The organism is Pedobacter sp. AC379 (genome assembly GCF_979258145.1).
The window spans coordinates 3,921,479-3,979,149 of record NZ_OZ409839.1 but is presented as its reverse complement, the minus strand read 5'-3'; the positions used below and the strand labels follow the sequence as shown (position 1 = coordinate 3,979,149).

Below are 57,671 nucleotides of genomic sequence, written 5' to 3'. Positions count from 1 at the left end.
TTCTCTTTCGGGACGGGGTCCCTTGTCTTCGACAGTGGTTGATCCCTTGGGCAGTTTGCAGCGGGAGTTCAAATGGACAGGAGAGGATATCCACCTGATTGAACTGGTACATGGCATTCATTTAACGGGACAGGTCAATAATGGCAGTATCGGTATTGTGGAGCTGTTCAAAGTGGTGGGTACGTTTTTCGGGGTAAATCTTAGGGTGCCCAAACGCGGCTTTGATGATCTGAAGTCAAGAAAAACAATGAGTAAAACGGCCTTTCTGGATATGATGAAACTGGCGGTGCTAAAAAAAATGGATGAGGATGATGCTTACGATCCGGAAAAGGCAAGGCGGAGAAATGGTTTTTAGTGAGGCGCTATAGCTTTTGGAGATGTGGTTAAAAGCTGTTTTATGGCTGATTCAAATCCAACCTATCCAATGTTGGATAGGAGGATTTTGGCAGTACGCAACTTTGCTTTATCAAATCCCAGGACAATGGTGTGCTGGGAAAAAGTTGAGCTGTTATGTTGCATGGTTTTTCTACTCTTCAGTTAATAGTGGTGTTATTGGTTTTGGCACTGGTCTGGTATGGTGGTGTTTTGATGTTTTTTTATCTGAAAAGGAAGCGCGGGCCATTTGGTGTCGGAAACACTGGAAAGTGGGCTGATCAGCGTGCTGACCGAGGTCAGCAAAACACAGGTTCGGCTGATGCAGGTGAGCCTGGGGCTGGTGACCTGATGGGCAAAGCAAAATTGCCCGGGGGCATGAGCTCAGTGGGGATGGAAGATATAGGTTTCATGGATTTTGATGGGCGTGATGTTGAGGATCAGCAGGGGCTGGTGCCGGATTTATTGGAGGAAATTAAAAATGTGTTTCTGATCCTGGCCAAAGAAGATGGCAATAAGCGCAACTTTTTAGATCTGATGAAAGCGGTAAAGGAGAATTATCCGGGAATGGCTTCGCATCCAAGGATCAGACGCATCAATGAATATATAGCGGAACATGCGGCTTTTCACCTGAGTGCTGAGGAACTGGAAAATCTCTGGTATTAAGGCAAATCTTTTCTGGTTAAGAAGTCTCTATTTAACCCTACATCTATCTTAAGTTTAACATCTATTTTCTATGAAAAATCAATTCAATAGCCCTTCAAGGACGCTTTTTGCCAAATTTCTATTGACGGTTTATGTTTTTTGCTGGTGTCTGTTTTTATCATCCCTGCCGCTTTTTGCCCAGGATGGCGATGCAGGGATCCAGGAGGCGACAAATAAGGTGAAGGGTTATTTCGATAGCGGCTGTGACCTGATGTATGCCATCGGTGCAGTGATGGGCATCATAGGCGCTGTCAAGGTCTTTAATAAGTGGAACGCGGGGGAGCCGGATACATCAAAGGTAGCTTCAGCCTGGTTTGGTTCCTGCGTGTTTTTGGTGATTGTGGCGACGGTTTTAAAATCATTTTTCGGGATATAGGCATGGCTACTGTATATCATATCAATAAAGGGGTGGGAAGGCCGATTGTCTTTAAGGGCCTGAAAGCGCAGTACATTGCTTATCTGGCTTTGGGCCTGGTGCTGATGTTGATCGGTTTTGCTATAGGTTATGTATCGGGCGTGCCTTTGGTATTTTTGATGGTATTGGTAGCTGTGTTTGGAGGCGGGTTGTTTGTCTCTGTATTCCGCATGAGCGCGAAGTTCGGGGAGCATGGTTTGCTGAAGTTTTTAGCGAAACGCGGTATTCCCCGTTTTCTGGTATTCCGCTCAAGACGGTTATTTACAGGGCTTAAAAATGTACGGTCATGATCGAGGCAGCAGATATAATTCCGATATATAAGGTAGAGCATGACTGTATCCAATCGATGCAGGGAGACCTGACGGTGGTGTTCAGGTTGGCATTGCCGGAAATCTTTACGCTCTCGGAAAGGGATTACGAAAGTTATCACCAGGCCTGGGTAAAAGCGATCAGGGTATTGCCGGTGGGAACAGTGCTGCATAAACAGGACTGGTTTTTAGAAAGCAGGTTCAAGGCTGATTTTTCAGCAGAACACAGTTTTTTATCGGGAGCATCGGAGCGTTTTTTTAATGAGCGGGAATTTTTGGAGCATGAGTGTTATGTGATGCTGACCGCGAAGCCAATGGGCCGGAAGCTTTCCAATTCAGCTTACAGCAATATTTTGCGCAAGCGTATTGTGCCGGAACAGACGGTGGATGCGACATTGTTTTCTTCCTTCCTGGATTATGCGGGGCAGTTTGTCCAGATTTTGTCGGATAGCGGTTTTGTGTCTCTGGTTAGGCTGTTGGATGATGAACTTGCGGGAACGGCCAATAAGCCGGGACTGATCGAACGCTATTGCTTTTTATTGGGCAAAGGGGAGATGCCTCTGATTTCCGATATCCATTTGCGCGATGAAATCCGGGTGGGGGATAAACGCTGTGAGCTGTATACGCTTTCGGACGTGGAAGAACTGCCAGCACTTTGTGGCCCAAGGATCAACTATGATAAATACAGTTCGGACAGGTCAAAATTCAGTATCGGTTTTGCAAGCCCTTTGGGATCGCTGTTATCCTGTAACCATATTTTAAACCAGTATATTTTTATAAGTGACAGGGATAAAGTGCTGAAAAGGCTGGAGGCTAAGAAACTGCGTTTGCAGTCGCTGTCAGCCTATTCCAGAGAGAATGCTTTATCCCGCGATGCGGTAAATGATTTTTTAAATGAGGCGGTAGCTTCGCAGCGTTTGCCGGTTAAGGCACACTTTAATGTGCTGGCATGGTCTTCCGACCGATCGAAGTCGTTGAATCTGAAAAATTTGGTGGGTTCCGCGATGGCGGGGCTGGATGCTTCGGCCAAAAGAGAGACTGACGGACAGGCTCAAGTTTGGTGGGCGGGTTTGCCGGGAAATGCGGCGGACTTTCCGATGAACGACACGTTTGATACTTTTTTAGAGCAGGCGGCTTGCTTTTTTAATCTGGAAACGGCTTATCAGAGTTCTTTAAGCCCATTCGGGATCCGCATGGGGGACCGATTGACAGGAAAACCAGTGCATGTGGATATCAGTGATGAGCCATGGGAAAAGGGGCTGATTACCAATCGGGCAAAGTTACTCATCGGGCCATCGGGATCGGGAAAGTCTTTTGCAGTGAACCATATGATGCGGTCTTATTATGAGCAGGGGGCGCACTGCATATTGGTGGATATCGGGCACAGTTATAAAGGCTTATGCGAGCTGGTAGGAGGTTATTATTTTACCTATAGCGAGGAGGATCCGATCAAGTTCAATCCTTTTTTTCTCTCTGATGGGGATCAGATGGATACCGAGAAAAAGGAAAGCATTAAAACTTTGCTTTTGGCTTTGTGGAAAAAGGATGATGAGCCTTACCGTAGGTCAGAATATGTGGCAATATCCAATGCGCTTAAACTGTATTATGAGCATCTGGAGTCAAGGAGTGATATTTTTCCCTGTTTTAATTCCTTCTACGAGTTTTTGATGTCGGAATATATGCAGGTATTATCTGACGGAAAAGTTAAGGAAAAGGATTTTGATGTCGGGAATTTTCTTTATGTGCTCAATCCCTATTACCGTGGAGGGGAGTTTGATTACCTGCTCAATGCTTCTGAAAACCTGGATATGCTGCAGGAACGCTTTATTGTTTTTGAGCTGGATAATGTGAAAGACCACCCGATTTTATTTCCGGTAGTAACGCTGATCATTATGGAAATGGTGATATCTAAAATGCGGAAACTGAAAGGGATCCGCAAAGTGGTACTGATCGAAGAATGCTGGAAAGCGATAGCGAAGGAGGGTATGGCTGAATACATCCGCTACTTATTTAAAACGATGCGTAAGTTTTTTGGGGAACCGATCGTGGTCACCCAGGAAATTGAAGACGTGATTTCCTCACCTATCGTAAAGCAGGCGATTATCAACAATGCGGACTGCAAGATCCTGCTCGATCAGAGTAAGTACCAGAACAAGTTTGACCAGATCCAGGAGTTGCTTGGACTGACCGATAAAGAAAAGGCACTGGTACTTTCGATGAATAAGGCCAATGATCCAAAACTTAAATACAAGGAAATCTTTATCTCGCTTGGTGGGCAGATGAGCAAAGTATACAGGACAGAGGTAAGTATTGAAGAATATTTGGCCTATACCACAGAGGAGCGAGAAAAGATATTGGTGCAGGAGTACGCCGCGCGTTATGGCAGTATCCAGAAAGGAATATCGGTGCTGGCGGCAGAGATGAGGGCGCGGAAGAAAAACTAAACAGACGCAGGTCACATGATTAATAGATGATTAGCATTTGATGTAACTATATCGTAAAACAATCCTAAAACAATCAAACCATGAAAACAAAAAGGTTTTATTTATTCCTATTGGCGCTGGCTTTTGCTGCCTGTAAAGGCACTTCGGATCTGCAATCTTTTATCCCGGGAAACTATGTGGATCATGCCAAAGGAGAGTACAGTGAATCTTGGGATACCCTCACTCTGGGGGATTTTAACAAAGTAAAGGGAAGCTATCCCATTGTCCGAAAGACCGGCTTCAGGCGGTTTGACAGTGGAAAGCCGGGACGTTTGGAGTATGAGGTTGAGGGCTGGCTGGGGATCTGGGATGAGGAAAGTGAATCAATCCAAGTGCCCAGAAATTCGAAGATCATCAGCTTTTATCCTGATTCCGGTGTGCTACTGCTGGGGAGCAGGGAATACCGGAAACTGGGTGCTGAGTAGCTGTGAAGCAAAGCCATTTGCTCTGCTATGTAAAAGGAAAAACAATCAATAATTAGGTATGAAAAATCTATTGCTTACCAGCCCTTTGGGCTGGATGGGAAAACTATGGACTAAAATTGGGAGGAAGATGAAACAATATATGGTAATTCTGCCACTTAGCACGGTGACGCTGATCGTGGGGCTTCCAAAAGGAGCGGATGCGCAGATCGCAGTACTGGAAGTGATCAAGGCGGGTGTGAAAAAAGTGATCAAAGCGGTGGACCTGAAAATCCAGCGTTTGCAGAATGAAACGATCTGGCTGCAGAATGCGCAGAAGGTATTAGAAAACCAGCTTTCTAAATTAAAGTTGACCGAAATTGCGGACTGGACGCAGCGGCAAAAGGAGCTTTATAGGGAATACTATGAGGAACTCTGGAAAATCAAATCAGCCATTGCTTACTATAAAAAGGTGAAAGACCTGACGGCGAAACAGGTGGCCATCGTGGATGAATACAAATGGGCCTGGAACTTATTTAAGCAGGATAAACATTTTGAAAGCCCAGAGCTGGACTACATGCAAAAAGTGTATTCAGGGATACTGGATGAAAGCATCAAAAATATTGATCAACTGCTATTGGTCGTGAATTCTTTTAAAACGCAGATGAGCGATGCCGAAAGGCTTGAGATTATTTCAAAGGCCTCAGAAAAGATGGATACCAATTATACAGATCTGAAAAGTTTTAACAGGGGCAATGCGGTCTTGAGTATTCAACGTGCTTCTTCGATCGAGGAAAGCGCTAAACTAAAAGAAATCTATGGAATCGAAAATTAAGTGTTGCGCTAAGGCCGGAGAGGTTTCGGTATTGGCTGCCAGTTTAGTAAAGCGTTCTGCTTTTAAAGTGAGGGCTTTGGTTGTTGGGGTTTTGGTTTTTATGTTCTGCTTTGGCAGTGCGGCACACGGGCAGACCTTTGGCGAATTTTTCAACCAAAAGAAAACACAGAAAAAATACCTGCTGGAACAGATCGCAGCTTTACAGCTTTACTTAAGTTATGCCAGGAAAGGTTACCAGTTGGTAGATGGGGGACTGCAGACGGTGCGTGATATCACAAATGGCGAATTCAGTTTACATGGGGCATTTATTTCTTCTTTGAAAACGGTAAGCCCCTCGGTCAGAAAAAATGTAAAAGTGGCGGAAATCCTGGCTTACCAGATCAGTATCGCAAAATGGTTTGGGGAGTTTAAGGGCAATGCCATGCTTTCGCCGGGTGATCAGCTGTATGTCCTGGAAGTGAAAGCAGGGGTACTGGAGGACTGCTCCCGTGATCTGGAATCACTGCTTTTGGTGGTGACTTCGGGCAGACTGGAGATGGGGGAATCTGAACGCATCAGGAGGATTGATCTGTTATATGAAGCTATGCAGGATAAGGCGGCATTTACTGCTGATTTTATGGGAAAGGTAGAGCGATTGATCAGGAACAGGGAAAGGGATAATCTGGACATTTTAGACTTGAGGAGGGCTTATGGTTTTGAGTAGGTTTTTGATGTCGTTTTCCGCTAGCAGCATGCGGGGCGTATTAATTAGGGATTTTAGCATTCGCTTAATGGGCATGCTTTGCTTTCTAATGCTGCTACTTCCTAATCCTGGCTACGGCCAGTCTACTGAAGCGCAGCAACTGCTTTTGAATGTCGAAAAGCTCAGCCAGCTAAAGAACATTTTAGCCGATATGAAAAAAGGCTATTTGCTGATTTCCAGTGGGTATAAGGCGGTAAAGGATATCGCTGAAGGGAATTTTTCGCTGCATGAGGTCTTTCTGGATGGCATGATGCTGGTGAGCCCGGAGATCAAAAGATACCATAAGGTAGCGGATATCATCACTGATCATGGCAGAATAGTTTCAGAGTATAAGCGTGCATTTAAGCGTTTTCAGGCATCGGGCAATTTTTCGGAAAATGATATCGCCTATCTGGCCGGCGTATACAAACAGCTTTTTAATCTGAACATGGATAATCTGGATGAACTGCTGATGGTAATTACTTCTTCTAACTTGCGCATGAGTGATCAGGAGAGGTTGGCGGCGATTGACCGGATTTTTGCAGATTCGGAAGAAAAGCTGACGTTTTTGCGTGCTTTTAATGATCAGGCGACCATGCTGGATCTGCAAAGAAGTAGGGAGAGGACGGATGTGAAGGGTTTGGGAGATCTGCTAAAGAATGGGAATTGAATATTTAGGACTGGGAGTTTTTTTATGCGCCTCGCTCCTGGCGCGGCTTTTTGCCGGTCCCAAAATAATGTCAAACAGTCAAATTGAAAATATGATGAATAACCGGATTTACTTTTCATTATGTGCCTGCTCGGCCTTGCTGTTGCTGCCGATCCTCAGCTTTGCACAAACTGCGGCTCAGAGTATTTCCGGCCTGCAGCCTGTGCTGGACAGGGTATACAGCGAAATGCTGCCGCTGTGTTCAGGCATGATCAATGTCGGCAGGGGACTAGCAGGCTTTGGTGCGCTGTGGTATATCGCTTCCAGGGTATGGCGGCAGTTGGCTTCGGCCGAGTCCATCGATTTTTACCCCCTGCTCAGGCCATTTGCATTGGGGATGGCGGTGATGCTTTTTCCGGCGGTTCTTGGCGTGATCAGTGGGGTATTGCAACCAACTGTATCGGCTACGAATGCAATGGTTTCCAATAGCAATAAAACAATTGAAAGGCTGCTAAAATTGAAGGAGGCTGCGATAAAAAAGAGTCGATACTGGCAGATGTATGTTGGAGAGGAGGGTAGCGGTGATATGGATAAATGGCATAAATATGCTTATCCAAAGGATCCCAACGGCGAAGAAGAAACATTTTTAGATGGATTGGGACGTGGGCTGGAATTCAATATTTCAAAGGCTTCCTATAATTTCAGAAATTCGATCAAGCAGTGGCTGAGTGAAGTACTGGAGATCCTATATGCAGCGGCTGCGCTTTGCATCAATACCGTGCGTACGTTTTTTCTGATCGTGCTGGCGATACTCGGACCACTGGTGTTTGGATTTGCTGTCTTTGATGGCTTTCAGAATACGCTTACGGTATGGATCGCGAGGTATGTGAACATATTTCTATGGCTTCCGATCTGTAATATCTTTTCAAGTATACTGGGCAAAGTGCAGGAAAATATGCTGAAACTGGATCTTTCGGAGATCGAGCAGCAGGGGGATACCTTCTTTTCGAGTTTAGATACCGCTTACCTTATATTTTTAATTATTGGAATCGTGGGTTATTTCTGCGTGCCCAATGTGGCCAACTATGTGGTGCATGCGGGAGGCGGAAATACGATCCTACAGAAAGTGAATTCGATCGTGTCCTCTGCCACGCGTTCCGGAAGCCAGGCAGCCAGATCCGGCGGGGGCATGGCAGCGGATGCATTGGGTGATGGTTACCGAAATTTGAAACAGAGTTTTTCGTCAGGTGCGCAAGGGGATTATTTCCCGGATAATCCGCACCAACAAAAGCGTATTGAAGGCAGGTAGGTACGTACGTAGGTGCAGGGCTTGCCCCTGCCTTACGAATGAAGGGTAATTATTCATCAAATATTCAATTTTTATGTTCAGCCAATTCAAAAATATCGATACTGCTTTCAAACATATACGCCTGTTTAGTTTATTCCTGATCGTGGCCTGTATGGTGATCAGCTGTTTTGCGATCTACGAGTATTACCGCTTTTACAACCTAAAGGACCAGCGCATATACATATTATATAATGGTAAGCTTTTGACTGCATTGGCATCTGACCGCAAGAGCAACTTGCCGGTGGAACTGCGTGACCATATCCGCACTTTCCACCAGTATTTCTTTGCCCTGGTTCCTGATGATAAGGCGATCAAGGCAAGCGTTACCAGGGCACTTTACCTCGCCGATGAATCGGCCAAAAAGCAGTATGATAACTTTCAGGAGAACGGTTATTACAATAACCTCATTGCGGCAAATATATCCCAGGAAATTACCGTAGACAGCATACAGCTTGATGTGGACCGTTTTCCATATCCTTTCAGGTGTTTTGCTACGCAGAAGTTGGTAAGGTCTTCATCCACGGTTTACAGGAAACTCATCAGCCAAGGAGTGGTAGATGATTTAAAGAACCAGACGGATAACAATCCCCATGGTTTTCTGATCAGAAAATTTGAGCTTTTGGAGAACAGGGCTGAACAGTTAAAACCGGAACAGCCATGAAGATCTGGAGTAATGCTATTAAGCGCAGGACTGGTGGGCTACCGAAGGATTTAGACAGTGTACATGAGGGCACTTTTCCTGTAGGCGGGCAAAATGCCCGGCCAACGAATAAAAAAGAACTCTCATTCCGTTTAGCGGGCAGGATACTTCGGGTGCAGGAGCGGTTAGCTACCTTCCTGAATATGAAAACCAAAGGCATTTCAAAACTTCGAATGAAGCTGTTTTTTGCCTGCTTTATCACGCTGTGCGGCGCTTACTGCATGTATCTGATCCTATCTGCTGTGCTCAATTTTCTGCAATAAATTATTAACCTATAAAACAATTGAAATGGAAAACAGGAAAAAAATAGACAAAAAGAAAGTGCTGCTGATCTTTTTGCCATTGCTGGCAGCAGCTGTACTGACTACGGGCTTTTTTATGCTGGGCGGTGGGAAAGAGGTGTCAGAAGATGTGGTTAACGATAAGGGAAAGGTGGATTTTTCATTGCCTGATGCGACGATCAAAAAGCAGCAACCGGTAGATAAAATGGCTTTTTATGAGCAGGCGGCACGTGATTCTGCCAGCAGGGGATCAGCTTCGCTTTCCCGTATGGCGCAGAACTTAGGCTTTAAAAATGCACAGGAGGAGCAGACCGGTGAGATATCGCTAAAACTTGAAGCTTTAAAGCGTGAGATTGACCGACCTGCGGGGAATTCTGTTGAGGTTAGTGGGGCGGGAGGTGTCCGTTCGGGTTATGGTCTTTCTAGTGCTAGCGGTTCGGGCAACATGAAAAACGATGTGGACAGGCTCGAGGCGCTGATGAAAATGATGCAGGAGAATAAAAATGCAGGTGATGATCCGGAGATGAAGCAGCTGAACGCGATGATGGAGAACATCATCGATATCCAGCATCCCGAGCGCGTAAAGCAGAAAATGGCGGTGGAGAAAAAAGTGAATACCGATAGTTTGTTTAAGGCGATCCCTGCAGTGATTGCATCGGATAAAAAAGTGGTACAGGGCGCAACGATCAAACTTTTATTGCTGGATACTTTGCGTGTAAACGGGGTACTGATCCCAAAAGGGCATGAACTGTTCGGGGCTTGCAGGATCACTAACCAAAGGCTGCTATTGGATATCAAACAGATCCGGCTGGGCAATGCGATTATTCCCTCCGATTTATCCCTGTACAGTTATGATGGCATGCTGGGCCTGGATGCACCGGAAGCGGTGCTGACTGAAACCATGAACGATGGGGCAGGGAACGCGGTTGGGGAAGTGGCGCTGAATACCTTCGATCAGTCTCTGGTGACGCAGGTCGCGGGAGCGGGAATTGATGCAGCGAAATCTATGCTAACCAAGAAATTACGCAAGGTCAAGGTAAAGCTGAAAGGCGGGCAGGCAGTGCTGCTGCGTGACAATAAATTAAAACTGCGTTAGGTTGTGGATCCGGGGATCAATAGGGCCGAGCAGTTGTACCTGGCCTGGGAAGAACGGCAGAAATCGCTTTTGGGGCTTATGGGCACTGGCGTTGACGAGCGTAAAATGAAAAAGCTGAAATATGGGTTTTTGTCCGAGGGGCTATTTAGGGTATCGGTCAGGCCATCGGAAATGGAACGGCTGTATATTCAGGTGCTGCGCTCTGTCACTGCTAAGCTCCGCAAAGCGCTTTATCCCAATCCCATCTTACAGTTTTTTTTGAGGCTTAAAGCGGTTGTGGTTGATAGGAGCGTACACCTGTCGCGGTTCTTTAGGCTCCGGGAAGAAAATATCAGTTCGCTTAAAGATGAACTTTCATCACTGGGTTTGGGTGGCATAGGTTTAAAGTTAGAGGAGCGGCTTGATTATGAAAGGCAGCGTATTGTATTGGATGTGGTTCGTGGTTTAAATACCGATGAGAAATTATCACTCCAGCTTTCTTTTGAAAGGGAAGATATTGGTGTATACCGCTTTAGCGGCTTTAACGGACGGATGCTGGGAAAAGATGGAACAGAACATAGCTGTTTCTTCGCTAGGGAAGCCGGGATTGATCTTGTTGAGGTAATAAACCTGCTTCGGGGTGGGGCGGTACTGAAACAATACCAGGGCCTGGATGGTAATTTGGGAAAATGCTGGGTAAAGGTAAATGATACCGCTAAAGAATTTTCTTCGTCACCGTTATTATATTCTTGGGGTACCGGGCAGGAATATGACCTGAAAAAACAACTGCTTGACCATGCCATTGCGCTGGAATGTTACGCCGTCAGTAATGGGGTGGTATTGGGGGGGCTGGAGCAGGGCAATAGGATGGAGATTAATGTTCCCGGAAAGGATAAATTTTATATCCGGGCTGATCCCTTTGAAAACAGGCTGGAATTCTTTGATTCAGGGAAAAAAGAAATTGCTTTTGAGCAGCTCAAGGATATGTTGGTGCCGGTAAAAGCTCAACCTTCGTTTGGGCTGGGAGCTGATCAACAGCTGGATATGCGGGAAGAAAACCAGTTGCAGATGGGTAGATAAGATACTTTTTATGATTGAATTGACCGGTAAATTGGGCCTGGCGGCTGAAATCAGGGAATATCTGAAAGAACAGGTCTCACTGGGCTGTCACTGGGTGGTGTACGATAGTGACCAACTTCTTTCGTCAAAATTTGAGCTTTTCTGCTTTGCGGATAATGCTTCTGCCCATGCATTTGAGAAAGCGCACCAGCAGATATTTAACTGGCATATCGCGGTTCCGATCGGTGACATGATCTACCAGCTTAACGCGCTGGAGAAAGCGGAGCTTAGGTCGGATCGTTTTGTAAAAATAAATAATCCTAAAACATCAATAAAAACAAAAACTATGAATTTGAACAATTTAGAAGACCGGAAGGAGGAAATGGCGGCGCTCGGTGCGAGTGAAAAGACCATTGCCAAAATGGAGGAACTGATGAAAACAGGTGCGCCTAAATTTACGGTGCATCAGGTGATGCCTGCCAATAGGGGGCAGGTGGATGTGCAGTTTTACCTGCAGCAGTCCAGTAAATCCGAGTATTATTTCCTCAATAAGTTTACCGTTGCCCATAACCTGGCAAAACCCTTGGAGAAAGACCAGCATTATCTGATCATTTCACCTGGAAAGGACGGGCAGGCCGCTACGGTGAAAAAGTACGACCTGGTGACCGAGGCTATCGAGGTTTTTAAAAAGCGCGAGGGGGCGGGCGAGCTGGCGGTCGGTAAAGATGCAGCGAACAAACAGACCCTGGCCACAATGGAAGAGGGAAAGGTGAATTTTGTGACGAAGGAATTCAGGGGGACTTTTTATGGCAAACCGGCTTCGCAAACGCTGTGGCCGGACCGTGGAAAAGGATTCACCGTGCAGCAGGCTGCGCAGATGATTCAGGGATATGCTGTTTACCGCAATGACCTGGTGAACTTTCTCTCGGGCGAACCTTATTCGGCCTGGGTGAAGTTCGATATGGATAAAGGCGTTGGGGCAAATGGGAATTTCAACCTACAACAGTACCATGATCCGCAGTATGGTTTTGATCTGCCCAAGGTGCTGGACAATTATAAGATCGGGGAACTGGCTGTGCCGGAGAAAAGGGAGAAACTGGAGGCTGACCTGCGCAATGGTCTGACGCCTCTGGTGAGTACGGAAAAGGATGGGAAGCCCGTGAAGCTTTTGCTGGAGGCGGTTCCGAGGTATGGCAAAGTGAATTTTTATACACCAGAGGGCAAGATGGAAAAGCGCGAGCTGTTTATGACCAAAGAATCGTTGGCCGCTTTGCTTGACGCCGGGCAGGACAAAAGCAAAAACATGGAGAAAGAACAGGAAGCCGGTATGGGTATTGGTGGCTGATTGGTCCTGGTTTTTTGCTAGTGTGTTTGGTGATCGGTTATTATTAGGGTTTGACTATATACTATGGAAGGGAAAGTACCGGTTGCTATCGGTTATGCGAGAACTGCGCAATCTGGGGATCCCCATGATCTCGACCATCAGTCCGAAAATATCTATAATTATTGCAAAGAGAATGATATCGAATTAAGAGTGGTGCTATGTGAAGAAGGCGAGAGAAGTCTGTCCTGGCATATTCTGGAGCGGATGGTGCAGAATTCGGTTGGGCGCTTGGATATGGTGGTTGTGGCAGAGATGGATAACCTTTCCCAGGATGTGGGCTGGCTGCTTTTAAAGCAGGCGCAGTTTGAGGCTGAATACAGGGTGAGTATTGTATCAGCAGGTGGAAGTGAGCTTAGCCTGGATAAGCAGGGCGGGTTGACAATCGGCTGATCTGGTTGGTTTTTTTAATCTATAAAACTATTGTTATGGAAACATTTGATTCATTGAAAAAGGTGGTATTGGGTGCAGAGGTAGATGCACGGAAGTTTTTTGGTAAAGGGAATAGGGCGGCCGGTACCAGGCTCCGCCAAGCGCTGCAGGAGGCGAAGGCGATTTCGCAGCAGATCCGTGTAAAGGTCAGCGAGAAGAAAAAGGGGAGATAAGGTTGGTTTCAGGTTTGTTTGGGTGTCCGGTCATTTGGCCGGGCATTTTTTTGTGATTTTATGATAAACCGGATTAGTTGTCATAAATGGTTTTGGTTTATTGTGCAAAATCCGGTTTACCAGTTTAGGATTCTTTAGAGCATGATGGTTTTATCGGTCTGGAACAGTTTGTGTTCACCGTAGCTGACATAGCCCAACTGATTGGTGATCAGCTGCGTTTTGCCAATCCCGAAATCAGAGATATTGACATGGTGGTGGCCGTAGATCCAGTAATCGGGTTGCAGCTGCTCCATCAACGGAAACAGTTCAACCGTAAAAGCTTCACTTAATACGGTGCCTTTATACTGCGGTGGATAGTTCAGGTAGGTCGGTACGTGATGGCTGACCACTACTTTTTTCATTTCGTTATCAATTGCCAGCTGGCTTTCGATAAAAGCAAGGGAATTTTCATGCAACTGATTATACGCTTCAGCGGAGAAACGTTTGCCTTTATATTTGATGAGGTGGAAATCGCTCATGCCATTTTCGATATGCCACCGGTTTTGCGGGCTTATTTTGGACCACAATGTGGAGAAAATCAGGTGCACGCCATCCAGTTCGACCATCTCGTCATTCAGCAGGCATACGTTTCTCCTGATGTTTTCACTAAACGGACCACTTTTATCGGCAGCATCAAAGTGGTAGTATTCGTGGTTACCGGGTATCCAGTAGGTCTGCTGGAAATTGTCGGCCATGTAGTTAAAAAAGTCCGGGTACTTATCGATCAGGGTAAAGGGTATGATATCTCCTGCCAGTACCAGTATTTCGCCTTTTGGCTGGATCGGGTTTTCTTTGAGGAAGGCTTTGTTCTCCCGGAATTCAAGGTGCAGATCGGAAGCGTACTGTAAGTGCATTGTTTTTTGGGCTATTTATGAATGAGTAAGTTGTGCCGCAAAATTAATAAAATAATATCTCCAGCCACTCGGGAAACATTGGAATAAATGCTTTTCTAACGTTCTTTTAGTTTTTTACCATCTGTGCTTGATGATTTCTTTATCCTCCCTAATTTTTTATAATTCCTTCAATCAAATGTTTACTAAAAGCAGGAAAAACTGAGTTTCGAGTGTCTTTCTTTTCTCCCGCCGAGTTTCGGGGTTAGGGATGAATTAGGGTAAAGTTCTTTTTGTTTACAACCATAGTTCAAATTCTTAAGAGAATGAAATTTATCCAAGTTATTCCGAATCTAAAAGATAATTTGGAGGACGATAATTTGTAGCTTAGAGTTTTTTTAATCACCGTTTTATCAACGGCCAACGCCTCATCAATTTATTATGAAGAACAAAAATGAGCAAAATCAACTATCATTAAATTACCTTGAACAATTAGCAAAAAAGAGAACGGGAGGTGCTATCAACTTACGTGGGATCAATTTTCAAGTTATTTATTCGGTCTTTAAAATCCTGGAATACCTCGAAATTGATCAAACGGACAAGCATATCCGCCTTGAAGGCATCGAGGATCTTGATCTTAATACTCCTCAGCTTGAACTCGATTCGAACCAATATATACAGTTAAAGACTTCTCAGAATAATTTGAACGCTTCTGCCTTTTGGTCAATGGGTGTTCTCCAAAACTTTCTGGAGGTATATGCCATTGATCCTAGTAGCTGTTTCAAGCTTGTTCACAACATGAATATAAAAGAGGGGATTCTATCAGCACTTGCTTCAGGAAACCTAACCGGTAATAACCTTACATATTGGATAGAGAAACTAAATGCACAACCTGCATCAAAGAACATAGATTCGATACGCTTTCTAAATAGTATATCCTTTGAACAAATTGACGTAGAGACACTGATGGATAATATTTTACAAGAACTGAGGGCGAAATGGAACGTGAATGTTGGAACTGAAAATATTTTTTTAAGAAGCTTGTTCTATTATGTTTTTAACTGGTCTATAGAAAGAAAGCGTATTTTCTATAGCGATCTAGCAAATTTATTTATTGAGGTTCGTGATACTTTTTCTAAGGCACCAGTAAATGAAGCACTCAAAAATGAGTGGCTTAGCGAAATAGCTTTCACTCCACAAACCGGGAAAGATCTGAACGACTATTTCGATGGCAAAGCATGTAGACCCATTCACATCGCAAATGGCCTCCCTGCACGAAGGAAAAAATGGGAAAAAGAGGTTTTTGAAAGTTTTGCAACCACAGATATAAGTATAATCAGATCATCTAGCGGCCAGGGTAAATCAACTGTGGCGTGGCAGGTCAGTTCAAGTCTTGATCCAATCTATCATATTTATCAACTAAACAGCTGCAATAGTTGGGATCAGGTAAATGCCCTAACAGAACTCATTACGTCTAAAGTTCAACAGGGACGACTTCCAGTGATCGTCATAGATGGTTTATCGGCTCAAAACAAAGATTGGGGCATGCTTGCAGATAGAACTTCTAATCTCCCGATAAAATACCTGATTACAAGCCGCCACGAAGACTGGCAAAGATATGGTGCGGATCTTTCCAGGCTGAGCATGAGGATTATTGATATCTTTTTGACCTATGCAGAAGCTAAAGATCTTTTTCTACAGCTAAAGTCCAAGGGCAAGACCAGCCCGGAAATCCATGCCTGGGAACCTATTTGGGAGACCATTCAAGACAAAGGCTTGTTGATCGAATATACCTTTTTGCTCACCAGGGGCCAAATGATCCACGAGCGGCTTGCCTACCAAATCAAAACACTAAACAAAGATGACTCACCCAAGGCTAAAATAGAAATATTGCGTATCGTAGCCCTGGCGGATTGTTTACAACTCACTATTGAAACCAGAAAGCTGCTTAGCTACGTCAATGATACTATTGGCTTTAATTCAGATCGTGACCAAGTACTTCAATCCTTGGAAAACGAATATTTTGTAAGCTTTGATCACAAAAATGTAATTGGCTTGCATCCTGTACGTTCTCAGCATCTGACAGACCTGCTACATCATTTTGTAGGAATTGATGAAACACTGATTAAAATATATCCGTTGATCAATGAAGACCTTCGGTATGACTTTTTTATAAATGCTCCTCTGCTGCTCCAGCCCGAGCAAGCAAAAACATTCTACAATCATTTTGCAAATTACCTTTCGAACGGTGATTATTCAGAAATGGTAATTGCCCTTGACGGTGTGATTCATAGCGAGCCCCAACGTTACTGGATCAACAACCGTGCAGTTTTTAACGAAGCATTTGAATCTGGTGGAATTGATCTGTTCATCATGAACAGTATTCCCTTTCTCGATTTTAATGCATTCGAAAATCTCGTCGATACTTTACCTTCAGATATGCAGGCTGCGCTGGGCCATCTATTGGCCAAAAAGAAACGACTGAGCGCATTTAGTATAACAGACACAGATGTTTATAGGTTCGCAAAAGCACTTTCGACAGCAATCAAAGCCCGCGAACCCAAAAATAAATCATTCATTGGTTTGGAATTCTTGACATTGTGGTTTAAAAAACTTGATATAGAATTCAATATCAATCTTGATATGGATACGAACGAACTGCTAAATTTATTGGAGAATATGGATTTTCAGCAGGCATTCGAAATCTTTAGTACTTTACGGATACAACAGCCAACCCAATACGGAGATTTCTTAAAAAAACATAAAAACCAAATCTTTAGTTGTCTAAAGGTGAAAACGGACACACCAACATTGTATGAGGATGGAAATAAGTTGATGATGGAATATATCATAACTGGAGATCAGGCCGAAAAAGCAAACGAACTTAGTGTTAAACGCATAAGTGAGGTCTATGCTTTTCTGCCTGGATATCAACGTTATTGCACAGACGCCATCATGTTGCCGTTTCCCAATGCTGATCTGGTCTCTGCAGTCTTGCAGAATGCTCATAAACAGATGCCGCCAGAAAATATCACGAATAACTTTGATGTTCACCTAAACCAGATATGGATTTCTGTGATTTCTGACAATTATAAAGCAAGCTCGGCATACGAATGGCAATCTAATATGATAGAATTCAGAAAGATAAATCTAAAATATATCAAAAATATCTCACAATATATAGAAGCCCTTATTGAGGGAAAAAGAGAAAAAGCAAAGGTTCATGCTATTCATATTGATTCGGTTGGCAGAGATTTAACCTTACAATATGCTTCCTCCAAGAGATACCCTAGCTTTCAACGGAAGTCTTTCAGAATTGAAAAATATGCAGAACAGGAAAAAACGGTAAAAAAATGGCTGTCAGCACTAGCTAACGTAAGGGCGCAAATTGCAAATCTCTTTATTGTAGAGGATCAGCAAAAGCAAAACCTCGTAATAATAAATTTTAAGGACGCAGTTTTAAACCTAACTAACATGCAGCGGGCATTTTTAGAGATCGAGAATGGTTCATTTCCCTATTTTCAAACAGATGATCTGATGAAAGATGAAATCGAGCTACATCATAGACTTCATCACACTATGTTGTACTATGTAGCCCACATTCCACTGGAGACAAAAAAAGCAGTTCGCGTGGGAAAACAGGCTGTAGCTGATTGGTGGAAAGCACAAGAATACAAAAACGTACTTGCTTTGCGGTCAATATTAGAGCAGCTTAACGAAACCACTGATTTCAGGTTTTATTCACCTGTTCGGCTTAAAGAAACATATACACTTACTTATGCATCTTTCGCCGTCGAAGGAAACGATCTATCTAATCCTGAAAAAATGCAGGAACTTTTCATTCATTTGGCGCCGTTAGCTGATTTTCCTGCAGATTTCTTTACTATTGTACGAGTTAAAGACGGTATAACGGTTGGTTCATTCAGAGTGCAGAAAGAATTTTTTATACAGATTAACCGTTATCTGGATGGATATGATTTCGACTTTGACAACCTAAGTCCCCTTCCCCAGATCCCTGATAAAGAAATGATAATTGATATACCGGGTATTTCTCTGTCGGAAGTAACTATTGACAAGGATAAGGAGATGCTAGCCTCGTGCCTGTTTGATTTATGGAAATTAACCGAGTATAAGCAGCGTCTTAAGCTTTCTTCGCATATTGAACAAAAATGGTTAGATGAAATAGTTTCGGATTACACTTCAAAAATTAAATCCAACTTAAAGTTAATAGCCAATAAAACTCCTGACTATCTTGATGGGATTAACTGGATAGAAACCGGCTTAGTTGCCAATCCGATGCGAACCTCTGTAGAAATTAACGAAAAACTCTTAGAACTAGCTATTGAATAACAACATTAGTATAAAGCTTATTTGACAAATTGAAAGCACTTCGGAATTAATTCAATCATACGGATATTTCAAAGAATCAATCATAGAAAAAGCGATTTTTGTGATAAAGAGTTATCGCGTAAATCATCTTATAACATAAAACAGCAAAACTCGAAGTAAACGACCGCGGTTAAAAAGAGTATTTTAATCTACATAGACTGGTCCAGTAGTGTTATAATCGGATATTTCTGGTTGACAGGAAAAGAAATGCATGTAGCACCGCTATCTGGGAATAATACAGAACTCGTTTTGAAAATGCAGAGAATTATCTAACTTAGAAAACTGTTCCAATGAACATTTAATGCGCTAATCTATCAAAATATATTTGATAGAAAAAAGAGTGCTGATAAAGAATAAATTAAACTCTTAAAATAATCTAAATGCCTCAAAAAAAACAATCATCCGAGAGATCAGATGAATATTCATCAGTTGTTATTGACATATCAAACAGCAATAATGCTAAAGGATTTAAGCCAGCTGACCTGGTTCATAAGCAGGAATTACTAACTGCAACTACTTGGATCAACGAAAGGCTGGAAAAAGCTGAAGAAGATGTTAAGGAGCGACTTCATGAAACCATGACTATTCTGGGTACACGAGGAAGTGGTAAAACATCCTTTCTTTTAAGTTTGATCAATAGTTTCCAAAAAACTGAGATGCAAGTGATGAAAATCATTGACCCGACGCTTATTGAAGAGAAAGGGCATGTGTTTTTAAATGTCATTGCCTCAATAAAAAAACTTGTGGAAGCTAAGCTTGATGTGAACGAGTGTAACCCCTTGGATTCAGATTATCGGCGTAAACTGGCATGGGAAGCTAGGATGAAGATGTTGGCCGATGGGCTTCCATCGATTGATGGGGTCGGCACCGGATTGAATGAACAGAGTTGGCAAGACCCTGAGTTCATTATGGATAGGGGAATAAGAGCAGTATCCTCTGCCCAAGATCTTGAGGAGAACTTCCACGCTTTCGTAAATGAGGCCTTAGGGATTTTGGGAAAGAAAGCATTCTTAATAGTTTTCGATGATATTGATATTGACTTTAAGCGTGGATGGCCTGTTTTAGAGACCATACGTAAATATTTTACCTCGTCAAGATTGATTACAATCATCAGTGGTGAATTAAGATTGTTCTCTTTGGGCATCAGAAAAAATCTGAATAAAGATCTTCATACCGTTTTTAGCAGAGCCAATAATGATGATAAATATGTAGATTCGATCATAACCGAGCTGGAAGGACAGTATCTACAGAAAATTGCGAGACCAGAACGTCGACTCCACTTGACAAGTCTTGCGGAGAAGAAAAACTACGGGTCAAAACTAGATATCAGAATTAAGACTAGTAGTAGCGAGAAAAGCATCGAGGAAGCGTATACCGCAATGTTGCAAGATCTGGGGATCAATAATAGTTTTCAGTCTCGTGCTTTCTCAAGTTTTTTACTTGCCTTGCCCCTTCGGACACAGATCCGGCTTTTTTCACTTAACGATGAAAAAAGTAGTGCCAGAAGGGCTCATGGAGAAGAACAAGCTTTTATAAGTGAGCTATATGATAGACGTGTTGAAGTAACAAAAATTCAGGGAAATGCGAACTTTTTAAATATTGAAATCCTGGATTTACTTATTAGGGAGCGGTATCTTATGGAAGGATACCAGCTCCAGCCGATTGCCGAAAATCAATCTTTGAATGCCTGTTTGGTCGCATTGAGCTTTGTTTATACACGCCTCCTCAAGGAAAACCCAGCACTGGTTTTCGATTACTTTATCAGAATTGGCTATACCAGAAATTTACATAGCAGTTTAGCATACCTAAATGATGGTCAGTCCACGACCAGGCCTTCTATTAATGGTCTGATGAAATTCTCAGGTATAAGGCAAGATGGAGTACTCAGAGACATTAGCGGCCTGATGACTGCATACATTAGGGGATTTTTGAATAGTCAGTCTCAAACCTCGGCAGTTTGGGCAGGCACGATACCGTTAAAAGCTTTAGGTGATCCCCAAAAAGAAGCTGCATCAAAACTTGCTGACAGAATAGACTTCGTTTTTCAGGACACCTCTTACGATAAAAGGATTTTAGGATATATTCCTTTAACTGTATCCAAATATGCTATAAGGAATAAAAGTATCCCTTGTTACTCACTTTACACGTTACTGGCTAGTATTGCAGAACTTTTAAAAATAGGAAGGGGAGGATCAGAAAATGCAATTATGAAAGGTTTACAAGAGCTTTCCCAAGTGAGAAGTTACACTATGCCGGAGTTTTCCAGCCGGGGATCAGGCATCGACGAGCAGTACCAGTGGGTAGAGGACTTTAGTTCTGTTAATGAAGAAGAAAGCCGTCTTGCAAAGGAGCTGATATATTGGCAAAGCCGTTTCGATGGAATTGCAATTCCGCCATATCTTCTTGGTAAAATATCAACACGCTTCTTTTATGCCCTGGAAAATATCCAGCCTAAAGATAATAACTCGCTAGGACAGATTTTTCATTCTCAAATCGTGAGCTTTATGAATGCTGTACTCATTGAGGATATTAAAGAGAATCTGCCATTTAAAAATATCAATATTAATAACACAGCCCATAGCGATGCTATCTTCATCAATAACCTATATAAAATTGGAGGAGACGACGAACGCAAGAAGTTAGGATTATCTCAATGGATCATCTCCTGTCCATTGCTTCATAGATATCTTGATCCAAAAGCAAATGATTTGATGCGGGCTTTACGGAATTTTAGCCTGATGAGAGAGTTTATGTTTTTGCCAGAGCAGTCAGTTTTTGGGTTGCTAGACAGAGTTGCCCTTCCAGGCAGGACTGTAAACAGATCTGGTGGCAGGAATGCGAGATTAGATTCCCTTGTTAATATCATAATTGAGAGAAATGCCCAATATGACTGGTTTTTAAATGGGGAACGCAAAGAAACAACGGAACGAAACAAGTTAATCAAAAAACATTTGTTTGACATTTTTGGAAATGATGATGATACTTCAGGTAAGATCCGGGAGTTTAGGGACTATATCCATCTCAACAATATTGTATGGTAATCCAGTCTATACTGAAAAATCTGCTTGTTGATAACGAATCACTTGAAAATTATCGTGAAGGCACCCTTGCGAACCTGGAGGATGTCAAACGGCGATTATTCTTGATTGAAAGGCGGGAAGATAATTCAATACCGGATCAGTATTATCACCTGATGAAGGAAAGAAGTTTTTCTGGACTAAAAACTTTAGGTGAACTTTTATCAAAGGGAACTTTTTCCCTAGCTGACCAATTCCTGTTGCTGGATCGGAACCGAATTTACGTGAAGCCCGAACAGATCAATAACTGGCAGAAATTGCTCACTTATATGCCTCCCCTATATATACAGGCAGTATTTTTACAGGTCAAGCGGCCGCTATTAAGTTTGGAACCACCGACACTGAGAAAGTATTTTAAAGATGTTATCATACGCAATTTTAGGTATACAGCATTGCCTTATCCGCTCATACCGCAATTAGATAGTTACGTTAAGGATAAAAAAGGCCTTTATGATCTGCATGTACATCTAAATGGTGCAACGGAAACGGATGTAAGCTGGCAGGATTACCTTCGAGAACCCGACAAGATTTTCATTGAGTTACAAAAAGCCTACAAGCAGTACCCAAAAGTTAAGGAACAGTTGGAGCAGGAGTCCAGTTTACTTGATCCTGTAAAATTTTTGCATCTGCTAAGGATAGCTCAGCGTCTGAGATCAATATTCTTTGACTTCATTTACAAAACCAATCTGGATCTTTATAAGGGGGGTACAAAGAAAAAACTATTGGCTAAGATATTGGACAAGAAAAGTGGAACTGATTCTTGGGGAAGTTATAAAAACCCTTTTGCCAAACTCATTGGAGACAACGAAGATAGCCATTTCAGTATGCCGATTGAAGCATTGATGCACGTGATGATAACCAGGTATTTAATAGATACAGGTGACAGTCTGATTAGCTCACTCTATCATTTCTATTTGTTGATCCTGGGGCTGGCAAATAGATTGCTCGTGCAGCAGCAGCATCAATATGGGTTCGAGCAATTTCAGAAACATACTTTAAATGGACTTCGAGAGCATAGTGAAAAAAAATATATGCACCGCTTTTTTCAGATGCACGGAAACGAACTTCGTAATATTTCCTTCCTGGAAGGACGGATTTCACCCAAGGAAGAATATCTACAGACCCTGGCGCAACTCAGCGATATCAGCAGTGGATGGAAAGTTCTTCAAAGTTATATCTCAAAACAGTTGCATTTAGAGAGTATACATAATAGTCCGTCATCAGGTTTTATACTTCCGTCACTAAAACTTATTGCGCATTTTATCAAGAGACCCGATGATAGCAAATCCAAATTGATCAGATTTGAAGCACTTAGGAAAAATGTTTGGAAAAGAGCTGAGTCATTAGCCTATGTGATAGCAAACCATAAAACCTATCAGGGTCTGGAAATTACCGGGGCAGATGCTGCCGCAAATGAATTTGATACTCCTCCAGAAGTCTTCGGCCCAGTATTCAGGTTTCTAAGAAATAGAGGTATCCGGCATTTTACTTTTCATGCGGGAGAGGATTTTTACCACATATTGAGTGGCGTAAGAGCTGTTTATGAAGCAATTGAATTTACAGGATTGGGGCCTGGAGACCGGATCGGGCACGCAACTGCCACCGGTATTTCACCTGAACATTGGTTTTCGGTTATGGGATCAGAGATTCTGATCCGAAGGGGAGAATGGCTGGATAATCTGGTCTTTACCTATCACCTTATCTTAGAGGCTAATATCATTAGTCTGCACTACCTTCTACCTGCGCTTGCGAATGAAATTCAGGAAATTTACCACGAGATATATTTCTCTAATCCTTCGGTCAAAACCCTTCGCGACGCTTGGTTGGCCAGAAAATACTGTCCGATTTTGGTTTTTGCAGGGAAAATCCAGCAAGCGAAGAAAACTCCAGTATATAATAAAGAGGAGTGGGAGACCATCGTTTCTGCCAATTTGGATACTGAATGTATAAACGTACTTGAAAACTACCATAACAGTTTTTTCAAAAACCGGTATAATGAACCCATTGAGATCAAATCCTTTGGTTTGCTAAATGCTGAGGCCATAAATACGTTACAGCGTGCTGTCTTAAGTGTGATGCATAAGAAAGAGGTTGTAATTGAAACCCTGCCAACCAGTAATGTTAGAATTGGACATTATACTGACTATAGCTGCTATCATTTATGGAATTGGTTTAAACTTGCAGATCAGGGAGGGGCGGTTCCACCCATTGTTCTAGGAACTGACGATACAGGGATTTTTGCAACAAGCATTTATAATGAATATGCCAATCTTTACAGCCATCTTGTATACAATGCCGGGGCTACTCATCATAAAGCTATGCTGATAATAGACGAACTTAATCGAAATAGTATCATGTATGCATTCCGTTAAAATAGCGCTCTCTTTCCTAGGGTTATAGCGCCAGATGGCAGGGATCGCTTGAATACAATAAATAGGTTAAGTTACTGTACATGGGGTTGATTTTATCAGATTCAAATAAATGATAATTAACGTCTAGCCCAGTGTGCGCATTAATACAAAAGCTCTGCGCATTCCACAGTTTTTTCAACTGTTGCTTTCTATTTTGATGCCAAACCCACAAACTATCATTTCTAAATTCTCCAGTACATATCTATGCATGGCTACCCCCCCCCCCTTAGAAAAAAACATTACAATGGGCACAACAAATGTAATAACACCTATAAAATTTGAAATCTCTGAACTAAATATTACTTTAGCACCAAGATTAACAAAACGCTCTAAAGAAACGCTCCTCAGATTTCTTCCTTCCCTGACGGGAAAATAGATTCTATGTTTCTTTTTATCGTCGATAACGATATATTGTTATGAAACATAAAAAAGGATTATTAGATCTTGCAAAAAAGACATTTGCAGTGATCACCGCCTCTATGGCCTCACTTACTACCAATCATGCTGAAGCTATTCCAATGGAAAATACCTCAGCTCTGTTACCTGTATCCAATGATCACGTGGATATAGCAAAGAAAACACTGAAACCCAAACTTATGCTAAAGTTGTTGGCAAATGATCCTGCGCGTAGTATTTTGTTTATGCATACCTCTCACCGGTCCCATAGCTCACACCGCTCGCATTCTTCCCATTATTCTTCTTCCTCAGGATCCACTTATAATCCAACACCGATATACACGCCGCCATCAACTTATACGCCATCCCGCTCATCAGGTAGTTCATCTTCTTCTGGAAGCAGCGGATCATCGGGAAATAGCGGAAGCAGTTCCTCAACAACTACAAGAAGCACCTCTTCCGGCACAATAAATCCCTTGGTATCCACAGGCAGTAGCAGCGCCTGGTATAGGATTCTGTACCTGGGCTGCGAAGGCAGCGATGTACTTAAACTTCAGCAATATCTGAAAGCACTGGGATACGCAACACCACAGACAAGCTATTTTGGTCCACAGACTGAGGAAGCAGTGAAAAAATTCCAGACCCAAAATGAATACAAGCCTAATGGTGTGGTGGGAAAAATGATATTTGATGCCATAAAGGAAAAGTATGAAGGTAAAGTTCGATAGCGATACAGTACAGATTAGCATTGATAAACGGATATTTTCCAATAAGGTAATCCAAAAGTGCTTTTACTGGTATACTGCTGATTATACAGTTGATTTTGAAACCGTGGATGAGCATTTCGTCTCTGTGACCATGACAAACAAAAGCCAGCAGGAAATCGATCAAGTTTACCTGGCACATAAAATACCACAGGATCTGAATGATTTTCTGCTCCGCGATATCGTGCAGGAAGAAACTAGGGATATCAGGGCACTTATTGTAGCCAAAGCTTTTGCCAATTTTGAGCAGGAAGAAGACTTTCCACTTGAACAGATCAGCGATTCTCTGGGCTTTAACACATTATCATGATAGCCCTACCTGTAAGTGGAGCTGAGCGGAAGTCTAGAAAATTTCTTGATATCAGCCAATATGATCACACCGAAAGTTATTATTTATTACCTTTCCGTTTCATCGCCCTGCGTAACGGGCGGGAGGTCCTTGTCAATGAAATCGGGGACTTTCTGATTGTTGATAAAGGTACAGCCGGGCGGATCATCAACCGGAAACTGGATCCTTTGGAGGATTCCGAATTATACGCAGACCTGATCGCCAATTTTTTTATTTCGCAGACCAGGGTGCCTGCGCTTTTAGAGGTAATAGCCACGCGTTACCGCACCAAAAAATCTTTCCTCGACCATTTTACCGCATTGCACATTTTTGTGATCACCCTACGCTGCGAACATACCTGCCATTATTGTCAGGTATCCCGGGTAAGTGAGGATAAGGATACCTTCGATATGGGCCGGACCCACATCGATAAAGGGATTGAACTGATGATGCGGTCCCCTAATCCACATGTAACCATGGAGTTTCAGGGAGGGGAAGCACTGCTGGCTTTCGATCAGATCATGTATGCAGTGGAGCGGGCTTCTGCTGAATCGCAAAAGATCGGAAAGCAGATCTCTTTTGTAATCTGTACAAACCTTGCACCCTTGAAAAAGGAAATGCTTGAATTTTGTCTAAAATATAAAATTATCATTTCCACTTCTTTAGATGGACCTGAATTTCTGCATAACAAAAACCGCCATAAAAAAGGAAATGACAGCTATCAGTTGGCCATTTCAGGCATCCGGCAGTGCCGGGAAATACTGGGGAATGATGCAGTCTCCGCTTTGACCACAACCTCGACATTATCGTTGGATTATCCCCATGAAATTGTCAGGGAATACATTAACCAGGGGTTCAACAGTATATTTTTAAGACCGATCAGTCCCTTTGGTTTTGCGGTCAAGAATGACAGAAAAAACAAATACGATACTGACCGCTTTTTGGAATTCTATAAAAAAGGACTGGATCTGATCATAGAACATAATTTAAATGGAAACTTTTTCAGGGAGGATTATGCCAGCATCATCCTCAAGAAAATCCTTAGCCCTTTTCCTGTTGGCTATGTAGATCTACAGTCACCCGCCGGCATGATCAACAACGTGATCGTGTTCAATTATGATGGCTATATCTATGCCAGCGATGAGGCCAGGATGCTTGCGGAAATGAATGATTATACCTTCCAGCTCGGTCATCTGGATACTGCCAGTTATGAGGATATTTTTTATGGGGAAAAGGCATTCACCTTTGCAGAATTCAGCATAAATGAATCGCTTCCGGGCTGTAGTGACTGCGCCTTTCAGACTTATTGCGGATCAGATCCGGTATTAAACCATTCTACCCAGGGAAACCTCATAGGGCACCGGCCAACGAGCGTCTTCTGCCAAAAAAATATGGGCATTATCAGCCACCTGTTTGAACTCATGGATAGTGATGAACGGATCCTGAACATATTTAACAACTGGATAGGAAACTAATGGAACTTAAAACCAGGGGCAAGGCACAGCATATAGGCCAGTCAATTGTTGGCGCGGTAACAAGGAATATGTATTCCCCGGACCGCAATAAAATTCTACTCATTGATAGCGGAGAGGGCAATGAAGCCATGATCGGCTTTTTGTGTGTACTTACCTGCTCGAAAAACTTGGTTTCGCCCCAGGGTTTACCTTTGGTAAACAGTGTTGCATACCTGCACCATCTTAAAGAGGGAGATATCGTTGTCATTAATTCTGATGGGGTGATCAATACCCTATATAGGGTTGACTCTTTCCAGAATGCACTTTTGGTAACCGAACGCTGCAACAGTAACTGCCTGATGTGCTCACAACCGCCCAAAGACAGGGAAGATATCCCATACCACCATAGCATCCACCGTCAGCTTCTGCCACTTATCCCAAAAGACTGCCAGGAGCTCGGTATCACGGGGGGCGAGCCAACCTTAATGGGTGATCTCTTTTTTGAGCTTTTAAAACTCATTCAAAAAGAACTCCCCGGTACTGATGTGCACTGCTTAACAAACGGTCGCAGTTTTGCGAGCAGAAATCTGACCAGAACATTATCCGGGTTAAGTATGGATAAGCTTATGCTTGGTATCCCGCTTTATAGCGATCACGCCAGAATGCACGATTATATCGTGCAGGCTTCCGGGGCATTCGACCAGACGATGCTGGGTTTTTATAATCTTGCCGATAGTGGCATCAGAATCGAGCTACGGATCGTAATCCATTCCCTCACTATTCCCCGTTTGGGTAAACTTGCAAGGTACATCTACAAAAACCTTCCATTTGTTGAACATGTCGCCTTTATGGGATTGGAGCACCAAGGCTACACGCCATATAATATCGATAAACTCTGGATAGATCCGGTAGACTATGCCCCTGCGCTTGAGGATGCAGTAAATTTTTTAGCTTCCAAGCGCATAAATGTATCCATCTACAACAGCCAATTGTGTCTGATGCCGGAAAGTCTCTGGAAATTTACCCGAAAATCCATTTCAGACTGGAAGAATATTTATCTGGAAGAATGCAACAAATGCCAGGCTCTCGAGCGCTGCGGTGGACTTTTTAGCTCCGCTTCGAAAAAGCACAGTGAACACATTCACGCGCTTTAATTGGGATATCCCGAAATAAGAAGTGTTTAGATTCTCTTTACCGATTGGTTCCACGACGACAGCTATTAACAATTTTATCTTGATGGAATGGTCGAGATCCATCTGCAGGCAGTAATCGATCAAGGCTGGCATATATATGCGCAGAAACAGCCTAAGTCATCCATTGCGGTACCGACAAAAATTGTTTTTGACAAAAAAACAGGCATTACGCTTGTAGGTGGCGTAAGGGAATTAGGCAGGAAGGATATTTACACATCAGCAGTTGTAGGCATTACCAATTATGAATACGCGAATAAGGTCGATTTTGTGCAGACAATGAAAATAGGTGCCGGGATCAAAGTGGTAAGGGGTAAAGTGACCTGGGAGGCCTGCACACATGAACGATGTTTGAGTGAGGAAACAATTGATTTCAATGTTCCAATAAACTAGATTATCCCTTTAAATTTCTCTTTTTTATAAAAACATGAATTGTCTTTGGATTAGGAAGGTGCTGTTTGGTGCTGGGCTCGCCTGTCTTGTGCCGGAGATGTTTCCAGAATACTATAACAAGCGTCTATGCTGACGATTGACGGTGAACCTGAAGGGGGTGAGATGTACCACCTTATCGTGGTACTGATCATTTTGGAAGAAGATATTGTAGGTTGCTTTTACTGAAATTTACGCATTATATTGTTCCCTAATCCTTTTAATTACCATCGTCCCTTTAATAATAAATTGTTTGGCGGTTACCCTACGGTAACCGCTATTTTTATTCATGGAGACTTTTTTTGAGAAATATTTTTTTGGAACTTCTATTGTTCCCAAAAAATAAATACATTCGTTTTATCTATGGCTCTTAATCAAATATCAAATGAAATATTAACAGTTTTCGATCGGGAAGTCGATCTGATCGTCAATCGGATTGACAATAGAAAATCCAAAAAAGATATAGCCAGATGGCTGGATAACTTTGACGATGAGGATAAGATAGATGCGCTGGAAATACTCGAGAGGCTAACCTATGTTGGTGAAGATGAGTTGAGATTTAGGGCTGATGTAATGGTAAAGCAAGTGGATCTTCTGGTTCCACAGTCGCATGTGATCTATTTTTACCCAATTGGTAAATTTGGGAAGAGTTCCTTTCTTTTTAGTTACTATATCAATAAGTCCCCACTTTTTAGTAGGCTGGAAAGAACTAAGAGGGTGAAATATATATCCAACAAACTATTGGCAAAAGAAGCCAGGTTTGATGGAAATGTTTCTATCGTGTTCTTTGATGATTTTTTCGGGACAGGAAACAGCTTTATCAAACACTATAGGTACATACAAAGTATATCCCCTGCAGGATTTAATGATGTGGAAACGGTTTACCTGGCAGGTGTTTATTACATGGAAAGTGCCAAACAAAATATAGCAGCTGTAATACCGAAAATAAAATTGATCGGTGAGGTTCACCATAAGATCTTTGATGATGCCCATCTGTTCTTTTCAACCGTGCCCCAGAACGGGGTAAAAAGGAAGTTGACATTGGATTATGGAGCTTCTAAGCATCTTTTTAAAGAAAAGGGCAATGATTTTAGTCTGGGTTATGAGCATTCGGAAGCATTATTGGCCTTTTCTTATGCACCGCCCAATAATACACTGCCTATAATCTGGTCAAGCAAATCAAAATGGAATCCGCTTTTTCCCCGTTCCAGCGAGAATATTTTTGCGGGACTAAAAGAATTCAGGCAGCAGAATGCACATATGGCCGCCCAGATGCAGCTCGAAATTCCCCCTGAGGCATTGGGGATTTTGGGTGGAAATCAGGTAAAGACTATAATCATAGGGATTATGAGGATGTTGCACAAAAAGTTACCGATGCCTAAAATACTATTGATTTTGAATTTAAAGAGTGATGAGTTATCTGAATATCATAACATTGGAGTTCAGATGGGGTATCTGACTGGAAAAATGGAAGTGACAGCTGCAGGCGAGTCGGTATTGATGAAGGCCCTACAGGAAATCTGGGTGTTTAAATCGGCAAATAGTAAGACGGTGATAAATTCAAATGTAAAATATATGCCAAAAGTAATCTCCGTGGAATGAAGCGATTACCGCTAGTGAATTTTGCGAAAGCAAAGCTCAGTACCACTAGGGCTGGGTTCATGAGATGTTCCTATAAAAAAGGGGGATCTTTATTTGGACTGTATTGATGTTATTATTCTGTATATAGCGTAGCGATAAAAGTGGAATTTCACGGAGATTATTTATTAGAATGGGCCCAGGAGCTTGGAAAGCCAGAGGATTTTACAGTGCGATTGATGAAATATTCAGGGCGCCTGGAGGAAGCTGGCCTACCTGTATTGTTTTCGCCTTTGCACTGGGCAGCTTCAATGGGGATGGAATATCGTGCAGTGGTGGATATTTTGGACAATAGGATGTTATTCTATAATGAGTTTAGGATAAGAAAGAAACGTGGCGGATTTCGGCACATTGATGCGCCCAATCCTGAGCTTTACCGGATCCAGAACTGGATAAAAGAGTTTATTCTCGATAAGCTAAACTTCTCTTCACAGGTTACCTCTTATCAGAAAGGGAAATCTATAATTGACAATGCCCTACCACATGTGGGCAAGGAAATCATTGTAAAATATGATCTCAAAGACTTCTTCGCATCCGTCACCGAAGATAGGGTATTTGGAATATTTAGGATGTTGGGCTATAATAAAGCGGTAGCGATAGATCTCGCAAAGGCTTGCTGTATTGATATTCCACATCAAAATAAGAAAATGATATTAACCTATCAATTTGGATGTTTACCGCAGGGTGCCCCTTCGAGTCCCTGTCTTTCAAATCTGAGCGCAACGAAGCTGGATTTTAGGCTTGTTGCCTATGCGGAAGAAAGAAAATTAAGTTATACGCGATATGCCGATGACATCACATTTTCAGGCAATATCGCTGACAAGCCCTCTCTGTTTGCTGTTAAGCAGATCATAAAAGAAGAAGGCTTTGAGTTGAATAGTTACAAAACAAAATATGTTCACCGTTCAAACCAGCAGATTGTCACGGGACTGGTGGTGAATGAAAAACTCAGCATCCCCAAGAAAGAGCGCAAGCGAATACATTCCCATCTGCACAATTGCATAACTTTCGGACCTTATAAACATATTGCCAGAAAAAACATCCAACATCGAAATTATCGGGAGTGGTTATTGGGAAACATTGTGTATATCCAGATGGTACATCCTAAGGAGGGCAGATTGCTCCGTGATAAATTTAACCTGATCAATTGGTTCGATGACAGCGAGTAAACTTTTTTTACCAGCACATTAATTTGTTTTCAATGAGTATCTTAAATTTTAAAAAACAAATATTTCTATGCAACTAAGCGACGCACTTGCGGCAGGCGCCCTGGTTATTTCTATTTTAACGTATCTAGATAGCCGAAAAGCCATAAAACTTGTCAAAAAAACTGAATCACAGGCGGAACAACCTGAACTGGCTAAAATTCGGGAGTTGCTATTAATGGCCTCAAAGTTGGATTTTTACCCTAGCGCTGAGATTTTTTCATCTGAGCTGCAGGAAAAGATCTTAACTTCTATGACTGGATACGCCAAGTCGGTGGATCAAACAAAAGTTCCAACCTATATTGCCGCAAGGTTGGTCGATCTGGTTTCGGATTTAGATCAGATCCAAAGCCACGAAGAAATCAAGAAAAACCTATACTGGATTTGTATGGGCGTCTGGTATTTTCACTTTGGATGCTTTGGAGGTATATCGAGGAGTTCCACCACAAATTGATTTCGCAAAAATCTGAAATGATCAATTTTGGAGAACTGTATTTGAACCATTCAAATTTTAGAACTAAAATAATGTTTAGGCCGATCGATGATCTACTTGGGGAAAGCCGCCAGCTACTCGAAGAATTGCGTCGAAATACACCTAAATAGTATCTGGTTAGCAGATCTCTTAAGTGTTTTTTGGCAATTGTCAATTAATACTATTCAAATAAGAGGTGTTTCCAATGTATCTGATTTTTTAGTCAAACATCGTCAGAACCTTGATGACTTAGGTTTATATTTTATTTATTAGAAAACGTAAATCTTATTTTTAGAACCATTGATATAACTTTAAATTTATTGATCAGCATTTACCATTAACCGGATTATGGGCTCTAGAACACAGAATCATATTCTTGAAGATGAATCAAGACGTTTTTTTAGCGGACTTTTACCCAAACATTGGGTTTACAGGGATAAGCATCAGGATTATGGGATTGATGCTGAGGTTGAGATTTTTGATGCCAGTGGCAATGGGACGGGTTTGGTTTTTTGGGTACAGCTAAAAGGGACTGCAGCAAAGGATTCTAAAACCATCAGATCTGTTAGCTTTAAAAATGAAAAAATTGGCCAATTCAAAAGTTACGAACTGCCTGTATTGATTGTGAGGTATTCTTCGGTAATGAAGATGTGTTATTTCAAGTGGATTGGTAGTGTTGTTCAGTCAAATGCTAATGTAAAGTCGACCAATATTTATTTCGCTGATGAACATCTCTGGAATGATGGATCTGCTGATCAAATTTGTAGTTATTTAAACCGGCGTGGAAATATTAAAAACGGGAATCTGAGATTTCCGGTAAAGACGTTTTTAAAAAGGGTAGCTAGTAATGGTAAATCTAAGGTTCCCTATTCCCGGATAACATTTTTAAAGAATAGCCTATCTACATTGCCCAAGTACTTTTCGTTGACAAATGATGAAAAGGAATCTTCGCTTCAAATTTTGGTGGAAGATAGGCAGCTAGTTTTTTCGGTTACAGACCTGGCATTTTCGGGCTTGGGATTTGGCGAGGTTTTCATCAACTCGGAGGATATGGAAAAGGTAAGTAAAGCTATTTTACTGACTTTTTCAGCTGCTTTGTTCGAATTGAATAGGGATGATCTGGGCAGTGATGTCTTTTTTAAAAACGATCTTTTTGCTTTGGCGAAAAGAGATTCGATTTATCTCACTCATTTTCTTTCGCGGCTGTTATTGGGCAAAGATTTTTCCAGGGCAATGAAGCTTCTAAATGATCATTTATCAAGAGAGCCTCAGGACAATAATTTTTTGGAAACGATTATCAATATGATCATCCTTCCAAGGAGGGGGGAATATGATGAGCGTGAGCTCGGTCTGGTAGAGGATTTTCTGCTGCTTTCCTTTAAACTGAATATTGCTGGCCATGATTACGGCAAAGCGACAAGCTGTTACAATTTAGGGAATTTCTATCGCGGTATGGGTAATCTGCCAGTAGCTTTTGGTTACTTTCTAAGGGCAAAGCGGTTGAATCCGGGTTATAAAAAACAAGCCTATTTCCTTGAGGAGGTAGCCTTCATATTATTTCAGCTTGGCAGATGCTATTTGGCGGAACAGTTATTTAGAAAGGCAATTTCACTTGGCGGGGCATCTGAATTTGTCAAAGCATACATTGGAGATTGTTTGCTTTTTCGGGGACGATATCAGGAGGCCGCAAATGTTTTCGATGAATTCTTAGCCGACCAGCACCAAAGCTCAGATCATCTAGATGAGTGGTCTTTAAAATTCAGCTGTATCAGAACTTTGCTCGAGCATGACTATCCGGTGGAGCAGAAGAGGAACATTGCCTTAGGTAACAGGTGCGCAGAGGCAGGAAAATATGATGAAGCCCTAGAAGCAGATATGCTTAATGCCAGGGCCTGGTATGAGATGGGGGTGGATTTTAATGCAGAAAATGACCAGTCTTCGGCATTTGTCGCTTTTGTGATGGTAGGGATACTTAAAAAGGATTTTGTAGCGGCATGGGCAAATGCAACGATGATCGGTTTCACGAGTGACATCCATCAATTCCTTGTGATCAATACGATCAAAATCGCTTTTTACTATAATGGGCAAAATTATATCAATCTGGTCTCCCAGGTTCTGGAAGATTCAAAACACCCTGGTCGCGATGCGTTATTGGAATGGATGGATAAGATTTTGGTCAAGCTTCACAAGCCACCTATTACGATCAGATTTTTCAATGGTGAGGAAACTGATGATAGAGCTGATTTTCAGGGCTGATATGATCAATTGTCTTGCCATTTACGGTTTTAATGGAACAGGGGATTTACATTAATAATTGTACCGGGTGTTGAGGTCTGGATCAATTTTGAAGGTGAGCCAGTTCATGTCTTCTTTCCAGCAAAATTCAAAGCAGCATTTCCACATTTCTCGGCCTCTTTCCAGTGCTGCTCCCGTACAGAAGCGGTAGTCGAAACCAAGCCTCCTCAGTTCATCTTTTCTGATATGGCGGATTTCTCCTTCTTTTAAATTGTTAAGCCGGTATTGTTTCAGGACCCTGTAATTATTTTTAATGGTTTTGATGACATCGGGAAAACGTTTGTTTTCTTCGGCGCGGTCTACTGAGCGGATACGGCTATTGTAGTTGTTCTTGCAGTCTACGTTACAGAAGATTTTTCCCGCCCTGCCGTGTAGTATTTTATCGCAGTAGCGGCAGCGCGGTTTTTCGTGGGTGGGTGTTTCGTTGCTCATGGAAGTTGGTTTTTCAAGAGTTTCCTATATCTAATATCGGATAATTTTTTGTTGAAACCGTTATGTTGTTTGGTTATCAGATAAGATGTTTTTTTCTGCTGTTAATTTTTAGCACAGCGACCAACTTTGATGCGGATTAAAAATTAAAGGCATTATGAAAAATAACATTTTGACATCTGAAAGCTTCTCTAGGGGAAACAAACACTATTTTTTCGATTACAAACGGGCAAGTAACAGTAGCAACTTTATCAGTCTTACCTTAAGTGAGGCACAGCATTGTGGTGGCTACGGTCGCCAGTCGATTCCTCTGTTTGAAGAGGATTTTGGGATATTTATCGAAAGCTTTTCTTCTCTTATAACCTCAATCATGCATTATGGTAAGGCATATGAGACGGTTCAGGATATGTGGGCTTTAGGGCAATATAAAGAGCGGTTAGGAGAGCATGGGATCAAGGGAATGCAGGAAGGGGAAAGACTAAGGGAAAAGATGCTGGAGCGGGGAGCAGGTATGATGACAGATTCTGAACTGCTGGCCATGTTGATCGGCTCGGGTACGCCGGGTGAGAATGCGATCGAGCTTGCCCATAGGATATTACAGAGCGTGGAATGGAAGCTCAAGGGACTTGCTGCGCTGGATTTTTCCGGACTGTGCCGGTTTTCAGGAATGGGGATTGCCAAGTCTTCTTCGATTATGGCAGCGATGGAACTGGGCAGGCGCTTGGGGCGGTATTGATTATGCTTAAGTCTTATCCATCCTTAACCTTTTATTGTGGATTTTTGATGCTTTTATTTCAGGCTGATTTGTATTTAAAGCGGAATATTTCCAATAGATAATCTTTTATAGCGGTAGTTGTTTTTGATCCTTTTATCGAGAACAGTACCGCTATTTGGTCGGTATTGCCATCCGGATTTTGGTTATGTGAAATTTTTCCAGGTGCCCCATATGTCCTGTTTTTTGATTTATTTCTCCATATCTGCTGGGTTTATTGTTGCAGAATATATAGTTTTACGCAAAAACGCTCTACATGAACCAGCACCTTAATATTTTTCGTTATTACAACGAAAGCAATTCTTCGGAATTTATCGAAAACAATCTTAGCAGGGCCTTTGCCATCTGTTTGGAAAGTGATTCCCTCTTTTTTAGCAAATATATTCAGTCTATTGTTGAAAAGGATGATTATGATTATCTGTTCAACCACTATGAAGCTGGGTCGGCCTATCAGATTGACCTACAGGTGAACACGAATTCTTTGGAATCATCGGGCTTAAAGAAAGTGTATGCAGTTGCGATGACGGCGGATAGAAATCTTGATATGGGTGATTTTCTCTCGCTTAAGGCTTCGGTTTCAAAAGAGATCAATCTGACGGATGTACTCATTACCATTAAAGATATCGCTATATTAATTGAGGTTAAGCGGAATTCTTTTGACTGTAAACAGCAGCTTTTTGACCAGGTTGCTCCACTTGTTGCCTCTGGAAAGCAGATAAGCGTCGTTCCGGTAAATTTTTCCTGGAAACATACCATGGTGCTGATGGAGCAGGTGGCGAATCTGATGCTGTTCAGGCGCGGGAGGTCGAGGATGCTGGGCGACTTTATTGCTTTGGCCGAGATAAGGTATCCTTACTGGTTTTCCAGCCGTGCGTTTCATCAGCTGCCAGCTTTATCCGATAGTTCTCAAAAATCTGTTCATGCAAGGAATCTCCGGTTAAAGCAGATCATTAATCATTCGGCGCAGAAAATATTGGATTATTCAGACCGTATGGCCATCGGCATTAGTTTTGGATGGGCGAGTGAAATCATTCCTTTTTTTCAGCAGCACCGGGGAGAGGACTATGTGATTTTTACGATCTGGCCGGGTAATACCAAATCCCAGGGCTATCATATTTATAGTAAGCCACTTGACTGGACTGAACGGAAATCCTTAAGTGTAGGGGATAAAAGTTTTGAGCTTGATTTGGAGTACCATATTAAGTTTTGCCATTTTAACCGCTTTGTAACCTCACTTGATTTTGGTGCTGATGAGCTTTTGAAGCCTTTGAATACGGCTGATAATTTTTATAATAAGTCCGGTAAATGGGATCTGAAGGATTGGGGCGAATTCAAGTTGATAATGGATGAGCACCTGAGGCCGGAGTTCAATTGGCGGGAGAAATGTGGTTTTGATCAGCATTTCGTCAATACCGATAGAAATTATTTCACGGTTTCCTTCGGTTTTATGGTTGATTTGTATGTTCCCTATAAGATTTTTCAGCAATTGGATACTGATCTGAACAATTATTCAGCGCCTTCGGGTTTTATCGATCAATTGGTAGATGCTTATTCCCATTTATTGGACCGGTCTTAAACAAGTTATATTTCTTATGCAAGAAGTTAATAATAAATCTGAGGAAAGAATTCCCATAGATGGTGAACTGGAGCGTTTTGCGCTACATTTATCTCCTGTGGATAATAAACGGATTATGTTTTCGGCTGGTTTTGGTGCCGGTAAAAGTTATTTTCTGGATGCCTTTTTTGCTGCACGTAGTGATAGCTATTACCCTCTTCAGCTGTATCCGGTAGATTATTCGGTGAGTTCGAACGAGGATATTTTTGAGCTGATCAAGTTTGATCTGCTTGATGCGCTGTTGAAAAGATATGCTGATAAGATCAAGCTTAGCGAAGAAGATATCAGCCAGGGATTGATCACGCAGGAATTTCTAAGGAGTGAGGTGAACTTTTATAAGGTATTCAAAGTTTTTGCCAAGCATTTTATTCCTTTTGGTGAAGCGGCGACTGATACGCTGGATGCCCTTAAAAAGTTGTTTGATGCCCATAATACTTTTTCGGGGGAAATGAAGCGCAGCGGGACTGACAGTGCGGCGGAGTTTATGAAGACATTCCAGCAGAAGAGTGGTAGCGTAAGGGAATTGGATGGTATTACGCTGCTGATCCGGGATTTTGTTTCCAGGGTACGCGGGGCTGAAGATAAACCGGTTGTACTGGTTATCGATGATCTGGATAGGCTTGACCCGGAACATATTTTTAGGATTTTTAATGTGTTCACCGCGCATCACGACAGTCGATCTGAGGAGAATAAGTTCGGTTTTGATAAAGTGGTTTTCGTGTGTGATGTAAACAATATCGAACATATGTTCCATCATCGGTTTGGGCAAAAGGCTGAATTTTCAGGGTATATTGATAAGTTTTATTCACGCGAGATTTTTCAGTTTCGGCACCGGGATTTCCTGAAACAGCTTTTTCATGATGCTTACCTGCGTCCTAAATTGAACCTGGCCCAGCAGGATGAACTGGCCAACGTTTATGTTCAAATGCTAGATAAGGGTCACAAATTCCAAAAGGTGCTCACACGTACCGTTAGTGAGATGATTGATATCGATACGGTCAGGATCCGTAGTCTGGTCAAGTTTTCTGCTTATGAACTGGCAGCATACACTTTTAGTTATAATGGACTGAAGATAAATGCTTTTGCTTACCCATTGCTTTCACTGATCCATCTACTCAGGCAGCTTTTTCCTAGACTAGAAGATCTCGAAGCCGCTATCGCTGAGCTTGCTGAAAATTACCATTCAGATTATTCGCTAATGCCGAAGGCTTTTGATGATGGGGGCTATACCAAGGAGCTCATCCATTATTCGCTTCCCTTCATTGATGCAGATACTACTTTTAATTACAATGTTACCTCTGGAGAGCGGGACATGAATGTGCTTAATGAAAAGGGCAGGGGGTACGCGGTTAGATACCGATTAACTGAAGACTTTGAAAATGGAGGTGGGAAGCTGGAGTATCTTAAAATGTATGATCCAGGAGAGATGGGAGTTGTTTATAAGCCAAATCCCTTTCATCTGTTTTTACACGCTTTCCGTTTTTGCCGCGAAAATGGGCTTTTGTATTCGGTTTAGTAAGTTAAAAAATAGGTCTGAGAGGTAGGATTTATTATTTGCTGAATTTTCTAAATGCGCTTACCATCTGGAAGATAAAATAGGAAACAACCACTCGGCTGAGCAGGTCAAATAGATAGATGATTTTGGGATATTGATCTATGTTCTCATTCAAGTCTTTGATTCGGTGGGTGGGGTTGAGTAGCACGATCCACATTTTCAGATTCTCCCAGATAACCCAAAAACTGATCTCCAGGTCTTTCCAACTGGAGGCGAAGTGGTTGTAGTCAAGTTTGCTTGAGGCAAGAAAGCCCACAGGGATATAGCTAGCCAGTGAAAAGACGGCTAGGCCGGTCAATGCCCTAAGCCAGCTCTGTTCGTAGTTATTGCTTGCACTGCTCCACAGGATCAGGTATTCGCTCCACTGTCTGGGCCGCTGGTGGGTCACGGCCCGCTTGTAATAGTAGAGTTCATTGCGTTGAAATTCTAAGGACTGTGGCATATCTCCCTGTTTTTGTGAGGAAAATTTTAGTTGGCGGTAAATTTCTCTCACTGCATTCAGCCGCTGGTAGAGGACGTCTCTTGCAGTAGTAATTTCGTGTTTTTTGCCGCTTCGTTTTGCTGATTTAAGGGTTTCATTGGCAGAATCGATGCGATGGTTTTCCAGTTGCGAAGGACTGAACCAGGTGAGGTTGGAGGTTGATATATCGGTGAGCACGACGTTGTGCAGGTCTATAAGATCGTAGGTGCTAAAGTCACTTTGGAAAAAAAGTGCTTTGCCCAGATGGGTGTTGTTCATCTTTATGGACGAGCTTCTGATCAGAAACGGATCTTTATCGTCCTGCCATTGGATCTTGGAAGCGCGAAGGCCTGAAAAGATAATGCCACCCTGGTTGGTTGTTTCACATATCGAGAGTTCGTTGACTGCTACATTGGTGAAACTGATATTGGCGCTATTGTTATAACCCTGCATGAAAACTGCCCCCACATCCAGGTCACCAAAGTTGAGGTTACCGCTGAGGTTTGGTGTTAGCTCCAATATGATCATTTTGATAGCAGAAATGTTTTTGCTATCGCCTCTTGCTCCTTTTACGATCAATCCGGAAGAAAATCGGCAGCTGTCTATCGAATATTGCAGGATCCCAGAATAACCGCTATAAACTATAGAATCGTAGTTGATAACAAAGGCGCGTTCAAAGTGGCTGCCAAAAAGCCTAAGTCCTCCATGTTTAGTATGCAGGCCTTTGATGTGTACCTCGCCCCGGAAAAGTCCATCATGGAAGAGGATATTATTCCTAATGATCTTATTGTAGATTTCCAGTCCCTTGGAAAATGTTCCGGATCCGCTGAATTTGAGGTTTTCAGCACTACCGTACTCAATTAAAGCCGTCTGTTGTACCTGGCAAGATGCGAGATGGATATCCCCTCTGGTCATGCATTCTCTGATTAAAAGTGGCCCCTCAATGGTACATTTTTCAAGTATAATGCCTTCATTCTCAGTCCTGATTTTTTCCAGTATCAATGGACCGGAGAACACGCAGTCTTCAAAGCGAATTCCCTGATGTAAATTAGAATCTTTTAATTCTAGTTGGGCCTTAAAGACACAGTTTTTAAACTTGATGCTAAGTTCTTCGTCCCAGATTAGTTCTTGATAGGCTTCAACCAAGAGGGATGAAAAGCTGACTGACTGGTTAAAGGTACATGCCTCAAAATAAATGCCCAACCCTAGGTTTGTCCGGTGGAAATGAACCTGTCCAGTGAATTCAGCCCGGTGGATGTGCATATAGTCGGCGTTATATTCGCTTTCGTTGACCTCTAAAAAGTCGACCCGGATGTCTTCGATCGTATCCTGAATGATTGATTCTGAAAACTTGGATTTAAGATCATAAAAGGAATCGGCGGGCATGAGCGTAACTTGTGTTTTATTTTTGAATTGTGGTGAAGATAAGAAATTGAATAATTTTAATTAGAGGGTAACGATGATATTTTTTTGCTAGCTAGATAATATCGCCTTGCCAGTCTTTTGTTCTGCTTCTGGAAGAATCTCGTCTAGGCTGGTGGGGTAATTTCCACAGGCTTCGAAAAGTATCGAGCGTTTAAAATATAGATTAGGTTTATTTATCTAAAGTTTATTAGTTAAAATGTGGTAGAAAAATTTGTATGCTATCATAGGTATCGATATCATTGCCAAAAAAATCAAAATTATGCTTTATCAACACAATGGCTATTTTAACCGCCCGGGGGTGGAAAAATTGGTAAAAGAATTTGCAACCAAATATGGGTATGATTTGGGGAATAACACCGAACAGGGAATAGATGTAATTAATATAATCGATAATACAGATGCACATTCAGGTGAGCTTATCATTGAGATGAGACCGGATGGTTTCTGGATAGAATTACAGCAGATCGATCATGCAGATGAGGTTACCGGTGAACTTCAAAACTGGGCTCAGGACGGTACGAAGGTAGCCGAAATTATCAACACTTTAAAGGTGTTTTCAAGCGATTATGAGTTTGACCGAATTCTTCAACAAAATGATAACCTTATTCTTTTTTGGGTAAGGAGGAATGGGCTAACATTAGTAATAGCAGCTCAAAAACATCAGCTGGGTGTTAAACTTACACACCAGGACACTCGGGGTGGGGTGCTGACCACTATCGAGAAAATGGCCTTAGATTCTCATCTTTCTGATGTAGAAACTGTAGTCAATGGAGGGTAGAAAAGCGCTGCAGCCGAATTTATATTAGTTAGCAAAGATATTAGATATCCTTTGACATTCTTCTATGCTTTGATAGGAGGTGCTTCACTGGAGGTTGCCCCGATTTGATGGTGACTCTAGCCAATCAATCTCTTTAAACTTTTTCATTTTTTTCCTAATATGGCTTTAAGTTGTTCAAGGCTTAAAACCATATTTTTTTTTCGATGAACCATCGAATGACAGTTGGGACACAGCACTATCATGTCCTCTTTAGGGGATACCTCGCGGACTCCTTCAGCTACAGGCTTGGTGTGATGAACGTGGATAAAACCTTCTCCCCATTCTCCATAAAGTTCCCTGAAATTGATGCCACAGGCCATGCAGGTTAACCCGTGGATCTCAATGGCCCTTGAGCGAAGTCTGGCGTCCCGCTCATAGGTTGTGGTCATCACCAATTTTTTTTGACCTTCGCTGCTAGTGTAGCCATCGCTTTCTCCTTGGTTTTTGTCATTGGTCTGATTTTCAACTGCCTGATCTGAAAGAGAAATGATCCGCTGGTACACTTCTTGAGAGATACCGCGTACTCCATTGCGCCAGTAATTGGTCTTTTTGGATTCAGGAATAGACTCGAGATATGCTCCATTTTGGCTGATTTCAATTGGGTAGGAGAAACGGGAAAACTGCTCGATATCTGCATACAAGTCACCTTTGGTTGACTCGGGATCCGGCGATAAGTGACCGATGACTGCTGTTCCGAAATAGTGGGGAGCCGGGGTCATGCGTTTATCTTTAAAGGATTTTTTTTGCATTCGTCCCTTATAGTAAATAATCTGAGTACCGGGAAGGAGAAGTTTTTGATAGGTTTTTGGAAAGTGATAGGTTTCCCCTGTTTGGTCATGCCAGAGGGATTCATCATTTTCGGCAATGATAGCGTAATTCATGTTTTTTATTTTTGAGCGTTAGATTTGAGTTGTTTATCGGAAAGCTTAATCGTGATCGGATGGTGATGAAGCTTGGGAGCAGACTACAGATAAATCCTGGTCAAGTGCGACACAAATTTCAAGTAGTGTTGAAAGCATAAAATCTTCCTTCGCATTCTCGATATCACTAATTTTAGAACGGTCGATGCGTTCGCAACGGTTAGCCAGCTCTTCCTGAGAAAGCCCCTTTTCTTTTCGGAGCCGTCTGACGTTATCGCCGATGAGCTGATAGGTAGATTGGTGCACAATTTTCATTGTCGTGAAAGTCGGAGATTGTGTAGATATATTTCGTGGCAAAATTGCCACGTTTTAAGGTTTTTGAGAAAGCATGTGTGGGTAGCTAGGTATGCTTAAAAACGTAACTTAAATCTTAAACTAAAGGTTACAGTTTAGTTCAAAGAGACTGTGATCTTTATCCTGGTAAAAGGCATTTCTCACTAAAATCTTAACAAGATTTTAGTGAGAAATTTTGTTTTTAGAAAGTAAATTTTTACTATTGTAGTAGGTTGGAATAGTCTTAAAAAAGCTGTTGCGTAATTGTATCCTTTTCTGTTTAACTGTTTGATTTATAGGTTTTTATACTTTCTGTATCGGCAAATAAATACCTCAATTTCTGCTATTAAATTATAATCACTAATAAATTAGTTTCTTTATTCTAAAGATAATATTAGGATATAAAACTCACTATTTCAATTCATTAACTTCCAATTGTTTCGGTTTTCGTAATAAATTCACAGATACAAAAATTATAAATCCGAATAACCATGTTGAGAATAGTACGATGAAGAAAATCATTCTGATGGACGAATGAAAATAACTTGGCTGGTAAAAAAGCCGGTTCAGGATTTTGATTTTTTCAATTAAGGCATTTCTGTCAAAGTTGTTTCGGATCTGATTTAACTCTTGCTGATCTTTATCCCGAAAACGAAATACATCCTGGGTAAGAGCTGTTGGATTAATAGACGATTCAATCTTATATCTTTTAAATAGTGTATCAAGCTTTTTAAAAGACTGCAATAAAGAATCCTTGTTTAATTTATAAAGTAACCTATACCGTTGTATGGCATTTTGACGCTGCTGTTTAGGTACATTTTGATCTTCAATGGGACTGATCAACATCTTGTTTTCGAGAAAAATGCAAATGTTGTCATCGTATTGCGGATTAACTTCAGATCCTCTGTATATAATTTCTGTGCTGTCTTTTCTAACTGTTTTTGTAATAATTCTTTTCAGTATTTCTTTCTGATCAAAGCCAAAAAAATCAGACGCAGAACTGGTCGCGCCCTTTAACTTTTCATAATCAGAAGTAAGCATTTTTAAGGTATCGATGCTGTAGTAGGCAGTTTGCAGACTAAAATAATCTTTATTGGTTAAATCGTAAAACACAGTGTCTCTCACCTCAACCACGGGGTAGGGCTTTGGATAAAGAATATTGGTTACATTAAATAATGTTTCTGAATTGTAGGCAGAACCAGGGTATAAAAAAGGATTTAGAACATTCAATAAAGTTTTATCAGCGTTGAATTTTTTCTCAGGTAATTCTTGCCTAAGCTTGGCATTTAAGCCGAAACTATAACTGATAAAGAAAGTTAAGGATAGTAAGACTATAGCAAGTAAAGCAGCCCCGATAGTAAGCAGATTTTTAGCAGAGTACTTTTGTTTAGTGTGATTTCTAATTAATAAAATAAGTATCGTTAGTAAAAATAAACCCGTTATAAAGAAGTGGGAAATGGATACGTCATCATAAAACTTAAAACGATAAAATTCAGTATAAATATTGATTTCTTTTATGCCCGCAAATTTAAAATATCCATAAATAAAATAGGCAAAGTGTATAACAGCAAGTACAATGGCAGATTTTAAGAGAAACTTTTTTAGATTATGGCTCATATGGTTTAAAGCTGATTTTTCGGCTAAAATTTTTAGGTTCGGGATATAATGAAACGTTAGAAAATTAATGCTAAAAACACACATCTTATCGTTATGATTTGTGCTTTTTATGCTAAAGTAGTTTTTTTATTTTCTTAACAACTGGCAAAAGATTTCTTTCACATCATTTAAAGCTAAAAACGGCAGATTAAATAATCATAAGATTAAAAAAGAAAGTTCATTTATCTTTTAAATAACCTCACAGATTTTACCTTTGTGATCAACCACAAATTCTCCAATCCTTTTTACAACCTAAATATGAAAAAATATTTCAATAAAGTTTTACTGCAACTGATATTTACGGTTTCCTTTTTATCCCTGGCCAATGCGCAGGTAAAAAAAGAAGCCAGTGTAAACATTACCGGCGAAATTACAAAACCATACGTGCTAACTTTATCAGATTTTGCCAAAATGCCAAGGGTAGAAATAATTCGGAAAGATCGTGATGATAAAGACCATCAATATTCTGGTGTACTATTGACCGATTTACTCATAAAGGCGGGCGCAACAATGGGGAAGGAGCTTAGGGGGAATAATTTAACTAAATATGTAATGGTAGAGGCCAGCGATGGATATCGGATTATTTTTTCACTGGCCGAATTAGACCCGCAATTTTCTGATGATAAGATTATTTTAACAAATACAATGGATAAAAAACCACTTCCTGTTGCTGATGGACCTTTCAGAATTATTGTGCAAAATGAGACAAAGCCGGCAAGATGTATAAAACAGGTAACCAGCATTAAAATCGGCTTTGCAAAGTAACATTCACTGTAAATTGTTAATTTAATAACATGAATCCATTTAAAATTGTCCGCATTGGGTTTTTATTGTTGATTTTTCTTGCTGTACATTTCTGTGCATCTGCTCAGAAATTGCGGATTGCCGTAGCGGCCAATGCACAAGGACTGATCAAAAAACTTCAGCTCGATTTTAAAAAACAAACAGGGATCGAAACCGAAGCCATTATCGGAGCATCTGGTAAATTAACGGCGCAGATTATGAATGGTGCACCATATGATCTTTTTCTTTCAGCTGATACCGAATTTCCGGAGAAACTTTTTAAAGCAGGTTACGGAATCAAAAAACCAAAAATTTATGCCCTCGGCAGCCTGATTGTTTGCAGTACTTTTGATGGTGATATCAGCAACTGGCAGGCCATGATTAAAAGTGAGCAGGTTAAAAAGGTGGCTATAGCGAACCCAAAAACTGCCCCATATGGAAGGGCTGCTCAAGAATCTCTAAAGTTTTACCAATTGGAGGGCCAAATTGCACCTAAATTGGTATTTGCAGAAAGTATTTCTCAGGTAAACACCTATCTCCAAACAGCTGTAGTAAGCATGGGTTTTACAACTGAGGCTTTTTTATATGAAAACAGCGATAAAACCAAACTTAAATGGACAAGAATTAACCCGGAAAGTTATGCCAGGATTGAACAGGCTGTTATCTTATTGGCTAATGCAAATAAGACAGGTTTGGCAAAAGCGAATAAATTTTATGATTATCTTTCATCGGCATCAGCCAGAAAAATAATAGCAAGCAATGGTTATCATCTGCCAAAATAGAAAAAAATGGATATGGAACCGATTTGGTTAAGCATCAGGCTAGCCATAATTACAACAATCTTTCTGCTCATCATCGGTATTCCAATCGCCTATTGGTTATCCCGTAAACAAACTATTTTTAAGATCATTATTGAGGCTTTTATTACCATGCCTCTCGTGCTTCCACCTTCTGTACTCGGCTTTTACCTGTTATTGGCTTTTAGTCCAAACAATGGTTTGGGCAAGTGGTTACATCAGTATTTCGATTTACAGCTTGTATTTTCTTTTAAAGGACTGGTATTTGCCTCTATTATTTACAGTTTGCCATTTATGGTAAGTCCGATTAAGGCTGCATTTTCGCATCTACCGAGGTCGCTTGCAGAAGCATCTTATGTAATGGGCAAATCAAAACTAAAAACGTTTTTTTATGTCCTTTTACCAAATGTTAAGCCATCTATTTTTACTGCTGCGGTGCTTACATTTGCACATACCCTTGGCGAATTTGGTGTGGTATTAATGATAGGCGGTAACATACCAGGAGAAACCAAAGTAGCCTCTATTGCCATTTACGACGCCGTAGAAACGATGGATTATCATTCAGCAAATTCATATGCACTGGTGCTCTTCGCTATAACTTTTATCATCGTAATTACAGTATTTTTGATTAACAGAAATGCAATTAAAAGCCCTTTCGAATGATAAAGATTGCTATTGGAAAAAAAATCGACGGGCGATACGGCAATTTTGAACTTAAAGTAAACACAGCCTTTAATTTAAACGCCATCACCCGAATAGCAGGCCCTTCCGGAATAGGAAAAACAACACTATTGAAAATTATTGCCGGATTGGTTTTACCAGACAGTGGAACCGTTAGTGTAGAAAATGTGTTATGGTTTGATCAAATAAGTGGTTTTTCAAAAAAAGTTCAAGATAGGCAAATTGGTTTTGTTTTTCAGGATTATGCGCTTTTTCCAAATATGACGGTAGAAAAGCACCTTAAGTTTGGAACGGATGATGAGAGCTTCATTACTCATTTGCTGGAGCTTGGAGAAATGACTCAGCTGAAAAACAGGCTGCCAAAACAACTGTCTGGCGGTCAACAACAACGACTTGCGATACTGAGGGCATTATCAACCAAGCCAAAATTGCTTTTAATGGATGAGCCCTTTGCCGCGCTTGATCAGGAACTAAAAAGCAGGTTGATTACTAAACTTAGCCATTTTTTTGATGAACAGCAAACTACCGTTATTCTGGTTACCCACCGAGATGATCAGTTTATCGATTACAATAGTTACTCGTTTGAACTTAAGGGTATTGGAGATTAAAAGTGTAAAAACCCTTAATATATTGCTGTTTTTCACTTAGATGGACCAAATTTTTATTGAATGAAGGCAGTTTTTGGTGTTTTAATTAAAAATCTTAAAATCATCATTTGCTACTGCAAAAATTGTTTTTTGTTAATAAGCTCACCACTGCATGTTAACCGGATTATTTTTGCCCTGGTACCCTTCAGGTGTTCCTATTTGGAATGGATGGCTCCAACTTAGTTAGGTTGCATCTGCAACCCGCCATTTTAGCTTGATCTCTGAAATAATTGTGGCCATAAAAATTAAGCCTCCTCCAATGATAAGCCGGGTTGTAATGTGCTCACCCAATATAAAATGTGCTGCAAACGCTCCAAAAACAGGTTCAAAAAGATAGATGATGGAAACGCGTTCGGCACTAATGTATTTTTGCGAGATATTCGAAATCGTATACATATAAGCAGTTGAAAATATTGCACAGAAAACAATGCCCATCCAAAAGGTATTTTCCTGAGGAATCCAGATCATGTTCTGTTGGTTCAGACTTAATAAAAATGTCAATATTGCGCAGCTTGCAAACATGGGAACAATGGTTGGGATAATATCCCTGGTTTTCGATTCACGTTCGATCTGAATTAAATATATTGCAAAGAAAAACGCACCAGCAATGGTATAAAGATCGCCTGAACCGATGTTAAAGTTCTCTTTAATCGAAATAATCGACAAGCCAATAAGCGCTACAACCGTAGCAAGCCATATTTTTAATGGAGCTGCTTTTTTGTAAATGATCAACTTAAATACGGGGATCATCACTACGGTAATTCCAGCTACGAACGAACATTGTGATGCAGAGGTATGCGTTATACCAAGCGTTTGTAAGTAAATACCGAGCATTAATGGAATAGCCAAGCCAGCACCGGTTTTAAAGGCAGTTAAATTCAGATTTTTTACATGTTTCCAGAAAATAATTGATAAAACGAATGTTGCCAGCAGGAAGCGGTAAAATAAGAAGAGCGCGGAAGGATTTTGTCCGATAGCGAGTTTAGTTACAGAAAAGGAAATTCCCCAAAAGGCAGTTCCAAATATTAACAATATAAGAAAAGTGTTTTTCTTTTCCATTATGATTTCGATTCACTAGTTAATACCAAAGCTTTTTTCATCATCAGGTCCGTCTGCTCATCATCACCCAGCCAAAAGGTATGCTTGCTAAAAGTTTCAAAACCGTTTTTAGTGTAGAATCCTATCGCTCTTTCGTTTTGTTCCCACACACCAAGCCATACATATGATGCACATATTTGATGCGCACGATCAATGGCTTTTTGATAAAGAAACTGTCCAACCTTCTGCCCGTGGAATTCTTTAATGACGTAAATGCGCTCAATTTCAAGCGCATCCAGATCTAGTTTTTCTGTTTGAGCTTCTTTAAGATTAATCTTTAAATAACCGATTATATTGTTGTCGAGTATGGCAAAGTAAATTTCAGAGTCTTTATTGCTGAGCTCCAGATTTAACTTTTCTATCGAAAAACTTTCCTGAAGGTATTTTTGCATATTTTCCTCACTGTTGAGTTCGGCAAAGGTTTGGCCAAACGTAGTTTTACCTATTTGCTGAAGTTTTATTACATCCTGAAGTGTTGCCCTAACAATTTCGATATTTTCCATGGCACGAATGTAATTACTTATTAAATGTGTTAAAATGCTATTTATTCATTTATTAATGCATAAATTGCATTAATGGATTTACAGCGGATTAAATATTTTTTGGTGCTTTCAGAGCAGCTTCATTACTGGAAAACCGCAGAGAAAGTTAACATTACACAATCTGCGCTTAGCCGACAGATCCAGTCGCTCGAAAATGAACTTGGTTTACAGCTTTTTGACCGGAATAAGAGAAATGTTAAACTCACACCTGCCGGTCAGTTTTTAAAAGAGAAATGGGAAGTAGAGCTGAGTGAGCTCGATTATATACATCAGTTTGCAAAACAGATCCATTTAGGCGAACGTGGTGCCATTACCATCGCACATCCTGATTCGATATCAGCGTCTATAATGCCCGATATTCTGGTGAAAATCAGTCAGGTATTTCCTCAACTTCAAATTAAACTGGTGCAGGTTTTATATGAGAATCAGCTGGATTTTTTAAAGAACTATAAAATTGACCTGGCCATTACCAGAGACATTAATAGTGAGGCGGGGATAAATTCGAGAAAATTGCATTCTGATCATTTGGCTTTGGTGGTTCCGGAAGAACACGCATTAAAATCATTTGGTGATTTATCGGCCGAAAGCCTCCGCAACGAAAAATTTATTCTGCCAACCAGGGATGAGGGGAGTAGTTATAGCGAAATTATTCATTCCCTGTTTAGGTCTTACGGTTTCGTGCCGGATGCATTTCTGCACTCAGAATTTGGTTCAACAATTATAGCATTGGTAAGGAGAGGGCTTGGAATCGCAATTTTACCAGATTCTTATCTTTTTCATCAAAGTCCGGGTTTGCGGTTTATTCCTTTGCCTTTTAAAACTGATATATTCATTAATTGGCGTGCTGATGATCATAATCCGGTGCTTGCCAACATTTTAAATCTACTGATTGAACATTATGGCGGGCATGAAGAACGCTAATTGATGCTTTTTTAATGTAACAAAAAAAGGTGCTACCTTAACGATACCACCTATTTTTTTTATGGATAATATGATTTTATTTACTTAAAGAAGCAGTTTGTAAGATTGTTTCAGGAGTATTCATTTCTGTTTTTGAAGCAGAAAAACGATCTAAATCCAATTTTTGTGTTCTACCCATTACCAGGTTATGGTTTTGTGTTGCTCCGCTTAATTTAAGGTCAGAATGATCTTCGATAACGGTATATAAGCTTTCTGTATTGGAGTTTATTTTAGCTACAGCATTTCCTTTTAAAAATACCTGAAGATATTTTACATCAAGTTTACCTGCTGTTTTTACCACAACATTATCTGATGCCTGTACGCGGTAAATATCATTTACAAAAACGGTAACTTTTGCCAGGCCTTTATCTGCCGAAGATATTTTAAGGTTATAACCATCCTGTATAACTTTTACTTTTCCGGTATTGTCATCACTATAAGTTATGCCTTCAGTTCCGTTTTGAATAAGTGTAACTTCTACATTGCCACTTACCATAATTTTATTAAAGTTTTTTGGTGCAGAGATTTTAACAGGTTGTTTTTCGTTTGCTGTTACATTGGTAACAAAGATTGATGAAGTTAAAACGATTGCTGCGAATAAAGTTTTTGCGAGGGTTTTGATAGCGGTTTTCATAATATTGTTGTTTATATTTTTAATTAATATTTTGTGATTGTTTGATAATGAGACGCTGTTAGTTACAAAACGTTTCAGTGATTATTGGTGCTTTATACCAACGCAGCTTAATTGTCGACGTACAGGTTTTATAAATCGGCCAAAATCAGTTCATTTTATCTTCAGATAGGAATTTATGGATACAACCAGCTGATCAATTAGACGGTAAACGCTGTAATTTTAATTAGCGAATGCAGTAATCATTTGGTAACTTTATATCAACTTCTATTCACTTTGATATAATACTTAATCGATTTAGGAATAAACGGATTAATTTGTGTAAAACAAGTGTTAGAAGATTAAACAACAGTTTTTTAAAAAAAGAAATATTCGTAGATTGGCGAAATTATACATCCCTACATTGCAAAATTCTAATAAATTAATCCTCTCTGATATGGAGGCAATAGGCAAAATACCCGCTGTTGCCAATATTTTGGAAATTGTTTGCCGAACAACTGGTATGGGCTTTGCCGCTATTGCCAGGGTAACTTCTGATAAGTGGATTGCCTGTGCCGTACTTGATGAAATTAATTTTGGCCTTGAGGTTGGTGGCGAACTGAATCTTGAAACAACGATTTGCAACGAAATCAGGCAGCATCATCAATCTGTTGTGATCGATCATGTAGATCAGGACCCTGAATTTAACCACCACCATACGCCTTTATTATATGGCTTTCAAAGTTATATTTCGACACCTATAAAGTTAAAAAATGGTGATTTTTTCGGAACGCTTTGCGCGATTGACCCTAAACCTGCTAAATTAAAAAATCCAACAATTACGGGCATGTTTGCCATGTTTGCCGATTTAATTGCATTTCATTTAGATGCGCTTGAAGAACTTGCCCAGGCAGAAAAAAAATTGAAGAAAGAGCAGGAAGTAGCAATTTTAAGAGAACAGTTTATTGCTATTTTAGGTCACGATTTACGAAACCCATTAAATGCAATATCAAGCAGTGCACAGCTTCTATCCCGTTTAAATTTAGATGAGCGAGGTGGCCGGATTACAAAAATTATTAAAGATTCATCTTTTAGAATGAACGGGCTGATTGAGAACATGCTCGATTTTGCTACTGGCCGCTTAGGTGAAGGCATTACGCTTAACAAAACACCGGATGAAGATTTGGAAAAATTGCTGGTTCAGGTGGTAGATGAATTGCAAGCCATTTGGCCGTCAAGAAACGTTAAACTGAATTTTACGCTAGATCATCCTGTTAATGCCGATGGCAAGCGTTTGGCACAACTTTTTTCTAACCTGCTGGCCAATGCCTTAAATTATTCTCCGGCAGATTCTACGGTAGAAATTACCGCATATAGTAATGCAGAAGAATTTAACCTGTGTGTAGCAAATAAAGGCAAGCAAATTCCTGCTGCTGCTATGGAGCGTTTATTTCAGCCTTTTTCGAGGGGCGAAGTAGAACCTAATCAAAAGGGGTTAGGCCTTGGTTTATATATTGCTTCAGAAATTGCAAGTGCGCATAAAGGAACCCTTGATGTTTCATCCACGCCCGAAAAAACCTGTTTCACTTTAAGTATACCTTCAGAAAAATGACCATTGTTAGCGATAGCCTCCCAACATCAACCCTCTTAGATTTGAAGGTTGGAAATGAAATTTCAGATAATCAGCATTCTGGTATTATTAAAAGTATTAAAATTAGTGAAACGGATGAATTTTTAATGTTTCTATTTCAACTGGAGCATAAAAACATCATCGTAAAAAAGCTTAAACAAATCTGCTAGTTTACATTAGCCGGAAGATACCTCAATAGTAATTAAGGTAAATTATAATCTCATTCAAAACTGTATGTTTTTCCTGCCTGCGTTTTAAAACTATAAACAAAGTCTTTTCCTGATTTCTTTTCTTCTATACCTTTACTTTTAAGTGCATTCGGACTTCTAACTATGCAATCTTCACCAGATAATGATTTGATGGATAACTTCACAATTTTACCACTTTTCCATTGCAGGTTAGCGATTTCGAAATTGCCTCTTGCTCTTAAGCCCTGAATACTTCCTTCATCCCATTTATCGGGTAGTGCAGGTAAGAACTGCAATTCTCCGGCCTGGCTTTGTAATAACATCTCCGAAATGCCCGCCGTATATCCAAAATTTCCATCGATCTGGAAGGGTGGATGTGCACAGAAAAGGTTTGCATAAATACCTCCACCTTTATTGTAATCAGTACCCGATCCGCCCACCGGGGTAATAAAATTCTGTAAAATTTTGTAGGCGTGATTGCCATCCTGTAACCTTGCCCAGAAGTTCATTTTCCAGGCCATAGACCAGCCTGTTGATTCGTCGCCACGGGCAGTTAAAGTAACGCGTGCCGCTTTGGCCAGTTCTGGTGTTTTAATGGTGCTGATCTCCCTGCCAGGGTGAAGGCCAAAAAGATGAGAGATGTGTCTGTGCTGATCTTTCGGATCATCGCGATCGGTTTCCCACTCCTGTAATTGTCCCCATTTTCCAATTTTAGGTTTCAGTAAATGCGCTTTAAGATCGGCGATGTGTAGTTTATATTCTTTATCTATTCCTAAAATTTCGGCTGATTCAATGTAGTTGGTAAATAAATCATATACAATCTGCTGATCGTGCGTAACCCCATCTTCAGTAGGGCCATGCTCAGGCGACCAGCCCATTGGCGAAACCAAAGTACCATCTAATCTTCTTTTTAAATGATCATCCCAAAACTCAGCGATTTCTTTAATAATCGGGTAAGCAAAATTCTTTAAATAATTTTTGTCTTTCGTAAAAGCATAATGTTCCCAAAGGGCCTGTGCATACCATGCGCTTCCAGGTGTATTCCATAAAAAGCTCATTCCGCCAAAAATATTGTTCTCGGTTTTAACTGTCCAGCCCCTTGTATTAGGGTATTGTTTGCGTGTGGCGATAGCACTTACCTCCCGCATACTGTTAATGTAATCAAGATAGGGGATTTGACACTCTGAAAGGTTTGTAGGTTCGGCAAGCCAGTAATTCATCTGGATATTGATGTTCGAATGGTAATCGCTTCCCCATGGTGGCGTGTTGCTTTCATTCCACAAGCCCTGAAGGTTTGCCGGTAAACCTCCTTTTCGCGATGAACTGATCAGTAAGTACCTTCCATATTGAAAAATTAAAGATTCTAATCCCAAATCAGCCTTCTTTTTATAATCAATTAACCTTTGGTAGGTTGGAAGTTTATTTTGCATTAAATCGGCCTGGCCTAATGTGATAGCAACACGGTTAAATAAAGATTGATAATCCTGAACATGGTTTTTTAATAATGATGAATAAGATTTAGTTGCCGTTTGTTTAAGAATCGTTTCTATTTTTGTTCCTGGTTCTTCACCTTTCCAATTTTGCTCGCGTTTGTTGCTGTAATTTGTCGCTCCGGTTAAAATAATCGTAATGGCATCGGCACCATCTACCTTTAGTTTGTCACCGTCATTATCTTTAACCGAATGACTGCTTCCATTTTCAATTTTTACTAAGGCAGTGGCCTGGTAAGACATTCCGTTAGGTAATTTACCCGTAAACTCAATGGTATTCCCTTTTACTGTAATATCGCCCTGATGTGCATTTTTAAGCCTGATTACAGCCGAGTAGGCAGCTTTTTTACCAGCCGTTAGCCTTAAAACCATTACTTTATCCGGGAAGCTGCAAAAATATTTACGGTTATAATTTGTTCCATTTTGCGTGTAACTGATGGAATGTATGGCATCAGCAAGGTTGAGTTGACGTTTATAGGCTGTAAAGTTTTTATCTTTTTGATCAAAATCTATAAATAAATCACCGAAGGCCTGATACATCCCCCGGTCGTTTTCGTCACCTGTCCAAAGTGTATTGTCGTTAAACTGAACATGCTCCTGGTTTACACCTCCAAAAATCATCCCGCCGATGCGGCCGTTTCCGATGGGATATGCTTCTGTCATCCATTTTGTTGCAGGCTTATCGTCCCAAAGTAAAAGTGGTGATATAGTTTTCTTTTGTGCGGAAACACCATTTGAAAAGCCAATGGCCAACAACAAAAGTAAAGTGCAATGAATAATTTGCCTGGATTTAAAAAGCATAGAACATTTGATTAGTGTGTATCCAAATATATAGATAATCAAGTGATTGTACTGTTATTTGCATATGGGAAAGCATATTGATAATTGGCATTATATTCAGTTATTTAAGCATCGGTATTAATGACATCAAAACTTTATTTGGCAACTATTGTGATATTTTAAGTTGGATTTTAATAGATTTTATATATTTGATAGTACATACTAAAACGTTTTATGTAAATGAAATCGCTAACCAAATTTATCTTCCTGTGCTTATTTTTAAACGTAGCGGGCATATATTATGCTCAGAGCCAAACGAAAACATCATTTACCAAATATGTAAATACATTCATTGGTACAGCACCTTTAACCGACCCTAAAATTTTGGGTTACGAATTGCCACAGGGCTGGCGATCATGGGCGGGTTTAACCTTTCCTGGGAGTTCCCTTCCAAATGCAATGGTGCAACTGAGTCCGATTACCGAATTTGGATCTGGTGCAGGCTACGAATATGAAGATGATACGATTTATGGTTTTGCGCATACCAATAAGGGGCATTGGAACCTGTGCAACATTCCGATTTTACCGTTATCTAATCCAGGAGATAAATATGGATCTAAATTTTCGCATAAAAATGAAAGTTCGGCACCTGGTTTTTATCAGGTTTACCTTGATGATTATAAAGTGAATGTCAAACTTACTTCTACTTTAAGGGCTGGATTTCATCAATACGACTATAAAAATAACAGCGACAGGCAAATTTTATTCCTTTTGGGCAAAGCAAACAGTGGCGTTTCTACATGGAATATTGAACAGGTGGGTAATGCTGCGGTACAAGGTTTCCAGGGAGGTGAAAACATTTATTTTTATGCTACGGTTAACGGAAAAATCGAAAAGCTCGATCAAACGGATAAGGGAAAACGTTCGGGATTTGCCATATTACACCTTGCCGATGGCAGCAAAGGACCTGTTGAACTTAAAATAGGCTTGTCGTTTGTAAGTACCGCTAATGCCAAAGAAAACCTTGAAAAGGAAATTGGTGATAAGACTTTTACGCAAATCCGAAATGAAGCAACAGCTAAATGGGAGAGTCTGTTAAGTAACATCGAGGTTAAAGGTGGCTCTGAGAAACAAAAACAAATGTTGTATTCTTGCTTGTACCGTTCTTTTTTATGGCCTGCGTTGAGGAGCGATGTAAATGGCGAATTTAAAGATGCCAGGCATAATGTAGTGAATGGTAACTTTAATTATTATACAGAACCTTCACTTTGGGATACTTACCGAAATAAAGATGTGCTTTTAGGCTTAATTACTCCTAAAGTTACGTTAGATGTAATTAAATCGATGAAAGATGTTGGTGACAAAACAGGATTTATTCCAACTTTTTTTCATGGTGATCATGGTGCATCATCTATTGCCGGAGCTTATTTAAGGGGAATAACCGACTTTGATATTAAGGGCACTTACCAGATTTTATTGCGCAATGCGAATGTAGAAGGTGGTGCGCGTCCGTTTATAAAGGAATACATAGAGAAGGGTTACATTTCTGACCCTGATGTTAAAAATCCACATGTAGAAACCAAAGCAAAAGCCGGGGTTTCTAAAACATTAGAATATGCGTATGATGATTACTCGCTGGCACAGCTTGCAAAGAAATTGGGCGATAGCAGCAATTACCGTATCCTGATGGCCCGATCTAAAAACTATAAAAACATGTTCGATCCTGGTACCCGTTTTATGCGGGGCAGGTTGGAAAATGGCGATTGGATTAAACCTTTTAATCCACAGTACCCTTATTATGAGTATATGTACAGGGAGGCAAATGCCTGGCAAGTTTCTTTTTATGCCCCACATGATATGCAAGGTTTAATTGAACTTTATGGTGGTGCGAAAGGTTTCGAATCTAAGTTGGATTCGTTGTTTACTTTGCCATGGAACCCAAAATATATTGCCCGCAACGTAGAAACCATGATTGGACAATACTGCCAGGGCAACCAGCCAGATCATGAAGCGCCTTTTGCCTATACATTTATCGGAAAACCTGAGAAATCGCAAAAAATAATCGATAGAATATTGAATGAACTGTATGGAATAGGAAGTGACGGTTTAGCATTATCTGGTATGGATGATGCCGGCGAAATGTCGGCCTGGTATGTATTCACTTCATTGGGTTTATATCCTTTCTCGGCTACCGACCCAAATTATATTGTTACAGCACCTCTTTTTGATGAGGTGAAATGGAAAACGAGTAGCGGTAAAGTATTAACCATTAGTAAACCTGGAAAAGGAAGGGCAATAACTACCATTAAAGTAGATGGAAAGGTAAATCAGGGGTATTTTATTTCTCATGATTTGTTTAAGAATGGAGGGAAGGTTGAGGTTGATACGAAGTAATGTTATCAATTATTTTTTTGGTTTTTAACACGGTCGTCATTCTCGCGCATGCGGGAATCTTACTGCGATCGTTATTTTTGCTTTATCACATCCGCCACTGTGAAGGCACAAAGCAATCTCATTAGTTATTTTGGTTGGCTTTTAACACGGTCATCATTCTCGCGCATGCGGGAATCTTAATGCGATTGTTATTTATGCTTTATCCCATCCATCACTTTGAGGCAAGAATCAATCTCATTAGTTATTTTGGTTGGTTTATAACACGGTCGTGATTCTCGCGCATGCGGGAATCTTAATGCAGTCGTTATTTTTTGCCCTTCAATACGTCCATCATTATGAGGCACAAAGCAATCTCATTAGTTATTTTGGTTGGTTTTTAACACGGTCGTCATTCTCGCGCATGCGGTAATCTTAATGTTTTCGCTCCGCTCGGGCTTGCCTCGGTTAGCCACCGAGGGGCTCTTACTTTTGGCTTGGCCCAAAAGTAACAAAAACCCAAGGCTTGGAACTGATGTCGGATAAATTCGTTAAAGCTTTTTGGTCGTCAGCACAAGTTCCGCCGAAGGAGGCGGAAAGTGTGTGCTGCCTCAATGCAGTGATGAAGGAAAAGGTATTGATAAAGCTTTAACGTTTTCTCCTTCCATCATTTCCTAGGCCGGATAACAGGGAGCAAATAGCAGGGTGCAGATAGCGGGGGTTTAAATAGCATGATGCAGGGAATGCGTTAAATCCGTCATTGCGAAGCTGGGGGAGAGCGAGCTGAAGCAATCTTTTCAGTTTTAACTTGCGGTCGTCATTCTCGCGTATGCGGGAATCTTAATGCGATTGTTATTTTGCTTTATCACATCCGCCACTGTGAGGCAAGAATCAATCTCATTAGTTATTTTGGTTGGT

General features: G+C 40.9%; 50 protein-coding genes (1 of these 50 cut by a window edge). 40 read left to right on the top strand and 10 right to left on the bottom strand.

Annotation, left to right across the window (positions count from 1 at the left end):
- From ACZZZW_RS17375 to ACZZZW_RS17295, 17 genes are all read left to right on the top strand, one after another.
- A protein-coding gene (locus tag ACZZZW_RS17375) for an RteC domain-containing protein (protein WP_463495258.1) crosses the window boundary here: on the top strand, nucleotides 1-355 show its final stretch. 536 nt of this gene lie to the left of the window's left edge; 355 of the gene's 891 nt are visible here — the last part of the coding sequence; the start codon falls outside the window, past its left edge; its stop codon occupies nucleotides 353-355.
- 155 nt (nucleotides 356-510) lie between these two features.
- Nucleotides 511-1,038: a hypothetical protein gene (locus ACZZZW_RS17370; protein WP_463495256.1), complete on the top strand. Its 528-nt coding sequence runs from the start codon at nucleotides 511-513 to the stop codon at nucleotides 1,036-1,038.
- Between the two features lie 70 nt (nucleotides 1,039-1,108).
- Nucleotides 1,109-1,453, top strand: a complete 345-nt coding sequence (locus ACZZZW_RS17365) for a DUF4134 domain-containing protein (protein WP_463495254.1) — start codon at nucleotides 1,109-1,111, stop codon at nucleotides 1,451-1,453.
- Nucleotides 1,454-1,455: 2 nt separating this feature from the next.
- Nucleotides 1,456-1,782 (top strand): DUF4133 domain-containing protein, encoded by a 327-nt coding sequence (locus ACZZZW_RS17360; protein WP_463495252.1) that lies wholly within the window; start codon nucleotides 1,456-1,458, stop codon nucleotides 1,780-1,782.
- The gene (locus ACZZZW_RS17355) at nucleotides 1,779-4,244 is read left to right on the top strand and encodes a TraG family conjugative transposon ATPase (RefSeq protein ID WP_463495250.1); all 2,466 of its coding nucleotides are present in this window, start codon (nucleotides 1,779-1,781) and stop codon (nucleotides 4,242-4,244) included. The genes ACZZZW_RS17360 and ACZZZW_RS17355 overlap by 4 nt, the downstream gene beginning before the upstream one ends.
- An 80-nt stretch (nucleotides 4,245-4,324) precedes the next feature.
- Nucleotides 4,325-4,708: a hypothetical protein gene (locus ACZZZW_RS17350; RefSeq protein WP_463495248.1), complete on the top strand. Its 384-nt coding sequence runs from the start codon at nucleotides 4,325-4,327 to the stop codon at nucleotides 4,706-4,708.
- A gap of 58 nt (nucleotides 4,709-4,766) precedes the next feature.
- On the top strand, nucleotides 4,767-5,519 hold the full coding sequence (locus ACZZZW_RS17345) for a conjugal transfer protein TraI (protein WP_463495246.1): 753 nt from the start codon (nucleotides 4,767-4,769) through the stop codon (nucleotides 5,517-5,519).
- Nucleotides 5,503-6,222: a hypothetical protein gene (locus ACZZZW_RS17340; protein ID WP_463495244.1), complete on the top strand. Its 720-nt coding sequence runs from the start codon at nucleotides 5,503-5,505 to the stop codon at nucleotides 6,220-6,222. Before ACZZZW_RS17345 ends, ACZZZW_RS17340 begins: the two co-directional genes overlap by 17 nt.
- 28 nt (nucleotides 6,223-6,250) lie before the next feature.
- Nucleotides 6,251-6,910 carry a TerB family tellurite resistance protein gene (locus tag ACZZZW_RS17335; protein WP_463495242.1) on the top strand — a complete coding sequence of 220 codons (660 nt, stop codon included), beginning with the start codon at nucleotides 6,251-6,253 and terminating at the stop codon, nucleotides 6,908-6,910.
- A 94-nt stretch (nucleotides 6,911-7,004) separates the two neighbouring features.
- Nucleotides 7,005-8,198 (top strand): conjugative transposon protein TraJ, encoded by a 1,194-nt coding sequence (gene traJ / locus ACZZZW_RS17330; protein WP_463497773.1) that lies wholly within the window; start codon nucleotides 7,005-7,007, stop codon nucleotides 8,196-8,198.
- Between the two features lie 73 nt (nucleotides 8,199-8,271).
- The gene (traK, locus tag ACZZZW_RS17325) at nucleotides 8,272-8,898 is read left to right on the top strand and encodes a conjugative transposon protein TraK (protein WP_463495240.1); all 627 of its coding nucleotides are present in this window, start codon (nucleotides 8,272-8,274) and stop codon (nucleotides 8,896-8,898) included.
- Nucleotides 8,895-9,200 (top strand): hypothetical protein, encoded by a 306-nt coding sequence (locus tag ACZZZW_RS17320; RefSeq protein WP_463495238.1) that lies wholly within the window; start codon nucleotides 8,895-8,897, stop codon nucleotides 9,198-9,200. The genes traK and ACZZZW_RS17320 overlap by 4 nt, the downstream gene beginning before the upstream one ends.
- Before the next feature lie 25 nt (nucleotides 9,201-9,225).
- Nucleotides 9,226-10,314 carry a conjugative transposon protein TraM gene (traM, locus tag ACZZZW_RS17315; protein ID WP_463495236.1) on the top strand — a complete coding sequence of 363 codons (1,089 nt, stop codon included), beginning with the start codon at nucleotides 9,226-9,228 and terminating at the stop codon, nucleotides 10,312-10,314.
- A gap of 3 nt (nucleotides 10,315-10,317) precedes the next feature.
- Entirely contained in the window at nucleotides 10,318-11,373 is a 1,056-nt protein-coding gene (locus tag ACZZZW_RS17310) for a hypothetical protein (protein ID WP_463495234.1), read from the top strand.
- Between the two features lie 10 nt (nucleotides 11,374-11,383).
- Nucleotides 11,384-12,697 (top strand): hypothetical protein, encoded by a 1,314-nt coding sequence (locus tag ACZZZW_RS17305; RefSeq protein WP_463495232.1) that lies wholly within the window; start codon nucleotides 11,384-11,386, stop codon nucleotides 12,695-12,697.
- 63 nt (nucleotides 12,698-12,760) lie between these two features.
- Nucleotides 12,761-13,126, top strand: a complete 366-nt coding sequence (locus ACZZZW_RS17300) for a recombinase family protein (protein WP_463495230.1) — start codon at nucleotides 12,761-12,763, stop codon at nucleotides 13,124-13,126.
- A gap of 35 nt (nucleotides 13,127-13,161) precedes the next feature.
- Nucleotides 13,162-13,338 carry a histone H1 gene (locus tag ACZZZW_RS17295; RefSeq protein WP_463495228.1) on the top strand — a complete coding sequence of 59 codons (177 nt, stop codon included), beginning with the start codon at nucleotides 13,162-13,164 and terminating at the stop codon, nucleotides 13,336-13,338.
- Between the two features lie 134 nt (nucleotides 13,339-13,472).
- On the opposite strand, the gene ACZZZW_RS17290 is transcribed toward ACZZZW_RS17295, so the two are convergent.
- Nucleotides 13,473-14,231 carry a metallophosphoesterase gene (locus ACZZZW_RS17290; RefSeq protein ID WP_463495226.1) on the bottom strand — a complete coding sequence of 253 codons (759 nt, stop codon included), beginning with the start codon at nucleotides 14,229-14,231 and terminating at the stop codon, nucleotides 13,473-13,475.
- Between the two features lie 417 nt (nucleotides 14,232-14,648).
- Here ACZZZW_RS17290 and ACZZZW_RS17285 point away from each other — a divergent pair, with 417 nt between their 5' ends.
- The 12 genes from ACZZZW_RS17285 (at nucleotide 14,649) to ACZZZW_RS17230 (ending at nucleotide 34,216) form a co-directional block, all read left to right on the top strand.
- Nucleotides 14,649-18,557, top strand: coding sequence for a hypothetical protein (locus ACZZZW_RS17285; protein WP_463495224.1), 3,909 nt, complete (start codon nucleotides 14,649-14,651; stop codon nucleotides 18,555-18,557).
- 419 nt (nucleotides 18,558-18,976) lie between these two features.
- The gene (locus ACZZZW_RS17280) at nucleotides 18,977-21,637 is read left to right on the top strand and encodes a P-loop NTPase fold protein (RefSeq protein WP_463495222.1); all 2,661 of its coding nucleotides are present in this window, start codon (nucleotides 18,977-18,979) and stop codon (nucleotides 21,635-21,637) included.
- Entirely contained in the window at nucleotides 21,631-24,045 is a 2,415-nt protein-coding gene (locus ACZZZW_RS17275; RefSeq protein ID WP_463495220.1) for a hypothetical protein, read from the top strand. The genes ACZZZW_RS17280 and ACZZZW_RS17275 overlap by 7 nt, the downstream gene beginning before the upstream one ends.
- A gap of 455 nt (nucleotides 24,046-24,500) precedes the next feature.
- Nucleotides 24,501-25,208 carry a peptidoglycan-binding domain-containing protein gene (locus ACZZZW_RS17270; protein WP_463495218.1) on the top strand — a complete coding sequence of 236 codons (708 nt, stop codon included), beginning with the start codon at nucleotides 24,501-24,503 and terminating at the stop codon, nucleotides 25,206-25,208.
- Nucleotides 25,189-25,554 carry a His-Xaa-Ser system protein HxsD gene (gene hxsD / locus ACZZZW_RS17265; protein WP_463495216.1) on the top strand — a complete coding sequence of 122 codons (366 nt, stop codon included), beginning with the start codon at nucleotides 25,189-25,191 and terminating at the stop codon, nucleotides 25,552-25,554. Before ACZZZW_RS17270 ends, hxsD begins: the two co-directional genes overlap by 20 nt.
- Entirely contained in the window at nucleotides 25,551-27,047 is a 1,497-nt protein-coding gene (gene hxsB, locus ACZZZW_RS17260) for a His-Xaa-Ser system radical SAM maturase HxsB (protein WP_463495214.1), read from the top strand. Before hxsD ends, hxsB begins: the two co-directional genes overlap by 4 nt.
- 68 nt (nucleotides 27,048-27,115) lie before the next feature.
- Nucleotides 27,116-28,180, top strand: coding sequence for a His-Xaa-Ser system radical SAM maturase HxsC (gene hxsC, locus ACZZZW_RS17255; protein ID WP_463495212.1), 1,065 nt, complete (start codon nucleotides 27,116-27,118; stop codon nucleotides 28,178-28,180).
- An 87-nt stretch (nucleotides 28,181-28,267) separates the two neighbouring features.
- Nucleotides 28,268-28,609: a hypothetical protein gene (locus tag ACZZZW_RS17250; protein WP_463495210.1), complete on the top strand. Its 342-nt coding sequence runs from the start codon at nucleotides 28,268-28,270 to the stop codon at nucleotides 28,607-28,609.
- A gap of 399 nt (nucleotides 28,610-29,008) precedes the next feature.
- The gene (locus ACZZZW_RS17245; RefSeq protein ID WP_463495209.1) at nucleotides 29,009-30,247 is read left to right on the top strand and encodes a phosphoribosyltransferase-like protein; all 1,239 of its coding nucleotides are present in this window, start codon (nucleotides 29,009-29,011) and stop codon (nucleotides 30,245-30,247) included.
- 140 nt (nucleotides 30,248-30,387) lie between these two features.
- A complete protein-coding gene (locus tag ACZZZW_RS17240; protein WP_463495207.1) occupies nucleotides 30,388-31,452 on the top strand; it encodes a reverse transcriptase family protein in 1,065 nt (354 codons plus the stop codon).
- Nucleotides 31,453-31,519: 67 nt separating this feature from the next.
- Nucleotides 31,520-31,942, top strand: coding sequence for a hypothetical protein (locus ACZZZW_RS17235; RefSeq protein ID WP_463495205.1), 423 nt, complete (start codon nucleotides 31,520-31,522; stop codon nucleotides 31,940-31,942).
- 366 nt (nucleotides 31,943-32,308) lie between these two features.
- Nucleotides 32,309-34,216, top strand: coding sequence for a DUF4365 domain-containing protein (locus ACZZZW_RS17230; RefSeq protein ID WP_463495203.1), 1,908 nt, complete (start codon nucleotides 32,309-32,311; stop codon nucleotides 34,214-34,216).
- 51 nt (nucleotides 34,217-34,267) lie between these two features.
- On the opposite strand, the gene ACZZZW_RS17225 is transcribed toward ACZZZW_RS17230, so the two are convergent.
- Nucleotides 34,268-34,687 (bottom strand): hypothetical protein, encoded by a 420-nt coding sequence (locus ACZZZW_RS17225; protein ID WP_463495201.1) that lies wholly within the window; start codon nucleotides 34,685-34,687, stop codon nucleotides 34,268-34,270.
- Nucleotides 34,688-34,841: 154 nt separating this feature from the next.
- On the opposite strand from ACZZZW_RS17225, the gene ACZZZW_RS17220 reads away from it, so the two are divergent.
- From ACZZZW_RS17220 to ACZZZW_RS17210, 3 genes are all read left to right on the top strand, one after another.
- The gene (locus ACZZZW_RS17220; protein ID WP_463495199.1) at nucleotides 34,842-35,420 is read left to right on the top strand and encodes a UPF0758 domain-containing protein; all 579 of its coding nucleotides are present in this window, start codon (nucleotides 34,842-34,844) and stop codon (nucleotides 35,418-35,420) included.
- A 292-nt stretch (nucleotides 35,421-35,712) separates the two neighbouring features.
- A complete protein-coding gene (locus ACZZZW_RS17215; RefSeq protein WP_463495197.1) occupies nucleotides 35,713-37,032 on the top strand; it encodes a hypothetical protein in 1,320 nt (439 codons plus the stop codon).
- 16 nt (nucleotides 37,033-37,048) lie between these two features.
- The gene (locus tag ACZZZW_RS17210) at nucleotides 37,049-38,587 is read left to right on the top strand and encodes a P-loop NTPase fold protein (RefSeq protein ID WP_463495195.1); all 1,539 of its coding nucleotides are present in this window, start codon (nucleotides 37,049-37,051) and stop codon (nucleotides 38,585-38,587) included.
- A 34-nt stretch (nucleotides 38,588-38,621) separates the two neighbouring features.
- Here ACZZZW_RS17210 and ACZZZW_RS17205 read toward each other — a convergent pair whose 3' ends face one another.
- Nucleotides 38,622-40,472, bottom strand: coding sequence for a hypothetical protein (locus tag ACZZZW_RS17205; RefSeq protein WP_463495193.1), 1,851 nt, complete (start codon nucleotides 40,470-40,472; stop codon nucleotides 38,622-38,624).
- Nucleotides 40,473-40,770: 298 nt separating this feature from the next.
- On the opposite strand from ACZZZW_RS17205, the gene ACZZZW_RS17200 reads away from it, so the two are divergent.
- Nucleotides 40,771-41,289, top strand: coding sequence for a hypothetical protein (locus tag ACZZZW_RS17200; protein ID WP_463495191.1), 519 nt, complete (start codon nucleotides 40,771-40,773; stop codon nucleotides 41,287-41,289).
- 143 nt (nucleotides 41,290-41,432) lie between these two features.
- Here ACZZZW_RS17200 and ACZZZW_RS17195 read toward each other — a convergent pair whose 3' ends face one another.
- The 3 genes from ACZZZW_RS17195 to ACZZZW_RS17185 all read right to left on the bottom strand — a co-directional run bounded on the left by ACZZZW_RS17195 (nucleotide 41,433) and on the right by ACZZZW_RS17185 (nucleotide 44,138).
- Nucleotides 41,433-42,209 carry an HNH endonuclease gene (locus ACZZZW_RS17195; RefSeq protein WP_463495189.1) on the bottom strand — a complete coding sequence of 259 codons (777 nt, stop codon included), beginning with the start codon at nucleotides 42,207-42,209 and terminating at the stop codon, nucleotides 41,433-41,435.
- Nucleotides 42,210-42,254: 45 nt separating this feature from the next.
- Nucleotides 42,255-42,503: a helix-turn-helix domain-containing protein gene (locus ACZZZW_RS17190; protein ID WP_463495187.1), complete on the bottom strand. Its 249-nt coding sequence runs from the start codon at nucleotides 42,501-42,503 to the stop codon at nucleotides 42,255-42,257.
- Nucleotides 42,504-42,932: 429 nt separating this feature from the next.
- Nucleotides 42,933-44,138: a hypothetical protein gene (locus tag ACZZZW_RS17185; RefSeq protein ID WP_055910433.1), complete on the bottom strand. Its 1,206-nt coding sequence runs from the start codon at nucleotides 44,136-44,138 to the stop codon at nucleotides 42,933-42,935.
- 297 nt (nucleotides 44,139-44,435) lie between these two features.
- Between ACZZZW_RS17185 and ACZZZW_RS17180 the strand changes: the two genes are divergently transcribed.
- The 4 genes from ACZZZW_RS17180 to ACZZZW_RS17165 are packed head-to-tail and all read left to right on the top strand — an operon-like array spanning nucleotide 44,436 to nucleotide 47,046.
- A complete protein-coding gene (locus tag ACZZZW_RS17180) occupies nucleotides 44,436-44,942 on the top strand; it encodes a molybdopterin-dependent oxidoreductase (protein WP_055910272.1) in 507 nt (168 codons plus the stop codon).
- Nucleotides 44,943-44,971: 29 nt separating this feature from the next.
- The gene (gene modA, locus ACZZZW_RS17175) at nucleotides 44,972-45,742 is read left to right on the top strand and encodes a molybdate ABC transporter substrate-binding protein (RefSeq protein ID WP_055910274.1); all 771 of its coding nucleotides are present in this window, start codon (nucleotides 44,972-44,974) and stop codon (nucleotides 45,740-45,742) included.
- Nucleotides 45,743-45,754: 12 nt separating this feature from the next.
- Nucleotides 45,755-46,420, top strand: coding sequence for a molybdate ABC transporter permease subunit (gene modB / locus ACZZZW_RS17170; protein WP_235526096.1), 666 nt, complete (start codon nucleotides 45,755-45,757; stop codon nucleotides 46,418-46,420).
- Nucleotides 46,417-47,046, top strand: coding sequence for a sulfate/molybdate ABC transporter ATP-binding protein (locus ACZZZW_RS17165; protein ID WP_463495183.1), 630 nt, complete (start codon nucleotides 46,417-46,419; stop codon nucleotides 47,044-47,046). The genes modB and ACZZZW_RS17165 overlap by 4 nt, the downstream gene beginning before the upstream one ends.
- Nucleotides 47,047-47,268: 222 nt before the next feature.
- Here ACZZZW_RS17165 and ACZZZW_RS17160 read toward each other — a convergent pair whose 3' ends face one another.
- A complete protein-coding gene (locus ACZZZW_RS17160) occupies nucleotides 47,269-48,144 on the bottom strand; it encodes a DMT family transporter (protein ID WP_055910283.1) in 876 nt (291 codons plus the stop codon).
- Nucleotides 48,144-48,686 carry a GNAT family N-acetyltransferase gene (locus tag ACZZZW_RS17155; RefSeq protein WP_055910286.1) on the bottom strand — a complete coding sequence of 181 codons (543 nt, stop codon included), beginning with the start codon at nucleotides 48,684-48,686 and terminating at the stop codon, nucleotides 48,144-48,146. The genes ACZZZW_RS17160 and ACZZZW_RS17155 overlap by 1 nt, the downstream gene beginning before the upstream one ends.
- 72 nt (nucleotides 48,687-48,758) lie before the next feature.
- Here ACZZZW_RS17155 and ACZZZW_RS17150 point away from each other — a divergent pair, with 72 nt between their 5' ends.
- Nucleotides 48,759-49,646, top strand: a complete 888-nt coding sequence (locus tag ACZZZW_RS17150) for a LysR substrate-binding domain-containing protein (protein ID WP_055910289.1) — start codon at nucleotides 48,759-48,761, stop codon at nucleotides 49,644-49,646.
- Nucleotides 49,647-49,722: 76 nt separating this feature from the next.
- On the opposite strand, the gene ACZZZW_RS17145 is transcribed toward ACZZZW_RS17150, so the two are convergent.
- Nucleotides 49,723-50,319, bottom strand: coding sequence for a GIN domain-containing protein (locus tag ACZZZW_RS17145; RefSeq protein ID WP_055910293.1), 597 nt, complete (start codon nucleotides 50,317-50,319; stop codon nucleotides 49,723-49,725).
- Nucleotides 50,320-50,752: 433 nt separating this feature from the next.
- On the opposite strand from ACZZZW_RS17145, the gene ACZZZW_RS17140 reads away from it, so the two are divergent.
- The gene (locus ACZZZW_RS17140) at nucleotides 50,753-51,907 is read left to right on the top strand and encodes a GAF domain-containing sensor histidine kinase (RefSeq protein WP_055910297.1); all 1,155 of its coding nucleotides are present in this window, start codon (nucleotides 50,753-50,755) and stop codon (nucleotides 51,905-51,907) included.
- Nucleotides 51,908-52,145: 238 nt separating this feature from the next.
- On the opposite strand, the gene ACZZZW_RS17135 is transcribed toward ACZZZW_RS17140, so the two are convergent.
- Nucleotides 52,146-54,404 (bottom strand): glycoside hydrolase family 95 protein, encoded by a 2,259-nt coding sequence (locus ACZZZW_RS17135; protein WP_463495177.1) that lies wholly within the window; start codon nucleotides 54,402-54,404, stop codon nucleotides 52,146-52,148.
- 219 nt (nucleotides 54,405-54,623) lie between these two features.
- On the opposite strand from ACZZZW_RS17135, the gene ACZZZW_RS17130 reads away from it, so the two are divergent.
- Entirely contained in the window at nucleotides 54,624-56,777 is a 2,154-nt protein-coding gene (locus tag ACZZZW_RS17130; protein WP_055910306.1) for a GH92 family glycosyl hydrolase, read from the top strand.
- Nucleotides 56,778-57,671: the final 894 nt, after the last annotated feature.

Bases quoted from the DNA above. Each gene is read 5' to 3' on its own strand.
- ACZZZW_RS17360 (WP_463495252.1), top strand. From the start codon at position 1,456: ATGGCTACTGTATATCATATCAATAAAGGGGTGGGAAGGCCGATTGTC.
- ACZZZW_RS17355 (WP_463495250.1), top strand. From the start codon at position 1,779: ATGATCGAGGCAGCAGATATAATTCCGATATATAAGGTAGAGCATGAC.
- ACZZZW_RS17150 (WP_055910289.1), top strand. From the start codon at position 48,759: ATGGATTTACAGCGGATTAAATATTTTTTGGTGCTTTCAGAGCAGCTT.
- ACZZZW_RS17345 (WP_463495246.1), top strand. From the start codon at position 4,767: ATGAAAAATCTATTGCTTACCAGCCCTTTGGGCTGGATGGGAAAACTA.
- ACZZZW_RS17160 (WP_055910283.1), bottom strand. From the start codon at position 48,144: ATGGAAAAGAAAAACACTTTTCTTATATTGTTAATATTTGGAACTGCC.
- ACZZZW_RS17250 (WP_463495210.1), top strand. From the start codon at position 28,268: ATGGTCGAGATCCATCTGCAGGCAGTAATCGATCAAGGCTGGCATATA.
- ACZZZW_RS17190 (WP_463495187.1), bottom strand. From the start codon at position 42,503: ATGAAAATTGTGCACCAATCTACCTATCAGCTCATCGGCGATAACGTC.
- ACZZZW_RS17140 (WP_055910297.1), top strand. From the start codon at position 50,753: ATGGAGGCAATAGGCAAAATACCCGCTGTTGCCAATATTTTGGAAATT.
- hxsB (WP_463495214.1), top strand. From the start codon at position 25,551: ATGATAGCCCTACCTGTAAGTGGAGCTGAGCGGAAGTCTAGAAAATTT.
- ACZZZW_RS17285 (WP_463495224.1), top strand. From the start codon at position 14,649: ATGAAGAACAAAAATGAGCAAAATCAACTATCATTAAATTACCTTGAA.
- ACZZZW_RS17245 (WP_463495209.1), top strand. From the start codon at position 29,009: ATGGCTCTTAATCAAATATCAAATGAAATATTAACAGTTTTCGATCGG.
- ACZZZW_RS17200 (WP_463495191.1), top strand. From the start codon at position 40,771: ATGCTTTATCAACACAATGGCTATTTTAACCGCCCGGGGGTGGAAAAA.
- ACZZZW_RS17205 (WP_463495193.1), bottom strand. From the start codon at position 40,472: ATGCCCGCCGATTCCTTTTATGATCTTAAATCCAAGTTTTCAGAATCA.
- ACZZZW_RS17220 (WP_463495199.1), top strand. From the start codon at position 34,842: ATGAAAAATAACATTTTGACATCTGAAAGCTTCTCTAGGGGAAACAAA.
- ACZZZW_RS17335 (WP_463495242.1), top strand. From the start codon at position 6,251: ATGCGGGGCGTATTAATTAGGGATTTTAGCATTCGCTTAATGGGCATG.
- ACZZZW_RS17300 (WP_463495230.1), top strand. From the start codon at position 12,761: ATGGAAGGGAAAGTACCGGTTGCTATCGGTTATGCGAGAACTGCGCAA.
- ACZZZW_RS17180 (WP_055910272.1), top strand. From the start codon at position 44,436: ATGAAAAAATATTTCAATAAAGTTTTACTGCAACTGATATTTACGGTT.
- ACZZZW_RS17195 (WP_463495189.1), bottom strand. From the start codon at position 42,209: ATGAATTACGCTATCATTGCCGAAAATGATGAATCCCTCTGGCATGAC.
- ACZZZW_RS17210 (WP_463495195.1), top strand. From the start codon at position 37,049: ATGCAAGAAGTTAATAATAAATCTGAGGAAAGAATTCCCATAGATGGT.
- hxsC (WP_463495212.1), top strand. From the start codon at position 27,116: ATGTATTCCCCGGACCGCAATAAAATTCTACTCATTGATAGCGGAGAG.
- ACZZZW_RS17275 (WP_463495220.1), top strand. From the start codon at position 21,631: ATGGTAATCCAGTCTATACTGAAAAATCTGCTTGTTGATAACGAATCA.
- ACZZZW_RS17270 (WP_463495218.1), top strand. From the start codon at position 24,501: ATGAAACATAAAAAAGGATTATTAGATCTTGCAAAAAAGACATTTGCA.
- ACZZZW_RS17320 (WP_463495238.1), top strand. From the start codon at position 8,895: ATGAAGATCTGGAGTAATGCTATTAAGCGCAGGACTGGTGGGCTACCG.
- modB (WP_235526096.1), top strand. From the start codon at position 45,755: ATGGAACCGATTTGGTTAAGCATCAGGCTAGCCATAATTACAACAATC.
- ACZZZW_RS17365 (WP_463495254.1), top strand. From the start codon at position 1,109: ATGAAAAATCAATTCAATAGCCCTTCAAGGACGCTTTTTGCCAAATTT.
- ACZZZW_RS17290 (WP_463495226.1), bottom strand. From the start codon at position 14,231: ATGCACTTACAGTACGCTTCCGATCTGCACCTTGAATTCCGGGAGAAC.
- ACZZZW_RS17305 (WP_463495232.1), top strand. From the start codon at position 11,384: ATGATTGAATTGACCGGTAAATTGGGCCTGGCGGCTGAAATCAGGGAA.
- ACZZZW_RS17350 (WP_463495248.1), top strand. From the start codon at position 4,325: ATGAAAACAAAAAGGTTTTATTTATTCCTATTGGCGCTGGCTTTTGCT.
- ACZZZW_RS17165 (WP_463495183.1), top strand. From the start codon at position 46,417: ATGATAAAGATTGCTATTGGAAAAAAAATCGACGGGCGATACGGCAAT.
- ACZZZW_RS17135 (WP_463495177.1), bottom strand. From the start codon at position 54,404: ATGCTTTTTAAATCCAGGCAAATTATTCATTGCACTTTACTTTTGTTG.
- ACZZZW_RS17340 (WP_463495244.1), top strand. From the start codon at position 5,503: ATGGAATCGAAAATTAAGTGTTGCGCTAAGGCCGGAGAGGTTTCGGTA.
- ACZZZW_RS17145 (WP_055910293.1), bottom strand. From the start codon at position 50,319: ATGAAAACCGCTATCAAAACCCTCGCAAAAACTTTATTCGCAGCAATC.
- traJ (WP_463497773.1), top strand. From the start codon at position 7,005: ATGAATAACCGGATTTACTTTTCATTATGTGCCTGCTCGGCCTTGCTG.
- ACZZZW_RS17185 (WP_055910433.1), bottom strand. From the start codon at position 44,138: ATGAGCCATAATCTAAAAAAGTTTCTCTTAAAATCTGCCATTGTACTT.
- ACZZZW_RS17215 (WP_463495197.1), top strand. From the start codon at position 35,713: ATGAACCAGCACCTTAATATTTTTCGTTATTACAACGAAAGCAATTCT.
- ACZZZW_RS17280 (WP_463495222.1), top strand. From the start codon at position 18,977: ATGCCTCAAAAAAAACAATCATCCGAGAGATCAGATGAATATTCATCA.
- hxsD (WP_463495216.1), top strand. From the start codon at position 25,189: ATGAAGGTAAAGTTCGATAGCGATACAGTACAGATTAGCATTGATAAA.
- ACZZZW_RS17230 (WP_463495203.1), top strand. From the start codon at position 32,309: ATGGGCTCTAGAACACAGAATCATATTCTTGAAGATGAATCAAGACGT.
- ACZZZW_RS17295 (WP_463495228.1), top strand. From the start codon at position 13,162: ATGGAAACATTTGATTCATTGAAAAAGGTGGTATTGGGTGCAGAGGTA.
- ACZZZW_RS17235 (WP_463495205.1), top strand. From the start codon at position 31,520: ATGCAACTAAGCGACGCACTTGCGGCAGGCGCCCTGGTTATTTCTATT.
- ACZZZW_RS17130 (WP_055910306.1), top strand. From the start codon at position 54,624: ATGAAATCGCTAACCAAATTTATCTTCCTGTGCTTATTTTTAAACGTA.
- traM (WP_463495236.1), top strand. From the start codon at position 9,226: ATGGAAAACAGGAAAAAAATAGACAAAAAGAAAGTGCTGCTGATCTTT.
- ACZZZW_RS17225 (WP_463495201.1), bottom strand. From the start codon at position 34,687: ATGAGCAACGAAACACCCACCCACGAAAAACCGCGCTGCCGCTACTGC.
- ACZZZW_RS17155 (WP_055910286.1), bottom strand. From the start codon at position 48,686: ATGGAAAATATCGAAATTGTTAGGGCAACACTTCAGGATGTAATAAAA.
- modA (WP_055910274.1), top strand. From the start codon at position 44,972: ATGAATCCATTTAAAATTGTCCGCATTGGGTTTTTATTGTTGATTTTT.
- ACZZZW_RS17370 (WP_463495256.1), top strand. From the start codon at position 511: ATGTTGCATGGTTTTTCTACTCTTCAGTTAATAGTGGTGTTATTGGTT.
- traK (WP_463495240.1), top strand. From the start codon at position 8,272: ATGTTCAGCCAATTCAAAAATATCGATACTGCTTTCAAACATATACGC.